This is a genomic window from Streptomyces sp. NPDC037410 (assembly GCF_055602235.1).
Window position 1 is genome coordinate 1 of the sequence record NZ_JBVJWR010000030.1, and the last position, 57,671, is coordinate 57,671.

A 57,671-nucleotide genomic window follows, 5' to 3' on the forward strand; every position below is an offset into this window, starting at 1 on the left:
ATGGTCCCACGCAGCCTGAGGTCACCTCGGCCCGGTTCAGCAGCTGACCAACGGCCCAGATGTTAAAGATCAAGCTAGGGCCTGTCTGACAATTCCCGTCGGGTCCGGGCCGCCCGGCACGCACGCTCGCCGCACGGCCGAAACGCCCAAGTAGCTCCGCTACGAGGGCGTTCCTGCCGCACGCCGATCGCACGCACCGAACGCCCCGGCCTGATCCGACGCGAATTGTCAGACAGGCCCTAGGCCGAGCGCTGGAGGTCCGCGACCTCGACCTCCTCCAGGAACGGCTCCCCGTGCGCGTAGCGGGTGATCTCCTCCAGGGCCTGGTCCGCCATGCGGTGGAGTTCGTTGCCGAGGGAGCCGGCGACGTGGGGGGTGAGGAGGACGTTCGGGAGGGTCCACAGGGGGGATTCGGACGGGGGGAGTTCCGGGTCCGTGACGTCGAGGATCGCGTGGAGGCGGCCCGTGACGAGGTGGGGGAGTAGGGCTTCCTCGTCGACCAGGGAGCCTCGGGCCGTGTTGACGAGGGTGGTGCCGGGCCGCATCGCGGCGAGTTGGGCCGGGCCGATCATGTGGTGCGTGGAGGGGAGTTGCGGCGCGTGGATCGAGACGACCGTGCTGCGGGCGCAGAGGTCGTCGAGGCCGGTCAGTTCCGTTCCGGGCGGCGGGGTCGTCACGTACGGGTCGTACAGCAGGATGTCGACGTCGAAGGGGCGCAGGAGTTCGACGACCCGGCGGCCGATGCGGGAGGCGCCGACGATGCCGATCGTGCGGCGGTAGTTGCCCCAGGTGGCGGACTCCTCCAGCCAGGCGTGGTCGGTGCGGAGTTCCGCGTACCGCTGGGCGGAGCGCAACACGCGTTTGCCGGCGAAGAGGATCGCCGCCAGCGTGTACTCGGCGACCGGCAGCGCGTTGGCCCCGGCGGCCGAGGTGACGCGCAGGCCGCGCTCCCAGCAGGCGTCGGTGATGTGGTGTTTGACGGAGCCGGCGGCGTGGACGACGGCCCGCAGGCGGGGTGCGCGGTCCAGGACCTCCGCGGTGAGCGGGGTCGCTCCCCAGCAGGTCAGGAGGATCTCGGTCTCGGCGAGCGCGGCGGCGACCCGGGGGTCGGGGGCCGTCAGGTCGTGGGCCACCAGGTGCGGGTCGGTGTGGGTGAGCCGGGCGAGGCGGGTGCGGTGGGCGGGGGTGAGGAGGCGGTCGGCCACCCCGGGGCCCATCGCGAGGAGGAGGTTCGGGCGATTGTCAGTGGTCGGGTGCATCGTGGATACCGGCCTTCCTCACTTGACGCTGCCGGCCGTCAGACCGGCCTTCCAGTGGCGCTGGAGGGAGACGAAGGCGATGACGAGGGGGACGACGGCGAGCAGGGATCCGGTGACGACGAGGGGGTAGTAGTCGGGTTCGGCGTGGGCGTTGCTGTTCCATGCGTACAGGCCGAGGCTCAGCGGGTAGAGCTTCTGGTCCGAGAGCATCACCAGGGGGAGGAAGAAGTTGTTCCAGACGGCGGTGAACTGGAAGAGGAAGACGGTCACGAAGCCGGGCATGACCATGCGCAGGCCGATGGACCAGAAGACGCGCATCTCGCCGGCGCCGTCGATACGGGCGGCTTCGAGGGCCTCGTCGGGGATGTAGCCGGCGCAGAAGACGCGGGAGAGGTAGACGCCGAAGGGGTTGACGAGGACGGGGATCAGGACGGCCCAGTAGGTGTTGACGATGCCGACCTCGCTGGCGAGGAGGTACATCGGCAGGGCGAGCGCGGTGGTGGGGACGAGCACGCCCAGGAGGACGAGGCCGAAGAGCTTCTCCTTGCCCCGGAAGTCGTAGACGTGGAAGGCGTATCCGGCGGCGACGCTGATCAGGGAGCAGGCGAGGGCGCCGAGACCCGCGTAGAGGAGGCTGTTGGCGTACCAGTGGAAGTAGATGCCGTCGTTGTACGCGGCGATCCGGGAGAGGTTGCCGCCGAGGTCGAAGCCCTCGAAGGAGAAGGCGTTTCCGGCGAGGAGGCCTCCGGCGTCCTTGGTGGCGGCGGTGAGCAGCCAGACCAGGGGGAAGAGCATGTAGACGACGGCCAGGACGAGGGCGCCGTTGACGGCGGTCTTGGAGAGCCATCGGTTGGGGGTCCGGGTGCTCATGCCGGCTGCTCCTTCCGCGCCCGGCTCACCTTGGGCGCCGCGGCCGTCTCGCGCGCCGTGCCCGCCTTGCGGCGGCCGGTGAGGCGCGTCACCGCGAAGGAGAGCAGCGCCGCCGTCAGGGCGAGGAGTACGGAGGCGGCCGCGGCGAGCCCGTAGTCGTTGCGGTCGAAGGCCGCGGTGTACGCGTACATGTTCGGCGTCCAGGTGGAGGTGACGGCGGAGCCGGTGCCCTTGTTGAGGATGAGCGGCTCGGTGAAGAGCTGGAGGGAGCCGATGACCGTGAAGAGGCCGACCATCGCGAGCGAGGACCTGATGAGCGGGACCTTGATGGCGAAGGCGATGCGCCAGGCGCTCGCGCCGTCGACGGTGGCGGCTTCGAGGACGGAGCGGTCGATGGCCTGGAGGGCGGCGTAGAAGATGACCATGTTGTAGCCGAGCCACTCCCACAGGGCGATGTTCACGACGGAGGGCAGGGTGCCTTCGGGGGAGAAGAAGTCGAGGCCGACGCCTCCGGCGTCCATGGCCTGCACGACCGGGCTGAGCTGGGGCGTGTAGAGGTAGACCCAGATCAGGGCGGCGATGATGCCGGGGACGGCGTGCGGCAGGAACAGCGCGAGCTGGAAGAAGCGGCGGGCGCGGGCGAGCGCCGAGTCGAGCAGGAGGGCGAGGCCGAGGGCCCCGGCGAGCAGCAGCGGGATGTAGAGCAGGCAGTACCCGAGCAGGACGCCGAAGCCCTCGACGAAGGCCCGGTCACCCAGCGCCGCGGTGTAGTTGTCGAGGCCGGTGAAGACGGTCTCGGTGCCGCCGAAGCCCAGTCCGGACTGCTTCTCGGTGAAGAGGCTGAGCCAGACCGCGTATCCGATCGGCACCACCATCACCGCGGTGAACAGGACGAAGAAGGGGGTCAGCAGGATTGCGGCGGCGCGGGTGCGGGCCTTCATCCGGTCAGCCCTCGACCTTCAGGCCGCGCTTGGTGAGCTCGGCGACGGTGGCGTCGTGGCCGGCCTTGACGGCGTCGGCGACGGACGGGCCGCCCTGGGCGATCTTGCCGAAGCGGTCCTTGATCGCAGTGTTGGTGGTGCCGGTGGTCGGGCCCCAGGACCAGTGGGGGTTGATGGAGGCGCCGGCGGCCTCGAAGAGGGCGTAGATGTCCTCGCCGCCGTAGTAGCTCGCGTCGAAGGCCTTCTTGGCGACCGGGCGCAGGGACGCGGCGGCGGGGAAGGCGGAGGAGGTGCCGGAGGCGATCCGGGCCTTCACGCCCTCCTCGGTGGTGGACATCCACTCGGCGAAGGTGACGGCGGCGGCCTTCTGCCTGCTGTCCTTGGTGACGGCGAAGGAGGTGCCGCCGAGCATGCCGCTGGCGGGCTTGCCGTCCCAGGTGGGGACGGGGGCGACGGCCCACTTGCCGCTCAGCTCGGGGACGTTGCCCTTGAGGACGCCCGCGCCCCAGGAGGCGCCGAGGTAGCCGACGGTGGTGCCGTTCTTGAGGGAGCCGACCCACTCGGGGCTGAACGAGGCGTCCTTGTGGACGAGGTCGGCGTCGAGGAGGCCCTGCCAGTAGGCGGTGACCTTGGTGGTGGCCGGGTCGGTGGTGTCGATCTTCCAGGTGTCGTTCTCGGCCTTGAACCACTGGGCGCCGGCCTGCCAGGCCATGGCCTCGAAGGTGGTCGGGTCGTCGGGGAAGAAGGTGGCGATACGGGCCTTGGCGTCGGCCTTCTTGACCTGCTCGGCGGCCTTCTTGAAGGCGTCCCAGGTGGTCGGGACCCGCACCTTGTACCGGGCGAAGAGGTCCTTGCGGTAGAAGAAGGCCTGCGGGGCGGCGTCGAAGGGGACGGCCCAGGACTTCCCGCCGAGGGTGGTGAGTTCGACGGACTGCGGGAGGAGCTTGGCGCGGTCGGCCTCGGTGAACTGGTCGCCGATGTCCTGGAGGGCGCCGGAGCTCACGAACTCGGGGAGCGAGGCGTACTCGATGGAGACCAGGTCGGGGGCGTTGCCCGCCTTCACGGCGTTGGAGATCTTGGCGTAGCCGCCGCCGGTGCCGGAGGGGATCTCCTCGAACTTCACCTGGATGTCTTTGTGCGAGGCGTTGAAGGCGTCGACGACGTCCTTGGAGCCCTTGGCCCAGCCCCAGAAGGTGATGGTCACGGGGCCGTTCGGCTTGCTTGAGGTGTCGTCACCGCCGCCGCCGCAGGCCGTCAGGACGGCCAGGGCGGTGGCGGTGCCGGCTATGACGCGGGACGTTCTGCTCCAAGTACGGGTCACGGCACGGCTCCTGGGGACGGGGCGGCTGGAGGTTGTGGCCGTGATCCTGTGACCGTTCATGACCGAAGTCAAGAGCGAAAGATTGATTGATCGAAAAAAGATCAAACTGTGGGTGTCGTGCCCGCCCCGCAGGACTCCCGCACCCGCAGCCGCGGCAGCAGGCTCAGATGCCGCCGGGCGGCCTCGTCCCCGGACCCCTCCGTGAGCCGCTCCACCAGGAGCTCCGTGGCGTGCCGGCCCACCTGGCGCTTCGGCGGGGCCACCGCCGTCAGCGGGGTGTCGGCCAGCGCGGCGACCTCGTCGTCGTACGCGATCAGGGCCAGGTCCTGCGGCACCCGCACGCCCAGCTCGGCCAGGCGCTGCACGATCTCGATCGCGTCCACGTCGTTGTGGACGAGCGCCGAGCTCGCCAGGCCCGAACCGACGGCCTCGTGCAGCGCCCGCACCGCCCGCTCGAAGCCCTCCGGATCCGCCTCGGCCGGTACGGAGTCGATGACCGGGCGCGGCTCCTTCAGGCCCAGCGTGCCCAGCGCCTCGGCGTAGCCGGCGCGCACCGCGAGCGCGGTCGGGGAGTCCCGGCGGGCCACGAGCAGCGGGGTCGCGTGGCCGAGCGAGAGCAGATGGCGCAGGGCGAGGAGCACGCCGTGGGCGTGGTCGGAGGAGACCCGGTCCAGGCCGTCGAGCGGGCTGCCGGGCTCGGCGCGGCGCTCCAGGAGCACGACCGGCACGGGCAGTTCGGCCAGCCAGTCCCCGTACGCGAGCCGGTCCTCGGGCCCCCGCCACCCCGGCGCGACGAGGACGCCCTCGGCGCCCGCCGCGAGCAGGCCCTCGGTGCGCGCCCGGTCCTCCTCCGGCCGGTAGTCGGAGATCCGCAGCACGAGCCGCGCCCCGGCGCGGGCCGCCGCCTCGTGCGCCCCCCGGATGACCTCGGCGAAGTAGTACGTGGCGGAGGGGGCGAGCAGCCCGAGGACCAGGCCCTCGCCCTGGCGGCCGCCGCCGGGCGCGGCCCCCCGCCGGGGCCAGGAGACCTGGCCGTGCACCCGGTCGAGCAGGCCCCGGCCGGCCAGGACCTCGACGTCCCGGCGGGCGGTGACGGGGGAGACCCCGAGGCGTTCGGCCAGTTCGGAGACGCGGGCGGTGCCGCGCTCGCGCACCAGGGCCAGCAGTCGGTCGTGTCGTTCGGCAGCACTCTCGCGCACGGCGCGGTTCCCCCTCGCGGTGGTGGTGGTCCGTCGAGCCTAGCTCCAGAAATGATCGAATGACAGAAGTTTCGATCATTCGCTCTGATTCCCTTGACGGTCGATCGGAGGATGTCCAGGATTTCCGGCGATGCGGACGGCGATGCGGACGGCGATGCGGACGGCGATGCGGACGGCGATGCGGACGGCGATGCGGACGGCGATGCGGACGGCGATGCGGACGGCGACGCAGGCAGCGACGCAGACGTCATCGCACGGAGCCCCAGGGAGCATCATGCCCACGCCGCCCGAGAACCGTGAGCTCAGCCCGTACACCGGCTGGACCCGTGCCCACTGGGAGGACGCGGCCGACCGGCTCCTCCTGGACGTCCGCCCGTTCGCCTCACCGGGGCTCGGCCTCATCGACCTCCCCGGCCCCCGCCCCAGCTGGTCGGGCCCCCGCTCCGACGGCCTGGAAGGCTGGGCCCGCACCTTCCTCCTCGCCGCCCTCCGCGTCGCGGGCGCCCACGGCGAGGACCCGCACGGCCACCTCGACCGGTACGCCGAGGGGCTCGCCTCCGGCACCGGGAAGCCGGGACGGGAGGGCCCGGAGTCCTGGCCCCTCATGGCCGACACCCGCCAGGCGATCGTCGAATCCGCCTCGATCGCCCTCGGCCTCCGTCTCACCCGCCCCTGGCTCTGGGACCGCCTCGACGACCGCGTCCGGCAGCAGGCCGCCGACTGGCTCCGCCCCGCCCTCGCCCCGTCCCCCGTCGACAACAACTGGTGGCTCTTCGGCCTCACCGTCGCCGGCTTCCTCCAGGACGCCGGCGTCGAGTCCGACCTCGCCGCCGCCACGATCGACCGCTCCCTCGCCCGCGTCGAGGACTGGTACCTCGGCGACGGCTGGTACAGCGACGGCGACAACCGCGCCTTCGACCACTACAACGCCTGGGCCCTGCACTTCTACCCCGTCCTGCACGCCCACCTCGCCGGCGACCGGCAGCTCCTGGACCGCCACGGGCCCCGCCTCCGCGCCCACCTCGACGACTACGTCCACCTCTTCGACACGAACGGCGCCCCCGTCCCGTACGGGCGGTCCCTGATCTACCGCTTCGCCGCGGCCGCCGCCCCCTGGCTCGGGGCCCTCACCGGCCACACCCCGCTCACCCCCGGCGCCACCCGCCGCCTCGCCTCCGGCACCCTGCGCTACTTCCACCAGCGCGGCGCCACCGACGAGCGCGGCCTCCTCACCCTCGGCTGGCACGGCCCGTACCCGCCGCTCGTCCAGGAGTACTCGGGACCCGGCTCCCCCTACTGGGCCTCCAAGGGCTTCCTCGGCCTCCTCCTGCCCGCCGGCCACCCCGCCTGGACCGACCCCGAGGAGCCCCTGCCCGCCGAACGCGCCGACACCGTCCGCGCCTTCGCCCCCGCCGGGCTGCTCGTCCAGACCACCGCAGCCGACGGGCTCGTACGCCTCCACAACCACGGCAGCAACCACGTCCACAGCGCGCCCGGCGAGGAGGACGACCCCGGCTACGCCCGTCAGGCCTACTCCACCCGTACGGGACCCAGTACGGGGACCGCCGCGGCCGACAACCACTTCGCCCTGCTCGTCGACGGCAAGGCCACCACCCGCGGCCCCGCCGTCCCGCTCGGCACCGGCCCCGACCGGGCCGCCTCCCTCCACCACCCGCTGCCCGGCGTCCGGGTCCTCTCCGCGACCCTCGCCCACGGCCGCGCCGAGCTCCGCGCCCACCTGGTCCTCGGCGCCCCGGAGGGGACGCCCGTACGGCAGACCGGCTGGGCGGTCACCCCCGAAGGACCGCACGCCCAGCTCCACCCGGTCCACGGCTACCGGCCGGACGTCAGGGAACTCCCCACCGGGGAGACCCTCCAGGGCCCGGGGACCCGCACCCTCGCCCTGCACGGCACCACGAGCGGCCCCGCGACGCTCTTCGTCGCCCTCGCATCGCTCACCGCCGAACCCGACCCCGCCCCCGCGTCCGACCTCGCGCACGTCCACGTCACCGGCCCCCACACGCTCACCGTGACCTGGCAGAACGGCACCACCGCACAACTGGACCTCGAAGCCCCCGATTCGGAGGGTCCGTGACCCGGCGCCGTACGTACGAAGGAGAGGGCCCGAACCAGGCCTACTGAGGCCCGTACTTGCGGCCCGCCTTGGAGGAGACCCCGCCGAGCAGGCTGCGCGGCGCCAGCTTCACCACCCCCATGAGGGCCTTGTAGCGGGGGTCCGGGATCGACAGCGTCCGCCCCCGCTCCAGGTCGGTGAGCGCCGCCGCCACCAGTTTGTCCGCGTCGAGCCACATCCAGCCCGGGATGTTGTCCGTGCCCATTCCGGCCCGCTCGTGGAACTCGGTCCGTACGAAGCCGGGGCAGAGCGCCATGAGACGCACCCCGCTGCCCGCGAGGTCCCGCGCCGCGCCCTGGGTGAACTGCACGACCCAGGCCTTCGAGGCGCCGTAGGTGCCGCGGGGCAGGAAGGCCGCCACCGAGGCGACGTTCACGACGGCGCCCCGGCGGCGGCCCTTCATCGAGGCGGCGGCCGCCGAGGTCAGCCGCAGCACCGCCTCGCAGTGCACCGTCAGCATCTTCAGCTCGTCGGCCATGGAGACGTCGAGGAAACGGCCCTTGTTGCCGAAGCCCGCGTTGTTCACCAGCATGTCCACCGGCTGCTTCGGGTCCGAGAGCCGGGCCTCGACGGCGGCGATGCCCTTCTCCTCGGAGAGGTCCGCCGCGAGCACCTCGGCCTCGACGCCGTGCCGGTCGTGCAGTTCGGTCGCCTGCTCGCGCAGCCGCTTCACGTCCCTGGCCACGAGCACGACGTCATGGCCGTCGGCCGCAAGTCTCCGTGCGAAGGCGGCCCCGATGCCCGCGGTGGCGCCCGTAATCAGTGCAGTCGTCATACGGGCAACCTAGTGCCCCGCCCGCGGACTACGCCCGGCCGTCCTTCCCGGCGTACTTCTCCTCGTACCGGCGGGCGAGCGCGAGGAGCCCCGACTCCATCCACTCGGCGGCGGCCAACATGGCGGGCAGCTGGTCGCGTTCGGTGGTCGCGGCGCGGTGCAGGCGCGCCACGGTGATGTCGTGGTCTGGCCGGTGCAGCACCGTGATCGGGTCGCCGGCCCGCACCTCGCCCGGCACGATCACCCGCAGCAGCGCGCCGGGACCGGCCTCCGACTGAGTGAACCGCTTCACCCAGCCCTTCTCCTCGACGAAGCCGGCGAAGGTACGGCACGGGATGCGGCCGCCGGTCACCTCCAGGACCACCTCCTCGCCGATCCGCCACCGCTCGCCGATCAGCGCCCCGTTCACGTCGAGGCCCCGCGTGGTGAGGTTCTCGCCGAAGGAGCCGTTGGCCAGAGTGCGGCCGAGCTCCCGCTCCCACAGGTCCATGTCCTCCCGGGCGAAGGCGTACGCGGCCCGGTCGTTCCCGCCGTGGAAGCGCAGGTCGCAGACCGCGTCCCCGGCGACCCCGCTCGCCCCGACGCCGGGCGCTCCGGGCGCCTCGATCCGTACGGGCCCCTCCACCGGGCGCTTGTCGATGCCCGTCATCCCCGAGGCGGCGTCCGTGTACTCCACGGGCTCGGCGCGGCCCACATTCACACTCAGCAAGGTCATGCGGGCACTGTAGGCCGGACGATCTCAAAGGCGCACGTGAGAACGGGCGGCTTCACCCAAGAGTCGCTTATGCTGGACGCATGATCGAGGCCCGCCACCTCCGCGTCCTGCGCGCCGTCGCCGCCACGGGCTCCTTCTCGGCCGCCGCGCGCGAACTGGGCTGCACCCAGCCCGCCGTCAGCCAGCAGATGAAGGCGCTCGAAGCCTCCGCCGGCACGCCGCTGCTGATCCGTACGGGACGCGAGATGCGCCTCACCCAGGCCGGCGAGGCCCTGGTGCGCCACGCCTCCGGCATCCTCGCCGGGCTCACCGCCGCCGAGGAGGAGGTCGCCGCCATCGCCGGGCTCCGCGCGGGCCGCGTACGCCTCGTCTCCTTCCCGAGCGGCAGCTCCACGCTCGTGCCGACCGCGCTCGCGGCGCTGCGGGCCGCGCACCCCGGGACCCGGGTCTCCCTCGTCGAGGCCGAACCGCCGCGCTCGATCGAGATGCTCCGCGAGGGCGACTGCGACATCGCCCTGGCGTTCCGGTACGGGGCCGGGCAGGCCGAGTGGGACGACCTGGTGGTCCGCCCGCTCCTCGCCGACCGGCTCGTCGGCCTGGTGCCCGAGGGGCACCGGCTCGCCGGCGCCGGGGCGGTCGGCATCGCGGAACTCGCGGACGAGTCCTGGATCGCGGGCTGTCCGCGCTGCCGGCGCCAGCTCGTCGACGTCTGCGAGGAGGCCGGCTTCACGCCCCGCATCGACTTCGCCACGGACGACTACCCGGCCGTGGTGGGCCTGGTGGGCGCCGGTCTGGGCGTCGCCGTCCTGCCGGAGCTGGCCATCGAGTCCGTACGCCCCAAGGGCGCGCGGACGGTGGCCGTGGAGCCGGCCGTGGAGCGGGAGATCGTGGCCCTGACGCTGCCGGACCTCGCCCAGGTGCCGGCCGTGGCCGCCACGCTCGACGAGCTCATCCGCGCCGCCACGCGCGCGTAGACACGTCGTCATGACGCGCGCGGGCGCGTGAGTTCAGTTCATGTGCGAGTTGAGGAAACGTTCCTTCACATGCGCTCCACGATGGACGCGGCCGACGCGACCGCCGGTGCCGTGGTGACCAGGCGATTGCGCGCGCGTCCCATGAGTTCTTCGCGTTCGTCCTCGGTGAGGCCGCCCCATACGCCATAGGGCTCCCGCACGGCGAGTGCGTGTGCCGCGCACTCCGCGCGCACCGGGCACCGCATGCAGACCTCTTTCGCCGAGTTCTCACGCGCACTCCGTGCCGCGCCGCGCTCTCCCTCGGGGTGGAAGAACAGGGAGCTGTCGACTCCGCGGCAGGCCGCGAGGAGTTGCCAGTCCCACAGATCGGCGTTGGGTCCGGGAAGGCGGGAGAAATCTGCCATTGCGCTTGTCCCCTTGAAACCGTGTCGAACGGATAGGTGGGCGGGTGGATGGCTGATGGCCGGGGCTCCTCGGTCCCGACGGGTCGGGTGGCGGTCGGGTGGCTACACCTACTGTCGAAGTAGATGTAAATATGACTCATTGCGAATCTAGTCACAGACACCGCGAAAAGGGAAGAAATCCAGCTAAATGGGGCATAGCTTTTGATGTTGGGACGAACGACCTGCGACACTCTCCTCCGCGCACGACTCCTCACGTAGAGTGCCGAAGACGCCGTCCGACCCGTAACTCTTTCGAGTGACCGTCGTTGAGAGTTGCGAGGCGGTTGAAGGAAGAAGCGATCGGGCACATGTCCGAGAGCGTCAACCGCACAGGTGACGATACGTACAGCCCTGGAGGCTCAAGGTGACGCGCAACAGCTGCGAGAGCCGCGGAGGTCAGGCATGACATCCGTCCTCGTCTGCGACGACTCCCCGCTTGCCCGAGAGGCGCTCCGCCGCGCGGTCGCGACCGTGCCCGGCGTCGAGCGCGTGACCACCGCGGCCAACGGCGAGGAAGTCCTCCGCCGCTGGGGCGCGGACCGCTCGGACCTGATTCTGATGGACGTACGCATGCCCGGCCTGGGCGGCGTGGAGACCGTCCGCCGGCTGCTCTCCGCGGACCCCGGCGCCCGCATCATCATGCTCACGGTCGCCGAGGACCTCGACGGCGTCGCGCTCGCGGTCGCCGCGGGTGCCCGTGGCTACCTGCACAAGGACGCCTCGCGCGCCGAGCTGCGGGCCACGGTCACCCAGGCGCTCGCCGACCCGACCTGGCGGCTCGCCCCCCGCCGCCTCCGCTCGGCCGAGATGGGCGCCGCGCCCACCCTCACCGCGCGCGAGATCCAGGTCCTCGAAGGCATGAGCCACGGCCGGTCCAACGCGGAGATCGGGCGCGAGCTCTTCCTCTCCGAGGACACGGTCAAGACCCACGCCCGGCGCCTCTTCAAGAAGCTCGGCGCCTCCGACCGGGCGCACGCCGTCGCGCTCGGATTCCGCTGGGGCCTGGTCCGCTGAATCGCAGGTCACCTGCCGTCTCCCCGTCCTCACCCGCGTCCGACGTGGGGTGGACGGGGTGGGCTTGTGTCACTTCCCCGCGGAATGCCGCATCCTTGAGATGTGGAGTTCCTCGGGGACGAGTCGATCGAGCGGGAGGGGAGGGCGCGGGAGATGAGTGCCGGCGCACCTACTCATAACGCTTCGGTGCACAACTACGGACGCGGTGCCGCGAACCGAGAGGCGTCGGGGCACCATGGAGCGATGCGCGACGACGAGACCGTGGGTTCCCCCATGCCTGCCGGGCAGGGGGAGATCGGCGCGCTCGTGCACCGCGCGGTCGACGGCGACGCGCAGGCCACCCACGACCTGCTCGCGCGCGTCCACCCGCTCGCCCTGCGGTACTGCCGCACCCGCCTCAACCGGCTGCCCGGCGACGCCCGGCACTTCGTCGAGGACCTGGCGCAGGAGGTCTGCGTCGCCGTCCTGATGGCGCTGCCGCGCTACAAGGACACCGGCAGGCCCTTCGAGGCCTTCGTCTTCGCCATCGCCGGACACAAGGTCGCCGACCTCCAGCGGGCCGCCATGCGGCACCCGGGGTCCACGGCCGTCCCCTCCGACGAGATGCCCGAGCGGCCCGACGACTCCCTCGGCCCCGAGGAGCGGGCCCTGCTCAGCGATGACGCCGAGTGGGCCAAGAAGCTGCTCGCCAACCTCCCGGAGAACCAGCGCGAGCTGCTCGTCCTGCGGGTCGCGGTCGGGCTCACCGCCGAGGAGACCGGCCAGATGCTCGGCATGTCCCCGGGCGCCGTCCGGGTCGCGCAGCACCGTGCCCTCAGCCGGCTGCGCGCACTGGCCGAGCAGTAAGCCTTGCCGGGCCCGCTCGTCCCTTTCGTACACGTGTGAACGTCCAAAGCTGCCCGGTGATCTTGCTCGTGGAATGAGACACCGCTCCAGCCCGTTAGCATGGACATCCCGCACCGATCAAGGCCATTTGGGAAGGTGTCATGACTGCCAACGTCGACGGAGTGCCCGAGAAATTCGCGACACTCGGGCTGACCTACGACGACGTGCTGCTGCTGCCCGGCGCGTCCGACATGGCGCCCGACCAGATCGACACCGCCTCGTACATCTCGAAGAACGTGCGGGTGAACATCCCGCTGCTCTCCGCCGCGATGGACAAGGTCACCGAGTCGCGCATGGCGATCGCCATGGCGCGACAGGGTGGTGTCGGCGTGCTGCACCGCAACCTCTCCATCGCCGACCAGGCCAACCAGGTCGACCTGGTGAAGCGCTCCGAGTCCGGCATGGTCACCGACCCGATCACGGTGCACCCGGACGCGACGCTGGCCGAGGCCGACGCGATCTGCGCCAAGTTCCGCATCAGCGGCGTCCCGGTGACCGACCCGGCCGGCAAGCTCCTCGGCATCGTCACCAACCGCGACATGGCCTTCGAGTCGGACCGCGACCGCCGGGTGCGCGAGGTCATGACCCCGATGCCGCTGGTCACCGGCAAGGTCGGCATCTCCGGCGTGGACGCCATGGAGCTGCTGCGCCGCCACAAGATCGAGAAGCTGCCGCTGGTCGACGAGGCCGGCGTCCTCAAGGGCCTCATCACGGTCAAGGACTTCGTCAAGGCCGAGAAGTACCCGAACGCCGCCAAGGACAAGGAAGGCCGGCTGCTCGTCGGCGCCGCCGTCGGTGTCGCCGGTGACGCGTTCGAGCGCGCCCAGGCCCTGATCGAGGCGGGCGTCGACTTCATCGTCGTCGACACCGCGCACGGCCACTCCCGCCTGGTCGGCGACATGGTCGCCAAGATCAAGTCGAACTCCTCGGTCGACGTCATCGGCGGAAACGTCGCCACCCGCGACGGCGCCCAGGCGCTGATCGACGCCGGTGTCGACGGCATCAAGGTCGGTGTCGGCCCCGGCTCCATCTGCACCACCCGCGTGGTCGCCGGCATCGGCGTCCCGCAGGTCACCGCGATCTACGAGGCCTCCCTCGCCGCCAAGGCGGCCGGCGTCCCGGTCATCGGCGACGGCGGTCTGCAGTACTCCGGCGACATCGCGAAGGCCCTCGTCGCCGGCGCCGACACGGTGATGCTCGGCTCGCTGCTCGCGGGCTGCGAGGAGTCCCCGGGCGAGCTGCTCTTCATCAACGGCAAGCAGTTCAAGTCGTACCGCGGCATGGGCTCGCTCGGCGCCATGCAGTCCCGCGGCGAGCAGCGCTCCTTCTCCAAGGACCGCTACTTCCAGGAGGGCGTCGCCTCCGACGAGAAGATCGTCCCCGAGGGCATCGAGGGCCAGGTGCCCTACCGCGGCCCGCTCTCGGCCGTCGTCCACCAGCTGGTGGGCGGTCTGCGCCAGTCGATGTTCTACGTCGGCGGGCGCACGGTGCCGGAGCTCCAGGCGAACGGCCGCTTCGTCCGGATCACCTCGGCGGGCCTCAAGGAGAGCCACCCGCACGACATCCAGATGACGGTCGAGGCGCCGAACTACAGCAGGAAGTAACACAGCGCGAGCATGGGGGCGGTTCCGGCATGTGGCCGGAGCCGCCCCTCATGCTTGCGTCGGGGATACTGGTAGGCGCAGACGTAGAGGGAAAGGCCACACATCGTGACTGAGATCGAGATCGGGCGCGGCAAGCGCGGCCGCAGGGCGTACGCGTTCGACGACATCGCCGTCGTTCCGAGCCGGCGCACCCGGGACCCGAAGGAGGTCTCGATCGCCTGGCAGATCGACGCCTACCGCTTCGAGCTGCCGTTCCTGGCCGCCCCGATGGACTCGGTCGTCTCGCCGCAGACCGCCATCCGCATCGGCGAGCTGGGCGGCCTCGGCGTCCTGAACCTGGAGGGTCTCTGGACCCGGTACGAGGACCCGCAGCCGCTCCTCGACGAGATCGCCGAGCTCGACGAGGCGACCGCGACCCGCCGTCTGCAGGAGATCTACGCCGCCCCGATCAAGGAAGAGCTGATCGGGCAGCGCATCAAGGAGGTGCGCGACTCCGGTGTCGTCACCGCCGCCGCGCTCTCCCCGCAGCGCACCGCCCAGTTCTCGAAGGCCGTCGTCGACGCCGGCGTGGACATCTTCGTCATCCGCGGCACGACGGTCTCCGCCGAGCACGTCTCCGGCGCGGCCGAGCCGCTGAACCTGAAGCAGTTCATCTACGAGCTCGACGTCCCGGTCATCGTCGGCGGCTGCGCCACGTACACCGCGGCCCTGCACCTGATGCGCACCGGCGCGGCCGGCGTCCTGGTCGGCTTCGGCGGCGGCGCCGCGCACACCACCCGTAACGTCCTGGGCATCCAGGTCCCGATGGCGACCGCGGTCGCCGACGTGGCCGCGGCCCGCCGCGACTACATGGACGAGTCCGGCGGCCGGTACGTGCACGTCATCGCCGACGGCGGCGTGGGCTGGTCCGGCGACCTCCCGAAGGCCATCGCCTGCGGCGCCGACGCCGTCATGATGGGCTCCCCGCTGGCCCGCGCCACGGACGCGCCCGGCAAGGGCCACCACTGGGGCATGGAGGCCGTCCACGAGGACGTGCCGCGCGGCAAGCTGGTCGACCTGGGCATCGTCGGCACCACCGAGGAGATCCTCGCGGGCCCGTCGCACATCCCGGACGGCTCGATGAACTTCTTCGGCGCCCTGCGCCGCGCGATGGCCACCACGGGCTACAGCGAGCTCAAGGAGTTCCAGCGCGTCGAGGTCACGGTCGCGGACGCGCAGCACAAGCGCTGACCTTCCGTACGTACGCCGAGGGGCCCCGCACCGGGTGGTGCGGGGCCCCTCGGCGTACGGCTACGCGGCGGCCTTCCTGGCGCCGGAGAACGCGGCGAAGGCGGCGAGGCCGAGGAACAGGAAGGTCAGCGGGTCCTTGCTCTCGTTCCACGCTTCCGTCAGGAGACCGAACTGCTGGAAGAAGAGGTCCGTGGCGGAGACGTTCAGCTGCTTGGAGGCCATGATCGCGATGCCCACGAGCTGGCCGAGGTAGACGGAGCCGAGGGACAGGGCGGCGGCGACGACCGGCAGGGCGGGGTTGCGGCCGCCGACCTTTCCGGCGGCGAGACCGACGAGGAAGCCGACACCGACGGCGGCCCAGCCGATCTCGCGCTCGATGCCGCCGATGACGGCTCCGTACACCCCGGCCGCGACGAGGGCCGCGACCACGGCGGCGACGAGACCGAGCGCCACGTTGCCACCGGCGGACGCCGGCGGGGCCGACGGGTACTGCTGGGGCGCGGCGCCCTCGGCGAACGGGTTGCCGGGCGGCGGAACGGGCTGACTCATGGTGTGGATCCCCCCAGGGAACAGTGAAGAGCGACCGGGCGTGACGTGTGTCAGCCGGTGAAGGCGGCGATCAGCGCCGCGAAGATCAATCCGAACGCGACCAGGGCCAGCAGCCCGCCGGCCACGCGGAAGCCGAAGGCGGTGGCGATCCGGTCGGGCGGGCCCAGGTCCCCCCTGGCGTGTGCGTGCAGCTCGATGTTGCGCAGCTGCCGCTGTTCGAACCGGACGGCGCAGTCCCTGACGTTCAGTGCGGGGCAGAGGCTCGCGACCCCTGCCGCCAGGAAGAACGCGAAGAGCAGCAGGATGAAGACGTCGAACACGCGGGCCCCCGGAACGGTGCGCGCGTGGAACGGTGCGCGCTGAGGTCCCGGAGGCTAGCAGCTGTACATGACAACGGCATAGGAATTTCTGCCGGGCCGTCCTCAGAGGCGGTGGGCCGCCCCCGCGGGCGTCGCGCCCCGGGTGTCCAGGAGGAGCTGGGCCTTCACCGAGAGGCCCTGGAGGTCGTACGTGCGGTGGTGCTGGAGCAGGACCGTGAGGTCGGCGTGGGCGGCCGCCTCGTAGAGCGAGTCCGCGCGGGGGACGGGCAGCTCGCGGACGCGCCAGTCGGGGACGTGCGGGTCGTGGTAGCTGACGGCCGCGCCCAGGTCCATCAGGCGGCGGGCGATCTCGTCGGCGGGGGAGCCCTGCCGGTCGGGGAGATCGGGCTTGTACGTGATGCCGAGCAGCAGGATCCGGGCGCCGCGGGCCGACTTGCCGTGCTCGTTGAGGAGGGTCGCGGCGCGCTGGACGACGTACTGCGGCATGCGCTCGTTGACCTGGCCGGCGAGCTCGACGAGACGGAGCGGGCGGTGGGCGCCGACCGTGTCGACGGGGACGCCGTGGCCGCCGACGCCGGGTCCCGGGCGGAAGGCCTGGAAGCCGAAGGGCTTGGTCTCGGCGCAGCGGATGACGTCCCACAGGTCGACGCCGAGTTCGTGGCAGAGGACCGCCATCTCGTTGACGAGGGCGATGTTGACGTGCCGGAAGTTGGTCTCCAGGAGCTTGACCGTCTCCGCCTCGCGGGGTCCACGCGCGCGTACCACCTTGTCGGTGAGCCGCCCGTAGAAGGCGGCCGCGGACTCGGTGCAGGCCGGGGTGAGGCCGCCGATGACCTTGGGGGTGCCGGCGTAGCCGTGGGTGCGGCTGCCGGGGTCGAGGCGGCCGGGCGAGTACGCCAGGTGGAAGTCGCGTCCGGCGCGCAGGCCGGAGCCCGCCTCCAGGACCTCGCGGAGGAGGCCCTCGGTGGTGCCCGGGGGGACCGGGGACTCCAGGAGGACGGTGGTGTGGGGGCGCAGCCGGGCGGCGAGCGCGCGGGCGGCGTCGGTGACGGCGGTGAGGTCGAGGGTCCGGTCGGGGCCGAGGGGGGTCGGGGCGCAGAGGACGGCGGTGCGGACCCGGCCGAGTTCGGCGGGGTTGGTGGTCGGCCGGAAGCCGCCCGAGAGCATCCGGCGGATCTCGGGGGCGGTGAGGGAGCCGTCCACCGGAGAGCGGCCGGCGGCGAGTTCGGCGACGGGGCGCGGGTCGGTGTCGTAGCCGATGGTGTCGATGCCTGCGGCGGTGGCCGCCTGGGCCAGGGGGAGTCCGTGGTGGCCGAGGCCGATGACGGCGAGATCAGCGGGCATGGGGGGTGGGCCGTCCTTCCCAGTAGCCGGAGGGGACGCGACGCGCAAGCCCGGTGGACAGAACGGGTCGAGCGCAATGTCAGACTAGGCGTAAATATGACCGATCTGCGGCATTGTGGAGCCGAAGGTCGCCGAGTGTTATCCACAGGTCAGCCGCGAGGCGGTGGCTGAAGTCGCGGGGGCGGGCCAGAATCGAGCTGTGAGCCGGACCACACGGGCCCGGTTCGCGGCTCGCGTACGGCAGGACCGGGCGCGTGCGCGAGTGCGTGACCGACGGGGGATGACGGGAGGCAGCAGCGTGAGGACAGCGACACTGGGACCCGCCGAGCGCGCCGAGGCGCTCGCGGCCATGGCCGAGCGAGAGCTGGACGTGCTGGTCGTCGGCGCCGGAGTGGTCGGCGCCGGAACCGCCCTCGACGCCGTCACGAGAGGGCTCTCCACCGGCATCGTCGAGGCCCGCGACTGGGCCTCGGGCACCTCCAGCAGGTCCAGCAAGCTCATCCACGGCGGCCTGCGCTATCTGGAGATGCTGGACTTCGCGCTCGTACGGGAGGCCCTCAAGGAGCGCGGACTGCTCCTGGAGCGGCTCGCACCCCACCTGGTGAAGCCGGTCCCCTTCCTCTACCCGCTCCAGCACAAGGGCTGGGAGCGGTTCTACGCCGGCTCGGGCGTCGCGCTGTACGACGCGATGTCGCTCTCCTCCGGACACGGCCGGGGACTCCCCGTCCACCGCCACCTCTCCCGGCGCAACGCCCTGCGCGTCGCACCCTGCCTGAAGAAGGACGCCCTCGTCGGCGCCCTGCAGTACTACGACGCCCAGATGGACGACGCCCGCTTCGTCACCACCCTCGTGCGCACCGCCGCCTCCTACGGTGCCAGGGCCGCCAGCCGGGCCCGGGTCATCGGCTTCCTCCGCGAGGGCGAGCGGGTCGTCGGCGCCCGCGTCCAGGACGTCGAGGCCGGGCAGGCGTACGAGATCAGGGCCAAGCAGATCGTCAACGCCACCGGCGTGTGGACCGACGACACCCAGGCCCTCATCGGGGAGCGCGGCCAGTTCCACGTCCGCGCCTCCAAGGGCATCCACCTCGTCGTGCCCAAGGACCGCATCCACTCGACCACCGGACTGATCCTGCGCACCGAGAAGTCCGTCCTCTTCGTCATCCCCTGGGGACGGCACTGGATCGTCGGCACCACCGACACCGACTGGGACCTCGACAAGGCGCACCCCGCCGCCTCCAGCGCCGACATCGACTACCTCCTGGAGCACGTGAACACGGTCCTCGCCACCCCGCTCACCCGGGACGACGTCCAGGGCGTCTACGCCGGCCTGCGCCCCCTCCTCGCCGGCGAGTCGGACGCCACCAGCAAGCTCTCCCGCGAGCACACCGTCGCCCACCCGGTCCCCGGCCTCGTGGTCGTCGCCGGCGGCAAGTACACGACGTACCGCGTGATGGCGAAGGACGCCGTCGACGAGGCGGTGCACGGCCTCGGCCTTGGGGTATCCCCTGCACGAAGTGCTTGGGGAGGGGTCGCCCCCTGCGTCACCGAGGACACCCCGCTCCTCGGCGCCGAGGGCTACCGCGCCCTGTGGAACGCGCGGGCGAGAACCGCCGCCAGGACCGGGCTGCACGTCGTCCGGGTCGAGCATCTCCTCAACCGCTACGGCTCCCTGACGGAGGAGATCCTCGACCTCGTCGCGGCCGATCCCGGCCTCGGCGCACCGCTCGCGGCGGCCGAGGACTACCTGCGCGCCGAGATCGTCTACGCCGCCTCGCACGAAGGCGCGCGCCACCTCGACGACGTCCTCACCCGGCGGACCAGGATCTCCATCGAGACCTTCGACCGGGGCACGCTCAGCGCCCGCGAGTGCGCGGAACTGATGGCGCCGGTCCTCGGCTGGGACGAGCGCCAGATCGAGAAGGAGGTCGAGCACTACGAGAAGCGGGTGGAGGCGGAGAGGGAGTCGCAGCGGCAGCCCGACGACCTGACGGCGGACGCCGCCCGGCTCGGCGCGCCGGACATCGTGCCCATCTGACGGGACGTCCGGGGGCCGCCGTGCGGGGGTCCGAAGGGGCCGTGTCCGGCGGGAACCTCCGGGGCACCCGGAGGCGTCGTATCCCGGAGTGCGGACCCGGGGGCGCCACCCGCCCCGAGGTGAGGGACAATGGCCTCTCTTCCAGGGCGGGTTACCGCATCGCGCGGGAAGCGGCAGACGCGGCGAAGATCAGGGATCGCAGAGGGGACGCATGTCGGAGGCGGAGCAGTCGCGGGACAAGGCGAGGGACCCCAGGCGGGACGCCGCCGCGGGGGCCGCGACCGACGGCGACCGAGGAGCGGTTCCGGCCGCGCGTAAGCCGGAGTGGAACACGGAGGACGCGCAGGTCAGCGAGGGTGCACAGGACCCTCGGGACGGGCGTGAGCCGGAGCGGGACACCGAGGGCGCGAAGCCCGCGGAGCCCGTGGAGCCCGTGGACTTCGGAAAGTCCGCGGAGTCCGCGGCGACCTCTCGGGGCGTCGCGGACCCGGCGGGCAGCGAGTCCGCCGGGGAGGTGAAGGACCCTCAGGACGCGCCGTCCGGCCGGGCGACGGGTGCGGGCGACGCCGTCGCCGGCGGACGGCTGCGCGGCACCGAGCCGTCGACCGGACGCGCCGGATTCGGCGCCGGCGACGGCGACGGCGAGAGCGACCGCCGGACCGGCGCCACCCCGCGCGGCGGCGACAGGTTCCGCAAGGACCCGGTCGGCGAGGGCCGGCTGCTCGCCGGCCGCTACCGGCTCGGCGCGGTCCTCGGCCGCGGTGGCATGGGCACCGTCTGGCGCGCCGTCGACGAGACCCTCGGCCGCACCGTCGCCGTCAAGGAGCTCCGCTTCCCGACGAGCATCGACGAGGACGAGAAGCGACGCCTCATCACCCGGACCCTGCGCGAGGCCAAGGCCATCGCCCGGATCCGCAACAACGGCGCCGTCACCGTCTACGACGTCGTCGACGAGGACGACCGCCCGTGGATCGTCATGGAGCTCATCGAGGGCAAGTCCCTCGCGGACGCCGTCCGCGAGGACGGCACGCTCACGTCCCGGCGCGCCGCCGAGGTCGGCCTCGCCATCCTCGACGTGCTGCGCTCGGCGCACCGCGAGGGCATCCTGCACCGCGACGTGAAGCCGTCCAACGTGCTGATCGCCGAGGACGGCCGCGTCGTCCTCACCGACTTCGGCATCGCCCAGGTGGAGGGCGACCCCTCGATCACCTCCACCGGCATGCTCGTCGGCGCCCCCTCGTACATCTCCCCGGAGCGCGCCCGCGGCCACAAGCCCGGACCGGCCGCCGACATGTGGTCGCTCGGCGGCCTCATCTACGCGGCGGTCGAGGGCAGCCCGCCGTACGACAAGGGCTCCGCCATCGCCACCCTCACGGCCGTCATGACCGAGCCGGTCGACCCCCCGAAGAACGCGGGACCCGAGCTCGAGAAGGTCATCTACGGCCTGCTCGCCAAGGACCCGGCGCAGCGGCTCGACGACGCCGGCGCCCGGGTCCTGCTGCGGGCCGTGCTCGACGCTCCCGAGCCGGCGCCCGTGGCCTCGCCCGAGGTCACCACCGTCGTACCGCTGCCGCCGCGCCCCGAGCAGACCGCGGTGGTCCCGGCGACCCCGGCGGCCGACAAGGGGCCCGACGCGGCCGCCGACCGGATGCGCGGCGCGCTGAAGTCCGTACGGAACGCGGCGGCGTCCGTGAAGGCCGAGCCGACGCCGACGCCCGGCCCGAGGCTCGCGACCGAGCCGCTGCGGGGCGGCGGCAAGCCCACCCCGGCCCGCGCGCCGCTGACCGACGTCGTGCCGCGCCGCACCCTGGTGATCATCGCCGCGGTCGCCGTCCTCGCCGTGCTCGGCACGATCCTGGCGGTCTCCCTCGGCGGCGGGGGCGACGAGGGCAACCAGGGCAAGGGCGGCGGCAGCACGGCCTCCGCGGGCGCCTCGACCGGAGGCGCCGACGGCTCCGGCGGTTCCGGCGGTTCCGGTTCCGGTGGCGCCCAGGGCCAGTCCTCGGGCGGCCCCGGCCAGCAGGGCGGTGTCCAGCCCGGCGACAACGGCAGCACGGGGTCGACGGGTGCCGACGGCACGACCGGGTCCACGGACGGGCAGCACGGCACCACGCCCTCCGGAAAGCCCGGCGGCGACGCCGGCACGCAGCTGCCCGCCGGCTACAGCCTCGTCACCAACGGCCCGCTGCACTTCTCGATGGCGATGCCCGCGTCCTTCAAGCAGAGCTCGATCCCGGGCTACTCGCTCGGCGCGATCTTCAGCGAGAGCGGCGGCTTCCCGCGCGTCCAGGTCGACTACAACGGCAGCCCGAAGGACGACGCGGCGAGCGCCTGGGAGCTCGCCCGCTACGGCGTGGCCGCCACCAGCCAGGACTACAAGCACCTCGGCATAAGGACCGTCTCGTACAAGGGCTACCCGACCGTCGCCGACTGGGAGTTCGAGCGCACCCAGAAGGGCGTCCGCGTCCACGTGCTCAACCGCGGCTTCAAGGTGGACGCCACGCACGGCTACTCCATCATGGTCAGCTGCGCGAAGGACGAGTGGAACGGCGCCGCGTGCAAGACGCTGCGGGAGACGGCGTTCGCCACGTTCAGCCCCAAGGACTGACCGGTGGCACGTATCGTGAGGTTCACGGACCGAAAGCAGCCGAACAGAGCCGTCAACTGCGCGGTGCCGGACCGGAACTGACAGCGAACCCGCGTGATCCCGCCCGGTCCCGAGGGATCCGCGGGGTCACGGGGGACAGCGTGCGCGCGGGGGAGGCGTCGTGGACGACTACGCGGGAAGGGTGCTCGCCGACCGCTACCGCCTGCCGCTGCCACCGGCGGACGCCGACGCGTACGAACCGGTGGAGACGCGCGCGTTCGACACGTACAGCGGGCAGGAGGTCCTGGTCCGCCAGGTGCCGCTGCCGGAGTTCGTCGATGCCGAGGTGCTCGACGGGCAGGGCGGTCCCGCCGGCCCCCACGGCGCCGCGGGGCAGGCCACCCGCCGGCCGGCCGAGCCCGTCGTCCGCCGCGCGATAGAGGCGGCCCAGGCCGCCGCGCAGATCCCCGACCATCCCCTCCTCGACCAGGTCTTCGACGTCTTCGCGGAGGCCGGCTCGCTGTGGATAGTGAGCGAGCGCGTGGCGGCCAGACCGCTGTCGGCGCTCCTCGCCGAGCGGCCCCTCAACCCGTACCGCGCCGCCGAGATAGGCGCCGACGTCCTCACCGCGCTGCGCGTCCTCCACGCCCACGGCTGGGTGCACCGGAACATCACCGCCAGGACCGTGCTCGTCTGCGAGGACGGCCGCGTGGTCCTCACCGGCCTCGCGGCCGGCGCGGCCGAGGAGGCCCTCTGCGGCTACGCACCGGTCCCGGAACCGGAGGAGGACGGGTTCGCGGCGCCGCCTCCGGCTGCCGGGCAGGGGGAGCTTGAGCTGGGGGAGCTTGAGCGGGGGGAGGCTGAGCAGGGGGATGACGGGGCCGACCCGTACGGGGAGGAGGGGTACGAGGCCGACGAGTACGGCTCCGGGGGGTTTGGCTCCGAGGGGTACGGCTCCGAGGGGTTTGGGTCCGAGACCTACGAGGACGGCGGGTACGGCTCCGCGGTCCACGAGGTCGAGGAATGCGAGGAGTACGCGCCCGAGGAGGAGGCTTCCGAGGAGTACGGGTCCGAGGCCTACGACGTCGAGGTGTACGAGGAAGTCGGGGAGTCGTACGAGGAAGTCGGGGAGGTGTACGAGGAAGTCGGCGAGGGCGACGAGGACGGCGGCGAGCCCTACCCGGACGGCACCGGGCGCAGCCCCTACGGGCCCTCCGGCCCCGACTCCTACGGTTCCGACCCCTACGGGCGGGCCACGCCCGCACCCGCCGAGACGCAGCCCCTGCCCGTGCCGCCCACCGCCGACGTGCGGGCCGCGCGGGCCGGGGCCATCGCCGCGTACCGCGCCGGAGCCCGAGCCGCCACCGCGCTCGGCGAGACCGGGCCGCTCCCCGTCCAGCGCCCCGCACCGCCGGACACGCCCGCACCACCCCCGCCGCCGACGGCGCAGGCGGCCGGCGCACCCGAGCCGCAGTGGTGGGCGCGGGTGGCCGAGGACGAGGACGACGAGGACGACGGCGACGAGCCGTACGGCTCCGGCCCGCCGCCGCGCGTGATGCTGGCCGGCAGCTGGAGCGACGGCCCGCACGCCGCACGGGACGGCGCAGGGCCGATCCCTGCCGGTGGCGGCAACGTGCTGCCCGGTTCGGGCCGCCCGGCCCTGCCCGCCGGGTACACCGCGGCGACCCCGGACCCCGCGCGCCTCCCGGTCCCCGTCGGCGCCCGCGACGAGGCCCCGGTCGCGATCCCGGCGCAGGCGCACCGCGGCCCGACGACGCGGCTCGCCGCCGAACGGGCCCGCCAGACCCGGATCGCGGTCGTCGGTGCCGTGACCGAGCGCTGGGCGCCCGAGCAGGCCGGCCCCGTGCACGAGAACTGGCGCCTCGCCCCGCCGATCGGCCCCGCGACCGACCTGTGGGCGCTCGGCGCGCTGCTCTACCGGGCCGTCCAGGGCCATGCCCCGTACCCCGAGGACAGCGCGGCCGAGCTGGTGCAGCTGGTCTGCGCGGAGCCGCCGGCCTTCGCCGAGGAGTGCGGGCCCCTGCGCCCGGTCGTGGAGTCCCTGCTGCGTCAGGACCCGACCGAGCGGCCGGACTTCGAGGAGCTGCGCGGCTGGCTGCGCTCCCTGGTCCGCTCGGCGCCGGAGCCGGACGCCGGGCTCGGAGTCGTACCGCTGCCGTCCTTCGACGAGGCCCGGCTGCCGATCGTGCGCCGGCGCGGTGAGCTGGTGCGCCGGTGGCGCGGGGGAGCGGGGGCGGGCCGGCACCGCCACAAGCGCGGCAAGGACCCGCGCCCCGCGACCCGGCAGGGCCCCGGACACGGCGACGAGTACGGCCACGCGCGCGTGGAGCCGGATTACCGCGAGGAGTTCCGCGAAGGGTTCCGCGAGGAGTTCCGCGGGCACGAAGGGTTCCGCGAGGAGTTCGAGGACGGGTTCCGCGAGGAGTACGACGAAGAGATCCCGCAGCGCGCCCCACGTGCCCCGCGCGCCCCACGCGCGCCGCGCACCCCCCGGTCCTCCGCGCGCCCGTCGTCCTCCCGTACCCCCGGCTCCCCGCGCTCCCTGGGCCGTACGCTCCTGCTCCTCGTCCTCCTGCTGCTCGCGGGAGCCGTCGCGTACGCCGTGTTCTTCCTGCCCAAGGAGGGTGAGCAGCCCACCGCGCCGACCACACCCGGGGCCACGCCCGCGACGGCGAAGCCGTCAGGCGAACCGACCACGCGGCCGACGGCCGAGCCGTCCTCGCAGCCGACCAGGGCCGCCACCACCCCGCCCCCGGCCGATCCTTCGGCCCCCGCGCTCGCCGCCGGGTACGAACTGCGCCAGGACCCGGAGGGCTTCCGGATCGGGGTCCCGAAGGGGTGGCGGCGCAGCCCGATCAACGACGCCGGGCAAGTGCGCTTCACCGACGGCGGGTTCACGATGATCGTGGTCCCCGGCCGGGACGGCGTCCGGGACAACGGCTCGGACCCGCTGGAGTACCAGAACGTCAAGGAGCGGGAGCTGGAGCCGTATCGGTCGTCCAGCTGGGCGCAGGTGGAGCGGGCGCGCCGGGTGGACATCGGCCGGACGCCGACGGCCGAGGGCAGTTACACCTGGCCGGACAGCACGGGCCGCCAGGTGTTCGTGCGCAATCTCGTCGTGATCGACGGCGGCCGGTACCACGTCGTCCAGGTCATCGGCCCGGAGAGCGAGCGGGACAAGGTGTCGGAGATATACGAGCAGGCCGCGAAGGCGTTCCGCCCGGGACGCTGACGCGCAGGTTCCACCGGCCCCCGGTCACAGTGCTGTTCCTATGACCGCCCCGAGGTTCCGCCCGCCGTCCCCCCCTCCGTAACCTTGCATCAGAAGGAACGGGCGGGGGCAAGTGGAACATTCGCAGAGCGCTTCTCAGGGCACAGGATCGGGGCTGCTGCTCGCCGGTCGCTACCGGCTGGGCGAGTCCATCGGACGCGGCGGCATGGGCAAGGTCTGGCGTGCGCACGACGAGGTGTTGCACCGCGTGGTGGCGGTCAAGGAGCTGACGGCGGGCCGGTTCGTGGCCGAGGCCGACCGGCTGGTGCTGCACGCCCGTACGCAGAAGGAGGCGCGGGCCGCCGCGCGCATCACGCACCCGGGTGTGGTGACCGTCCACGACGTGCTGGAGCACGACAACCGGCCGTGGATCGTGATGCAGTACGTCGACGGGCCCTCGCTCGCCGACGCCGCCAAGGAGGCCGGCACGATCGAGCCCCGCGAGGCGGCCAGGATCGGGCTGCACGTCGTCGGCGCGCTGCGTGCCGCGCACGCGGCCGGGGTGCTGCACCGGGACGTCAAGCCGGGCAACGTGCTGCTCGCGCGGGACGGGCGCGTCCTCATCACGGACTTCGGGATCGCGGCGATCGAGGGGGACTCCACGATCACCCGGACGGGTGAGATCGTCGGCTCCATCGACTACTTGGCGCCCGAGCGGGTACAGGGTGGCGACCCGGGTCCCGCCTCCGACCTCTGGTCCCTCGGCGCCACGCTGTACACGGCGGTGGAGGGCACCTCGCCGTTCCGCCGTACCTCGCCGATCAGCACCATGCAGGCCGTGGTGACCGAGGAGCCGCCGCACCCGCAGAAGGCGGGGCCGCTGGCCTCCGTCATCGTGGCGCTGCTCCGCAAGGACCCGGCGCAGCGGCCGCGCGCGGACGAGGCCGAGCGGATGCTGCTCGACGCGATGGAGGGGCGCGCGCCGGCGGCGGCGCAGGCGTACGTGCCGACCCAGCGCGTGGCCAGGGAGGACCTGGACTCGGCGGCGGACGGTACGGCCGCCGACGCCGGTGCGGAGGGCACGGCGGACGGGCCGCCGAAGGTCACCGCACGCTGGCCCGAACCGCCGCAGCAGCACCAGCCGGCACACGTACCCCACGGGCCGCAGGGGCCTGCCCGTCTCGCGCCCGCTTCCCCGTCCTCCTCCGGCCGTGGCCGCTGGCGTTCCGCCCTGCTCGCGGCGCTGCTCGCCGGGGTCGTCGCCGGCGGTGCCGTCTTCGCCGCGATGAACTACGCGGGTGGAATCGGCGACCGCGACCCCGGTGGCGACGGACGGACCACGTCGAGTGCCCCCGCGACCGAGAAGGCCTCCGACATCCCGGCCGGCTGGCACCGCGTCGAGGACCGGGAGGGCTTCAGCCTCCTCGTACCGGACGGCTGGAAGCGGCAGACGGAGGGGGATCAGATCGACTACACCCCGGACAACGGCCGCCACCGCATCCGGATCAGCATCGACAAGAGCCCCGACTTCGAGAATCCGTACATGCATGCGATCGACCTGGAGCGCCAGCTCGGGAAGCGCATGGACTACAACCGGGTCAAGCTCAACCAGACGACGTACCGCGACCAGGTCCGCTCCTGCCTGTGGGAGTTCACCTGGACCGAGAAGAAGGACTTCCCCGGGCCGCGGCACGCGATCGACCAGATGTACTACGAGGACGACGGCACCGAGTACGCGATCTACATGTCCTCGCCGGAGTCGAGCTGGGAGACCACCCGGGAGCAGTTCGACATCGTCGTCCAGCACTGGCGCGCGCCGGGGGTGTGACCAGGCGGTCGCGCCGGGGGCGTGACCGGGCGGAGACGACTCCACGCCCGGCGCGGAGAAATCTCCGGGCCGGGCCTCCGGTGGCCGTAAGCCCCTGATCAGGGCTTATGTGCCAGTGATCGCTGGCGTGATGTGTGTGGACGGTGAAAACGCGTTACCGACGGGTACCCAAAGGCCGGAACGCGGCCTACGCTCGGCCTCATGACGGACTCGATGGCCCCCGCCGCCCACCTCGACGCCGACAACGCCGCCGAGGCGGCCCGCCCGGCCGCTCCCGCCGGTGCGACCAACCCGGTCGCGCCCGCGCCCGCCGGTGCGCGGACCGCCGCCGACGTCGTGACGCCCGAGCTGGTCGCCCGGTTCACCCGCGGCGTCGTCGGCTCCGGCCGCACCGCCAACCACACCCCCTTCACCGGGAAGAAGCTGGCGGACCTGCCCGAGTCCACCCCCGAGGACGTCGCCGAGGCCTTCACGCGCGCGCGTGCCGCCCAGGCCGCCTGGGCCGCCACCCCGGTCCGGGCCCGCGCCGCCGTCCTCCTGCGCTTCCACGACCTGATCCTCCAGCGGCAGGCCGAGGTCCTCGACCTCATCCAGCTGGAGACCGGCAAGGCCCGCCTGCACGCCCACGAGGAGGTGCAGGCGGTGGCCGTCGCCGCCCGCCACTACGGCCGCAAGGCCGCCTCGTACCTGCGCGCCAAGCGCCACACCGGCGTCGTGCCGACCCTCACCAAGGTCACCGAGCTGCGCCAGCCGCGCGGGGTCGTCGGCCAGATCGCCCCCTGGAACTACCCGCTCGAACTCTCCGTCGGCGACGCGCTCCCCGCCTTCGTCTCGGGCAACGCCGTCGTCATGAAGCCCGACACGGAGACGGCGCTCACCGCGCTCTGGGCCCGCGACCTGCTCATCGAGGCCGGCCTGCCCGCCGCCGTCTTCCAGGTCGTCCTCGGCGAGGGCCCGGTCGTCGGCCCCGAGGTCGTCGCCCACGCCGACTACGTCTCCTTCACCGGCTCCACCCGCACCGGCCGCGAGGTCGCCAAGGGCGCCGCCGCCCGGCTCGTCGGCGTCTCCCTCGAACTCGGCGGCAAGAACGCGATGCTCGTCCTCCAGGACGCCGACATCGAGAAGGCCGCCGCCGGAGCCGTCCGCGCCTGCTTCTCCTCCGCCGGCCAGCTCTGCATCTCCATCGAGCGGCTGTACGTGCACGAGTCGATCGCCGACGCCTTCCTCGACCGCTTCGCCGCCCGCACCAAGGCCATGCGCCTCGGCAACTCCCTCGCGTACGGGGCGGACATGGGCTCCCTCGTCGGCGAGCGGCAGATGGAGGCCGTCACCACGCACGTGGAGGACGCCGTCGCCAAGGGCGCGAAGCTCATCGCCGGCGGCGTCGCCCGCCCCGACATCGGCCCCCTCTTCTACGAGCCGACCATCCTCGACGGCGTCGAGGCCCCGATGGCCGTCTGCACCGAGGAGACCTTCGGCCCGGTCGTGTCGGTCTACCGCTTCCGCGACGAGGACGAGGTCGTCGAGCTCGCCAACGCCACCCCGTACGGCCTCAACTCCTCCGTCTGGACGAAGGACTCGCGCCGCGGCCACGCCGTCGCGGCCCGGCTGCGCACCGGCACCGTCAACATCAACGAGGGGTACGCGCCCGCGTACGGCAGCGTGCAGTCCCCGATGGGCGGCATGAAGGACTCCGGGCTCGGCCGCCGCCACGGCTCCGAGGGCATCCTCAAGTACACCGAGGCGCAGACCGTCGCCCAGCAGCGGCTGATCCCGCTCGCGCCCTCCTTCGGGATGGACGACGAGAAGTACGCCGCGTTCATGAGCGTGTCCCTGAAGGCGATGAAGGCCCTGCGCCTGCGCTGACGCCCTGTCTTTCCCACACCCCTTCCGTCCTTCCGCACGAGGAGAGCCATGACCGCGGTACCCCCTGCCCAGAATCAGGCCGAGGACGGCCCGGAGGACGGCTACGACTACGACGTCCTGGTCGTCGGCTCCGGCTTCGGCGGTTCGGTCACCGCCCTCCGCCTCACCGAGAAGGGCTACCGGGTCGGCGTCCTGGAGGCCGGGCGCCGCTTCACCCGCGCGACCCTGCCCAAGAACTCCTGGGACCTGAAGAACTTCCTGTGGGCCCCCGCCCTCGGCCTCTACGGCCTCCAGCGCATCCACCTGCTCGGCAACGTCATGGTGCTCGCGGGCGCCGGCGTGGGCGGCGGCTCCCTCAACTACGCCAACACCCTCTACGTACCGCCCAAGCCCTTCTTCGACGACCCGCAGTGGAAGGACATCACGGACTGGCAGGAGGAGCTGCGGCCGTACTACGACCAGGCGAAGCGCATGCTCGGCGTCCGCGTCAACCCGACGATGACCCCCTCCGACGTGCACCTGAAGTCCGCCGCGCAGGCCATGGGCATCGGCGACACCTTCCACATGGCGCCCGTCGGCGTCTTCTTCGGCGACGGCGAGGACGCCGACGGCACGGCGAAGGCCAAGCCCGGCGGCGAAGTCGCCGACCCCTACTTCGGCGGCGCGGGCCCGGCCCGGCGCGCCTGCACCGAATGCGGCGAGTGCATGACCGGCTGCCGCCACGGCGCCAAGAACACCCTCAACGAGAACTACCTGTACCTCGCCGAGAAGGCGGGCGCCACCGTCCACCCCATGACCACCGTCGTCACCGTCACCGAGGACTCGCGCGGCGGCTTCGCGGTGAAGACCCTGCCCACCGACAACCGCAAGAAGGGCAGCGGCCGGACCTTCACCGCCCGCCGGGTGGTCATCGCCGCCGGCACGTACGGCACGCAGACCCTGCTGCACCGGATGAAGGACAGCGGACTGCTGCCCCGGATCTCGAACCGGCTCGGCGAGCTCACCCGCACCAACTCCGAGGGCCTCGTCGGCGCCCAGACCACCGACCGCCGCTACCGCAGGAAGCACGGCAAGGAGAAGGCCGACTTCACCAGGGGCGTCGCCATCACCTCGTCCGTCCACCCCGACGAGAACACCCACATCGAGCCCGTCCGGTACGGCAAGGGCTCCAACTCGATGGGCAGCCTGACCGTCCTCCAGGTGCCCTACAGCGCCCACCGGGTACGCGCCTGGTTCCTCAACCTGCTCAAGCACCCGACGCTCGCCGTCCGCTCGCTCTCCAACTGGCACTGGTCCGAGCGGACCATCATCGGCCTGGTCATGCAGTCCCTCGACAACTCCCTCACCACCTACCGCAAGCCCGGCGGCCTCGGAAAGGGCCTGCTCACGGCCCGCCAGGGGCACGGCGCGCCGAACCCGGTCCAGATCCCTGAGGCCACCCAGGCCGCCACCCTCCTCGCCGAGGAGATCAACGGCTTCGCCGGCTCCAACGTCGGCGAACTGATGGGCACCCCGCTCACCGCGCACTTCCTCGGCGGCTGCCCGATCGGCGCCGACGGTGAGACCGGCGTCATCGACCCGTACCACCGGCTCTTCGGCCACCCGGGGATCTCCGTCGTCGACGGCGCGGCCGTCTCCGCCAACCTCGGCGTCAACCCGTCCCTGACGATCACGGCCCAGGCGGAGCGCGCCATGTCCTTCTGGCCGAACAAGGGCGAGGAGGACCCGCGCCCGCGGCAGGGCGAGGTGTACGCACGGATCGCGGCGGTCGAGCCGAAGTCCCCCGCCGTCCCGTCCGAGGCCTTCGGCGCCCTGCGGCTGCCGTTCCTGGGGATGCCGGCGGTCCCGCCGAAGAAGGACTGACGCCGACACGCGTAGATGGAAAGGGCGCTGCACCCCCCTCCGAGTGCAGCGCCCCTCCGGCTTTGGTGTTGCTGCATAGATGACCTGCGACCGGAGGGATTGGTTGTAGCGGTTGCACAGGTTCTTCGTGTGACGCGCGTCACATCCTGGGGCGGGTCGTGAAAAGGGCCCCGCGCTCGCGATTCCGGTCGCGGCGCGGGGCCCTCGGGGTCGGCACCGGTGTCAGGGCAGCGGCGGTGCCGAGCGGGGCGGCGCCGGGGGGTTGCGCCGCAGGGGGAGGGGATCGGGGGATCTGGGGGACGGGAGGATCGGGAGATCGGCCGGTTGCGGCCGGCCCCGGGCGTCCCCGGGACCGACCGCCCTTTCTGGGTGACCGGGCTGCTGTCCCCTGCTGTCCGGTCACAAGCGCTGGTGCGAGGTCCCACGACGTACCGGAGAGGCACGCCACACGCCCCAGCGAAGCCACGCGTGGTTTCTTTCGGGCCCGCCCCTGGCTGGCACGGACACCCGGACCAACGAAGCCCGGCCGGAGCCGGTCACGCGCCGTACGGGTGAGAGCCGTACCGAACGCGGGTACGGGCACGCACCCGGATGCGTGCCCGGGGTTCTCGGGTTTCCGCGCTTCTCGGGGGGCTCAGATGTGGCTCGCGTTCCCCCCCCGGGCCTCAGATGTGGCTCGCGTTCCCCCGGGCCCTCAGATGCGGCCCCGGCACAGTTCCAGCATCGTCATCGCGAGTGCCGTGCCCGGCTTGCCCAGCGCGTCCCTGTAGTGGGCGAGGACCTCCATCTCGCGGGCCAGGTTCACCCGGCGGCCTCCGGAGGAGATCCGGGCCTCCTGGATGACGGCCGAGACGGCCACCCGTTCCTGGATGAGGCCGATGATCCGGTCGTCGAGCGCGTCGATGCGCTCCCGGGCGTCGCCGATCAGCGCCGCCGCCTCGTCGGTGCGGGCGCCGGTCTTCTCGGTCTGGGTCATGGCGGTCATGTCGGGGCTCCTCGTGGTGTCGGATCGGGAGCCCCGGGGCGACATCGCCCGGAGACAAGCAGAACGCCCCGGGCCTTGTCGGCCCGGGGCGCCTGGGAAGTCGCTTGTCAGTTGCTCAAGCAGCACGACCATGGCAGCCGGTGGGCCGGTTGCCATAGGTAAAGACGAAGGTCGAGTGCTTGCGCATGGCGACAGTATGGACCCCTCCGCGCACCCCGGGACAACCCGGGTTCGGATGGTGAGACGAAAAGCGACACCGCCGCGCCGGTAGAATCGACAAATAGCCCCCCCTTCGAGGGAACCCTCAAGGACCCCCAAGGAACCCCAAGGAACCTCAGGGAACCCGAGAGACCCCGAGAGACCCCCCGGGGAACCGCTCCTACCGCCGGAAGGCCGCCGTAGTGTCATCAGCGACTCCCGCTGCCGCGCCCGACGTCTCCAACCCGGACGTAGTCCTCGTTGTCGACTTCGGCGCCCAGTACGCCCAGCTCATCGCCCGTCGCGTCCGTGAGGCGCGGGTCTACAGCGAGATCGTCCCGTCCACCATGCCGGTGGCCGAGATGCTGGCCAAGAACCCCAGGGCGATCATCCTCTCCGGCGGCCCGTCCTCCGTGTACGCCGAGGGCGCCCCGCGCCTCGACCGCGCGCTGTTCGAGGCGGGCGTCCCCGTCTTCGGCATGTGCTACGGCTTCCAGCTGATGGCGACGACCCTCGGTGGCACCGTCGACAACACCGGCGCCCGCGAGTACGGCCGGACCCCGCTGCACGTCTCCAAGGCCGGCTCCACCCTCTTCGAGGGCACCCCGGTCGAGCAGTCCGTGTGGATGTCGCACGGCGACGCCTGCTCCGCCGCCCCCGAGGGCTTCGCCGTCACCGCCTCCACGGACGTCGTGCCGGTCGCCGCCTTCGAGAACGACGAGAAGAAGCTGTACGGCGTCCAGTACCACCCCGAGGTGCTGCACTCCACGCACGGCCAGCAGATCCTCGAGCACTTCCTCTACCGCGGCGCGGGCATCGAGCCCAGCTGGACCACGGGCAACGTGATCGAGGAGCAGGTCGCGGCCATCCGCGCCCAGGTCGGCTCCAAGCGCGCCATCTGCGGTCTCTCCGGCGGCGTCGACTCCGCCGTGGCCGCCGCGCTCGTGCAGAAGGCCATCGGCTCGCAGCTCACCTGCGTCTACGTCGACCACGGTCTGATGCGCAAGGGCGAGACCGAGCAGGTCGAGAAGGACTTCGTGGCCGCCACCGGCGCCAACCTGGTCGTCGTCGACGCGCAGGAGCGCTTCCTGGACGCGCTCGCCGGCGTCTCCGACCCGGAGACCAAGCGCAAGATCATCGGCCGCGAGTTCATCCGCGTCTTCGAGCAGGCGCAGCTGGAGATCCTCCAGGAGGAGGGCCCCGAGGTCGCGTTCCTCGTGCAGGGCACCCTCTACCCGGACATCGTCGAGTCCGGCGGCGGCACCGGCACCGCCAACATCAAGTCGCACCACAACGTGGGCGGCCTCCCCGACGACATCGAGTTCGAGCTCGTCGAGCCGCTGCGGCAGCTCTTCAAGGACGAGGTCCGCATGGTCGGCCAGGAGCTCGGCCTGCCCGAGGAGATCGTCCAGCGCCAGCCGTTCCCCGGCCCCGGCCTCGGCATCCGCATCGTCGGCGAGGTCACCAAGGAGCGCCTGGACCTGCTGCGCGACGCCGACGCCATCGCCCGCGAGGAGCTCACCGCGGCCGGTCTCGACCGCGAGATCTGGCAGTGCCCGGTCGTCCTCCTCGCCGACGTCCGCTCGGTGGGCGTCCAGGGCGACGGCCGCACCTACGGCCACCCGATCGTGCTGCGTCCCGTCTCCTCCGAGGACGCCATGACGGCCGACTGGTCGCGCCTGCCCTACGAGGTCCTCGCCAAGATCTCGACCCGCATCACCAACGAGGTCGCCGACGTCAACCGTGTCGTCCTCGACGTCACGAGCAAGCCGCCGGGCACCATCGAGTGGGAGTAATCCCTCCCGCACGCGATTAGCGGGTAAGCCCTCCCGCACACCGCCGAAGCCGCCGCCCCGAACCTCCGGGACGGCGGCTTCGACGCGTCCGGACGCCATGGGCGTGGGGGCTTCGACGCGTCCGGACCTCCTGGGGGCGCCGGCTTCGTCGTGTTCACGTCGGGAGTCTGGTGACTTGACCGGCCGGGCGTTACCTTCCCGCGCATGAGCGTGATACCGGACCCCGTCCCCGTCGAACGGCTCCACTTCGCCATGCCACCCGTCCACGCGACGGCCGAGGAGGAACGCACCCACCGCAAGCAGCGGCTCGCGGGCGCACTCCGGCTCTTCGGGCGGCTCGGGTACGAGGAGGGCGTCTCCGGCCACATCACCGCCCGCGACCCGGAGTACCCCGACTGCTTCTGGGTGAACCCCTTCGGCGCCCCCTTCGAGGAGCTCACCGCGAGCGACCTCATCCTCGTCAACGGCGACGGTCAGGTCGTCCGCGGCGGCCACCACGTCAACCAGGCCGCCTTCACCGTCCACGCCCAGGTCCACCGCGCCCGCCCCGACGCCGTCGCCGTCGCCCACACCCACTCCGTCCACGGGCGGGCCCTCGCCGCGCTCGGCGAACTCCTCGACCCCCTTACCCAGGAGGCCTGCGCCTTCTACCAGGACCACGCCCTCTACGACGCCTACACCGGCGTCACCGTGGACGCCGAGGAAGGCCGCCGGATCGCCGTCGCCCTCGGCACCTTCAAGGCGATCGTGCTCCGCAACCACGGGCTGCTCACCGTCGGCACCTCCGTGGACGCGGCCGCCTGGTGGTTCATCGCCCTCGAACGCTGCGCCCGGGTCCAGCTGGCCGCGCGCGCCGCCGGCAAACCGGTGCTCATCGACCACCGTGACGCGGTCGCCACCCGGGAGCAGCTCGGCAGCGACCTCGTCGCCTGGATCAACTACCAGCCCCTGTGGCGCAGGATCAGCCGAACGGACCCCGAACTCCTGTCGTAACACCATCGCTTCACCCTTCTGTACGTCAATGAGATGGCGCGGCAATCACTCTCCGGCGGGGCGCACGCGGCAGGCGCGGGAGCCTCCGGTGCGGCACAATTCCGTGAAATCAAGGGCTGGTTGGCCCTGAGCGGCGCGCCGCGACGCATCAGAGCGGGATCGACGCGGGCCGTGAAGTGAGCTCGGGAGTGAGAGAGCACCGTGGCGGTTCAAGAGGCGAGACAGTACGGCGAGCACGCGACGGCCTGTGCCGGCTGCGCGCACTGCGGGCAGACCGGCCATCGGCGCGCCGTCGCCGCCTTCCTGGCCCGGCGCGACGAGCTCGCCGCCGGTCACGGCGTCCCCGCGGCCGTTGCACACTCACCGGTCGCCGCCCGCCAGTGGGTCTCCGACGAGCTCGCCCAGTCCGCCCGAGCGGTGGCCGTGCGCGGCCGGGAAGCCGGGCTCGCCTGGCTCGACCGCGTCCGGCGCGGGGGTCTCGGCGCCGTCTGGGGTGCCGTCCTGGCCCTCCTCCTCGGCCAGGCCCTCAGCGCCATCGACGGCGGCTGGACCGGGGCCCGCACGGCCGGCCTGTGCACCGCCCTGGCCCTCGCCGTCCTGCTCAGCGCCGCCGCCCACGCCCACCGGGCCCGCGGCGGTCTCCTCGCCCCGCTGATCGGCGAGGACAACCGGCTCTCCACCACCCGTGCCGTCTCCGCCGGCTGGCTGCTGTTCCTCGCCTTCACCCTCCTCTCCCTCGCTTTCCAGTCACCGGGCACGACCGCCTTCGCTCTGGCCCGCGGCGCGGGCCTGCTCACCGTCCTCGCCCTCGTCGCCTCCGTCACCGTCACCGCCCGTCTCGTCGTCGCCCTGGGGATCGCGGCCGGCCGCCTCCAGAAGGTGCGCGCCGACCGGCCCCGCGCCGCCGACCTCGTCTGCGACGACAGCGGCCGGGCCGCCCTCGCCGATGTCCAGTACCTCCTCGTCTCCGGTGCCGTCCTCGCCCTGGCCGCCGTCGGTCTGGCGCGCGATCCCGACCGGCTTCCCGAGGTGCCCTGGTCCCTCGTGCTGCTCGTCGGCGTCTCGGCGGCCTGGCACCTCGCCGCGAAGTACACCGAGGGCGTCCGCCCCACGATCCACTCCGTGGTCCGGTCCCGGGAGGCGGGCGACCTCGACGCCCCGATCCGCACGGGCGACGACATCGAGATCCGCGGCTGCGGCTTCGTCCCGCCGGGCGCCGCTGCCCCCGACCCGCTGACCCGCCTGGTCGTCCGCATCGGCCCGGTCCACGCCCACGTGCCGCTGGTCCCGGTCCCCGGCGGCTTCGCCAACCCCACCGACACGTCCCTGACCGTCCCCCTTCCCGCGGACGTGGAGCCGGGCCGGGTGGAGGTCTCGGTCGTCACGGCCGCGGGCGTGGAGACCAACCGGGTCACGATCGACGTCATGGACTGACCCTCCGGCCCCCTTCCCGCGTCCCCGGCCCCGTGTGCGAGGAGAATCGACCCGCGAACAGCCGTACGGGGCGTGGAGAGGTGACCGACGATGACGGGACAGACGGACCAGCCGCACGACAGGGACGACGCCCCGACGGGCCGGGGCGAGACCGGAGCCACCGACGGCCTCGGCGGGACCGGAGGCACCGACGGCCTCGGCGGGACCGGCAAGACCGGCGGCGGGGACGGCACGAGCGCGTCAGGTGGCTCCGGCGCGGTCGACGGACCTGCCGCCGCCGGCGGTCCGGGTGCGGCTGGCGGTCCTGCCGCCGCCGGCGGTCCGGGTACGGCCGGGGGTCCTGGCGCGGTCGGCGGTCCCGGTGCGTCCGGCGGCGACGGGCGGTTTGCCGAGCGGCGGGCGACGTTCGACGTGTGGAGGGCGACCGCCTCCCGTTATGCCCTCCTTCCGCTGCGGATCTTCCTCGGGGTCACGTTCATCTACGCCGGACTCGACAAGCTCACCGACTCCGCCTTCTTCGCCGACACGGGCAGCGGCTCCATCGGCGAGATGATGCGCGGCGTCCGCGACAGCTCCGCGATCCCCGCCCTCGTCGACGTCGCCCTCAACAACCCGACCGGCTTCGGATACGCCATCGCCTTCGGAGAGCTCGCCGTCGGGCTCGGGACCCTCTTCGGTCTCTTCGCCCGACTGGCCGCGCTCGGCGGCGCGCTGATCTCACTGAGCCTCTGGCTGACCGTGAGCTGGCAGGTCCACCCGTACTACCTCGGCAACGACCTGATCTACCTGATGTCCTGGCTCCCGCTGCTGCTGGCCGGGGCCCCGGTGCTCTCGCTGGACCGGCTCCTCGCCGAACGGCGCCGTATTCGATAGGCGACCCAGGTCACGAGGGCGGCGGTGCCCAGGCCGCCGCAGAGGACGGGAATCATCGCGTACCACGGGGTCGTCCAGGCGCCGGCGGCGTCGCCCGCGTAGGCGGCGGCCAGGACGAGGGCCGTCAGGCCGACGAGCAGCCGGCCGGGGCGGAACTCATGAAGCAGCACGGGTGACCTCCACCTGTCCGAGTCCGACCTCGAGCGAGAGGTCCAGGGTGCCCGCCGGGGCGGTCCCGGCCGGCGGGGTGAGCGTCCGGGTCACGTCACGGCCCGGCGCGATGTCGATGTCGCCGGCGGGCGCACCCGGCAGCCGCAGATCGCCCAGGCCCACCTCGGCGTGCAGCTTCACCACCGCGCTCTTCGGCACGATCACCTCGAGCCGCCCCGCGCCGACCCCGACGTGCGTCGCGACGGTCGTGCCGGCCGGGAGCGGGAGCCGGGTCAGGTCGAGCTTTCCGACCCCGCTGCCCAGCTCGTAGTCCGGCTGCACGGCGGCGACCGAAGCGGGCTGCCATGTCTCGCGGACCCACTCCGTGCTGATCCGGTCGGGCAGCGCCGTGGCCAGTGCCAGGAGGCCGGCCGTGACCACGGTCAGGAAGACCGTGCCGAACCCGGTCCGTCCGAGGAAGCTGCTGACGACGAGCCCCAGGCCGAACACCGCGAGCGCGGCCGCGAGACCGGTCTGCAGGCTGGTGCCCAGCGGGTGGGTGTCCCACGTCAGGCCCGTGCCGAGACCGCCCGCTATGAGAGCGAGCAGGAAGACGAGCCCCCCGATGGAGAGCGGGCTCCGGCGGATGGAGGGGGCCGGACGCCCGGGCGCCGAAGGGCCGGGACCCCACTGACTGCCCGGCTTCGGCACCTCGCCGTTCACCCGGCCGTCCTCGTCCAGGATTCCGTGCGGACCCCACATGTAGCCGACGGCGATCCTGCCCGTCGAACCGTCCTTGACGATCGGGTCCTTCCACCAGGAGGGGGACTCGAAGAGCGGCGGAGCCTTGGTCTCGGGCGGCGCCTCGGCGACCGTGAGGCCGGCCGTGGTGTCCGGCCGGCCCTCGGCCTCGCCGCCGACCCGCCGCCGCTGCGACCAGACCGCCGCCCCGGCCACGGCGAGCGACAGGATGAGCGCGAAGCCCAGGACCGTGCCGCTGTGCAGCGTGGACAGGAGGATCCCGCAGCCGATCAGCGCCATGAGCAGGGCGGCCAGCGAGGCCCCGGACACCCGGCCCATGAGCAGTCTGCGGCCCTCGCTCTCGTCCTCTCCCGCGAGCGGGATCAGCAGCCACGCGAAGCCGTAGAAGACGAGGCCCAGGCCGCCCGCCACCGACAGCACGCCGATCACCACCCGGAATATCACCGGGTCGAGGTCGTAGCGCCGTCCGAGACCTCCGCAGACGCCGCCCACGACGTTGCTGCCGCGCGAGCGCCGGAGCGGCGGGGCGGGGTCGGCCTCCGCCGGCGGCGGGGCCTCGTGCTGCGAAGGCATCGAACTCGTCATGCCTCCATGGTGACGGCCGGTGACGTTCCGCGGCACCGGGGCCGACCCTGGCCCGACCCTGATATTCACGGCCCCCCAGCCCCCGAGTGGTTACCAGGGACGATCTCAGGGCCGACCCTGATGTCCCGCGCGGGCCGGACGTGTGACGATCGGTGCATGTCCGCAACCGCTCGTGTCACCGAGACCGACGAACCACCCGTGCGCAGGCTCTACCGGAGCGCCGACGGGCGGTGGCTCGGCGGTGTCGCGCGGGGCCTCGCGGGCCACCTCGGCCTCCCGGTCGTCTGGGTGCGCGCGCTCTTCGTGGTGCTGTCGTTCTCGAACGGCCTGGGCATCGTGCTCTACGCGGTCTTCTGGATCGTCGTCCCGCTCGGCGTCGGCGGAAGGTCCGCCCCGCGCTCCCTCTTCGAGACCACGTCGGACGGCCGCCGCAGACTCCGCAAGCCCGACCGGGGCCAGGTCGTCGCCCTGATCGCGCTCGGCATCGGCCTCGCGGCCCTCGCCGGGAACATCAGCGTCGACAACGAGACCGGACGCTACATATGGCCGCTGATGCTCATCGCGGTCGGCGTCGTCCTCGTCTGGAGACAGGCGGACAACGCCCGCCGGGCCAGCTGGACCGACCCAGGGCGCCACAAGGGTGCGCTCCAGCTGGTCCGCGGCCTCGTGGGCGTCGGCCTCGTCGGCACCGGCCTCGCCGTCTTCGTCGTGGTCCGCGGCTCCGTCGCCCAGCTGGGCACGGCCGTGACCGCCGCCGTCGCGGTCCTCACCGGCATAGCGCTCCTCGCCGGCCCCTGGCTGGTCCGCATGTCGCAGGACCTCAACGAAGAGCGGACCATGCGCATCCGGGCCCAGGAGCGCGCCGAGGTCGCGGCCCACGTCCATGACTCCGTGCTGCACACCCTGACCCTGATCCAGCGCAACGCCGACGATGCCGGCGAGGTGCGCCGCCTCGCCCGCGCCCAGGAGCGCGAGCTGCGGAACTGGCTCTACAAGCCCGAGGGCACCGGCAGGGACGAGGAGCCCGAGACCCTCGCGGAGGCGGTGAAGAGAGCGGCGGCCGAGGTCGAGGACAAGCACGGGGTCCCGCTGGAGGTGGTCGTCGTCGGCGACTGCCCCCTCGACGAGAAGCTGACGGCGCAGATGCAGGCCGCGCGCGAGGCGATGGTGAACGCGGCCAAGTACGGTGGCGAGGGCGGGGCCGTGCAGGTGTACGCCGAGGTGGAGGGCCGTACGGTCTTCGTCTCGGTGCGGGACCGGGGACCGGGCTTCGACCTGGATTCCGTGCCCGAGGACCGGATGGGCGTACGAGAATCGATCATCGGCCGTATGCAGCGCAACGGCGGTACGGCCCGGCTGCGGTCACCGCAGGGCGGGGGCACCGAAGTGGAGCTCGAGATGGAGAGGGCGGACGGATGAGCGACGAGACCGGAGCGGCGACCGGAACCGATGCGGGGGCGCAGGGCACGGAGCGCCGGGTGCGGGTGGTGCTCATCGACGATCACCGGATGTTCCGCACCGGGGTCCAGGCCGAGATCGGCCGGACCGACGTCACCGGCGTCGAGGTGGTCGGCGAGGCCGCCGACGTCGACCAGGCGGTCACGGTCATCACCGCGACCCGCCCCGAGGTCGTCCTCCTCGACGTCCACCTGCCGGGCGGCGGCGGGGTGGAGGTGCTGCGGCGCTGCGCGAGCCTGATGGGCGCGACCGAGGACCCGGTCCGCTTCCTGGCCCTGTCGGTCTCGGACGCGGCCGAGGACGTCATCGGGGTGATCCGGGGCGGTGCCCGCGGCTATGTCACCAAGACGATCACCGGCACGGACCTGGTCGACTCGATCTTCCGGGTCCAGGAGGGCGACGCGGTCTTCTCGCCGCGCCTCGCCGGCTTCGTCCTGGACGCCTTCGCCTCGACGGACGCGCCCCCGGTGGACGAGGACCTGGACCGGCTCACCCAGCGGGAGCGGGAGGTGCTGCGGCTGATCGCCCGGGGATACGCGTACAAGGAGATCGCCAAGCAGCTCTACATCTCGGTGAAGACGGTCGAGTCGCACGTCTCGGCGGTGCTGCGGAAGCTCCAGCTCTCCAACCGGCACGAGCTGACCCGCTGGGCCGCCGCCCGCCGCCTGGTCTGAGCCGCCCCGGCCTGAGTCGCCTGATACGAGTGATCCGAGTCGCCGAGTCGCCGAGTCCGCGCCGCCTCGGCTGAGGCGCCGGGCCGCGGGGTCCGAGGACCTGGCGAAGTCGCCCGGTCCGGCCGGGTCCGAGTCGCCTGAATCCGAGCGGGGTGTCAGCCGACCCGGGTCGCGCCGGCGAAGGGCATCTCGTCGATGGGGGCGATCCGGACCGGTGCGCCCGGGCGGGGGGCGTGGATCATCTGGCCGCCGCCGATGTAGAGCCCGACGTGGCTGATCCCGGAGTAGAAGAAGACGAGGTCGCCGGGGGCGAGCTGGGAGAGGGAGACGCGTCGGCCGGCGTTGATCTGGGTGTACGTGGTGCGGGGCAGGGAGACGCCGGCCGCGCGCCAGGCCGCCTGGGTGAGTCCGGAGCAGTCGTACGCGGAGGGGCCCGTCGCCCCCCACACGTACGGTTTGCCGAGCTGGGCGCGGGCGAAGGAGATGGCGGCGGCGGCCCGGCCGTCGGGGGCGGTCACCGGTTCGCGCTCGCCGCCCGAGGAGCGGTCGGCCCGCGTGGTCGGGGAGCCGCCGGCCGTGCCCGTGCCGCCCGTGCCGTCGGTCCGCGCCGAGGCGTCGGAGCCGGAGCCGTGGCCGGAGCTGTCCCGGGCCGCGGCCGCCTCGTACCGTGCGCGTTCCTCCTCGGTCAGCCGGGCGAGGAGGTTCCTGGCCTCCGCGAGCTTGCCGGCCACGGTGGCCTTCTGGCGGCGGAGCTCCGCCTCCTGCTCGCGCAGCGTGGTCAGCTTGCCGGCCGACTCCCCGCGCAGCTGCCGGATCGCGGCGAGCTCGCGCCGTACGGCCGTGATGGCGGCCGCCTGCCGGTCCCCGGCCTTCTCGGCGAGCGCGGCCCGCTCCAGGTACTGGTCGGGATCGGAGGTGAGGGCGAGCTGGATGGCGGGGTCGAGCCCGCCGGAGCGGTACTGGGCGGCGGCCATGGCCCCGAGTGCGTCGCGGGCGGTGTTGAGGCGCTCGGTCCTGCGGGCGGCCTCGTCGCGCAGCCGGTCGAAGGCGGTGCGCGCCTCGTCGGCCTTCTCCTTCGCCCCGTTGTACCGCTCCGTCGCGACCTCGGCCTCCTCGTAGAGCCGGTCGACCTTCGCCTTGACCTGGGCGGTGGTGGGCCGGGGGTCCGCGTGTCCGGACCCTTCGAAGAGCGTCGCCGTCGCCGCCGAGGCGAGGGCGAGGGTGGCGGCGGTGCGGACCGCGGAGGCGCCGAGGGGGGACTGTTTGGACTTCCGGTGCGCTGCCACGAGGGCGGGTCACATCCTCTTCCCTGAGGGGGACGGTGCCCGCCGGGCCGACGGCGGACCGCACAGGGGAGACGGGCCGCCGCCGGGTTTTCTCGGCGGGGGTGACCGACGGCCGCCGGATCGCCGGCGGTGGTGGGGAGCCGGTCACCTGGTGGAGGACGCTAAACGCGGGGTCACGGCCGGACGGGGAGTTGACCGCTACTGGCGCCAGTTGACGTGTCGGGGACCGATCTCTTTCGCCTGGAGTCCGCCCGGAGTGAGGGGCCGGGGACATTCCGGCGGTCGTCCGACCGAAGCGGCGTGGGGAGTGGACCCGGCCGCAGAGCGGTGCTAGGGCCCCGGTTAGGCTCCGGCCCATGGACGTACTCATCAATGTCTTCGTCGCCCTGCACATCGTCGGTATCGCCTCCCTCCTCGGCGGCTTCCTCACCCAGATGAAGGCGATGGGCGCCGGTACGGCCCGCTTCGTTCCCGCGATGCTGCACGGCGCGTTGACGATGCTGATCACGGGCATCGCGCTCGTCGGCCTCAACCAGGCCGACGACCACACCCTGAACAACCTCAAGATCGGCATCAAGCTGGCGATCCTCGTCGTGATCCTCGGCCTCGTCTACGTCAAGCGGGACGAGGAGAAGGTCGACAAGGCCCTCTTCGGTGCCGTCGGCGGCCTGACCATGGCGAACATCTTCATCGCGACCCTCTGGGTGTGAGCCTTTCCGCAGCCGGAACGCGGGGGAGGGTTCCGAAGGCGGGCCCGGATGTCGGTGCGGCGTCCTAGACTCGTGAGGCGATGAGCAGCCTCTTTGACGACAGCTTCCTGGCCGGCCTCCAGAACCACTCCTCGGAGGAGCCCCCGCCCCACCCCGAGGACGAGGAGCACGGCTCCCCGGCCATGGAGGAGGTCCCGCACGACCTCTTCGGGGAGCACTTCGACGCGCCCCCGCCCACCCGGGAGACGCACTACCGCGACGGCCATCCCCGGCCCGTCGTGGACGCCGCCGCGCTCCTGGAGGGGCTGAACGAGCAGCAGCGCGCCGCCGTCGTCCACACGGACACCCCGCTGCTCATCGTCGCCGGCGCCGGCTCCGGCAAGACCCGGGTCCTCACCCACCGCATCGCCCACCTCCTGGCCACCCGGCACGTCCACCCCGGCCAGATACTGGCGATCACCTTCACGAACAAGGCCGCCGGCGAGATGAAGGAGCGCGTCGAGCAGCTCGTCGGACCGAGGGCCAACGCGATGTGGGTCATGACCTTCCACAGCGCCTGCGTCCGCATCCTGCGCCGCGAGTCGAAGAGGCTGGGCTTCACCTCCTCCTTCTCGATCTACGACGCCGCCGACTCCAAGCGGCTGATGTCGCTGGTCTGCCGGGACCTGGACCTCGACCCGAAGAAGTTCCCGCCGAAGTCGTTCAGCGCCAAGATCTCGAACCTCAAGAACGAGCTGATCGACGAGGAGACCTTCGCCGACCGGGCCGCCGACGGCTTCGAGAAGACGCTCGCCGAGGCGTACCGGATGTACCAGGCGCGGCTGCGCGAGGCCAACGCCCTGGACTTCGACGACATCATCATGACGACGGTCCACCTGCTCCAGGCGTTCCCCGACGTCGCCGAGCACTACCGCCGCCGCTTCCGCCACGTCCTCGTCGACGAGTACCAGGACACCAACCACGCCCAGTACACCCTCGTGCGCGAGCTCGTCGGCACCGGCTACGAGGACCTCGGCCCGGCCGAGCTGTGCGTCGTCGGCGACGCCGACCAGTCGATCTACGCCTTCCGCGGCGCGACCATCCGCAACATCCTCCAGTTCGAGGAGGACTACCCGGACGCGACGACGATCCTCCTGGAGCAGAACTACCGCTCCACCCAGACGATCCTCTCCGCCGCCAACGCCGTCATCGAGCGCAACGAGTCCCGCCGCCCCAAGAACCTGTGGACGAACGCGGGCGCGGGATCGCAGATCACCGGCTACGTCGCCGACACCGAGCACGACGAGGCCCAGTTCGTCGCCGACGAGATCGACCGGCTCACCGACGCGGGCGAGGCCAAGGCCGGGGACGTCGCCGTCTTCTACCGGACCAACGCCCAGTCCCGTGTCTTCGAAGAGATCTTCATCCGCGTCGGGCTGCCCTACAAGGTCGTCGGCGGCGTGCGCTTCTACGAGCGCAAGGAGGTCCGGGACGTCCTCGCGTACCTCCGCGTCCTCGCCAACCCCGAGGACAACGTCCCGCTGCGCCGCATCCTCAACGTCCCCAAGCGGGGCATCGGCGAGCGTGCCGAGGCGATGATCGACGCCCTGTCCCTGCGCGAGAAGATCACCTTCCCGCAGGCACTCAAGCGGGTCGACGAGGCGTACGGCATGGCAGCGCGCTCGGCGAACGCCGTGAAGCGGTTCAACGCGCTCATGGACGAGCTGCGCACGGTCGTCGAGTCCGGCGCGGGCCCGGCCGTCGTCCTGGAGGCGGTCCTGGAGCGGACGGGCTACCTGGCCGAGCTCCAGGCCTCGACCGACCCGCAGGACGAGACCCGCATCGAGAACCTCCAGGAACTCGCGGCCGTCGCCCTGGAGTTCGAGCAGGAGCGCGGCGAGGAGCCCGCGACCCTCGCCGAGTTCCTGGAGAAGGTCGCCCTCGTCGCCGACTCCGACCAGATCCCCGACGAGGACGAGGAGGGCCGGGGCGTCATCACGCTGATGACGCTGCACACCGCCAAGGGCCTCGAATTCCCGGTGGTGTTCCTGACCGGCATGGAGGACGGCGTCTTCCCGCACATGCGCGCCCTCGGGCAGACGAAGGAGCTGGAGGAGGAGCGGCGCCTCGCGTACGTCGGCATCACGCGCGCGCGTGAGCGGCTCTACCTCACGCGCTCGTCGATGCGCAGCGCCTGGGGCCAGCCCTCGTACAACCCGGCCTCGCGCTTCCTGGAGGAGATCCCGCCCGCGTACCTGGAGTGGAAGCGGACCGGTCCGATCGCCAAGCCCGCCGGGCCGACCTCGGAAATCACCTCCTCGCTGTCCTCCTCCCGCGCGCGCTCCGGCCCCTCGGGCTTCGCCACCCGGCGCGCCGGCGAGAAGCCGGTCATCTCCCTCCAGGTCGGCGACCGTGTCACGCACGACCAGTTCGGCCTCGGCACGGTCATGACGGTGACGGGTTCGGGTTCGGACGCCCAGGCGACGATCGACTTCGGCGACGACAAGCCGAAGCGGCTGCTGCTGCGGTACGCGCCGGTCGAGAAGCTGTAGCGGGGCGGTACGGGAAAGGGCCCCGGCAGCAGATGCCGGGGCCCCTTCTCGTACGTGTACGGGGAAGGCTCAGCTGGTCGGGTCGAGGCCGTGGCTGCGCAGCCACGGCAGCGGGTCGATCGCGGAGCCGCCGCCCGGCCGGACCTCGAAGTGGAGGTGCGGGCCGGTGGAGTTGCCGGAGTTGCCCGAGTAGGCGATGACGTCGCCGGCCTTGACGTAACCCGAGCGGATCTTGGTGCTGCTCAGGTGGCAGTACCAGGTCTCGGTGCCGTCGGGGGCGGTCACGATCGCCATGTTGCCGTAGGCGCTGTTCCACTGCGTGCGGACGGTGCCGTCGGTCGCGGCGCTGACCGGGGTGCCGTACCACACGGGGAAGTCGATGCCCGTGTGCACCGACATCCAGTTGACGCCCGCCTGGCCGAAGCGCGCGCTGAGTTGGTGGAGCGCCACCGGCAGCACGAACTTGGGGCGCAGCGCCTCCTTGCGGGCCGCCTCGTCCTCGCGCTTCTTCTTGTCGGCCGCCTGGCGGGCCCGGAGGTCGATGCGCTCCTGGGTGCGGCTGGCGCGGTCGCCGAAGTCGCGGGCGTCGGCGCTGAGCGCGTCGAGCTGGGTGTCGAGCGCGCTGTTGGCCGCGACCTGCTTCACCGAGGCGGGGTCGGCGGCGGCGAGCGCGGTCGTGTCGTTCTTCTGTCCGCCGCTCGTGGTGGCGCCGGTGAGGCCGCCGACGGAGGCGGCGGCGATGCCGGCGACTCCCATGACGCAGGCGGAGGGGACGGCGACGGTCAGCAGCGCGGAGCGCTTGGCGGGGGTACGGCGGCGGCCGCGGTTGCCGCCGGAGTTGCGGCGCACGGGGCGGCCGGCGACGGGCGCATCCGTACGGATCTCGACGGCGGGTCCGTCGGCCGGCTCGTCGTGGTCGTACGGGTCGTGGTCGTAGCCGTCGTCGTACGCGTCGTGGTCGTAACCGTCGTCGTACGTGCCGTCGTACGTGTCGTCCTCGGCCTCGGCGAGGGCCTCCGGGGCTCCGGCGTCGTCCGGGGCGTAGGTCTCGACGTCCTCGCCGGAGGCGTGGCCCTCGTGTCCCTCGGGGACGTACTCGAAGGCGAACTCGGCGGTGTGCTCCGCGTGCGGGGTGTACTGCTGGGGGACGACCGGCTCGGGCTCCGGGGTCGCGTGGTTCCACGCGGTCGCGTCGAAGGCGCCGGTCTCGGTCGCGAAGGCGGGGGCGGCCCACTGGCCGGTGGTGTCGTAGGCCTCGTAGCCGTACGTGCCCTGGGCGGCGTAGGCGCCGGCGTGGACGTTCTCGTACTGGCCGGTGTGCTGGGCCTCGGTCCAGGCGGTGGCGTCCCACTGCCCGGTGGTGTCGTACTGCGTCGCGGTGGTCGCGTAGGCGCCGGTGGCCTCGTAGGAGGCGGCGGCGTTCCACTGGCCCGTGGTGTCCCACTGGCCGGTCGTGTCGTACTGCCCGGTGGTGTCGTACTGGCCGGTCGTGTCGTACTGCCCGGTGGTGTCGTACTGCCCGGTGGTGTCGTACTGCCCCGTCGTCGCGTACGTGCCGGTGGCGGCGTACTGACCGAGGTCCCACTGGCCGCTGTGGTCGGCCTGACCGCCGGGGTAGGCGCCGAACAGCGGGTCGATGGCGAAGCTGCCGGTGGTGTGGGCGCCGTTTCCGACGTACCCGGCGTGGGGGTGCTGGTCGTTCACCAACGTCTCTCTCGCCTCGGCAGCAGGACCAGTCCGGGGCGGGCCCGTGAGGGGTGTCCCGGGGGTAAGCAGTGGCGCGACTGTACCCGGCGGTACGCGCGGCGGACAATCTTCGGAGGGGTTTGGGCCCACAGGAAACGGGCAATCGGCCGCGTTTTGCCAGGTCGGGTGGAGAGCTTTGGCCTTGTGTTCGATGAACGTTCGAAGAGCGGTGTCGCGCGGTCAGGCGACGGAGGTGGCGCCCGGCCCTTCCTCCCGCGCCCCGGAGACGGCCGGACCGCCCGCGTCGAGGGCCTCACGGACCCCGGCGGCCACCGTCGGATGCACGGGCAGCGCGAGATGGCCGATCCCGCTCACCCGCACGTTGTGCACGAGCAGGTCGGGATGGTCGAGACGGGCGGTCTCCACCGGCACCATCACCTGGTCCAGATCGCTCCAGAAGCTCACGAACCGGGTCCGGCAGCCCGGGGTGGGCCCGGCGAGCTCCCGCAGGACCTCCGAACCGGGCCGCATCTGCCGCACCAGCGGATGCGCGTCGGCGAGCGGGGCCACCCTGGTGCCCGCGTGCGGGGTACCGAGCATGACCAGGGTACGCACCCGGGTGTCGCCGCCCAGTCGCTGCACGTAATAACGGGCGATGAGCCCGCCCAGGCTGTGCCCGACGATGTCGACCTCCTCGTGTCCCGTACGGGTGCGGATCTCGTCCACCCGGCGGCCGAGCAGCTCGGCGGCGGCCCGCAGGTCACAGGTGAGCGGGGAGTAGTTGAGCGACTCGACGCAGTCACGGCCGTTCCGCAGGAGGGAGCGGCGCAGCAGGACGAAGACCGAACGGTTGTCGACGAAGCCGTGCAGGAGGACGACCGGGCGGCTGCCCTGGGCGAGGGGCGTGGGCGGCGCGGTGGCGGTGTTCGCCGCGGTCTCGGCGGGCGTCTTGGCGGGCGCCGTCGTGGGCGCCGTCGTGGGCGCCGTCGTGGGCGTCGTGGTGGGCGCCGTCGTGGGCGTCGTGGTGGGGGAGAGCCGTTCGGCGACGATCCCGGACGGGTAGAGGACGAGATGGCCGGTGAGGATCGCGAGTTCCAGCGCGGTGGCCTTCATCAGGGCGGTGACTCTGCCGAGCTCCATGGCCGGCCTCCCGTACGGCACGCGGGGCCGAGCGGTACGCCGGTCCGCCGCACCCCGCGCCGCACGGACGGCGGCGCGGGGCGCGGCGGACCTCGTCGCGGCTCCCTTCGCGACCGGCCCCGCTTGCGGCTGGTGGGCCCAGGAGGAGGGCCCGAAAGCGGGGACGACGCAGAGCGAACATGTCCCACGTGTGATTTCCCCCTCGGTCGCCACCGCGAAACGGCCCCGTGCGGGATGCTGGGGATAACGTTCGTTCACCTCCCCGGCAAAGAGGCGCGGGGGTCGCATGTGGAGGCAGTGATGGGTGTGAGCGGTCCGATCCGCGTGGTCGTCGCCAAGCCGGGTCTCGACGGCCACGATCGCGGGGCCAAGGTCATCGCGAGGGCGCTCCGCGACGCGGGCATGGAGGTCATCTACACCGGGCTCCACCAGACGCCCGAGCAGATCGTCGACACCGCGATCCAGGAGGACGCCGACGCCATCGGCCTCTCGATCCTCTCCGGGGCGCACAACACGCTCTTCGTGAAGGTCCTGGAGCTCCTCAAGGACCGCGACGCGGAGGACATCAAGGTCTTCGGCGGCGGCATCATCCCCGACGCGGACATCCCGCCGCTGAAGGAGAAGGGCGTGGCGGAGATCTTCACGCCGGGCGCGACGACCACGTCCATCGTCGACTGGGTGAACGCGAACGTCCGCGTCGCCGCGTAACCGCTGCGCGCTGCTTCGCCCACCGACAGGGCCCTTCCGCACGGGAGGGCCCTGTCGCCTTCCCAGGAGCCGCAGGAGCCGCAGGGGCGCCGGGCGGCCCGTACGTCACGGTATGAGTTCCGCGTGCATCGTCGCGCGGAGGCGGAGGGTGGAGACCAGGCGCTGGAAGGCTTCCGCCCAGTAGTCGCCCGCGCCGGGGGAGCCGTCCTCCGCCTCGTCCGGGCGGGCCGTCAGGGAATCCAGCTGCCGCGCCGCCTCCGGGGCGAGGCAGCGCTCCGCCAGGCCCATCACCCCGCTGAAGCTCCACGGATAACTGCCCGCCTCCCGCGCGATGTCGAGGGCGTCGATCACGGCCGCGCCCAGCGGCTCCGCCCACGGCACGGCGCAGACCCCGAGCAGCTGGAACGCCTCCGACAGGCCGTGCGCCGCGACGAACGAGGCGACCCAGCGCGCCCGTTCCTCCACGGGCAGCGTCGACAGGAGCTGGGCGCGCTCCGCCAGGGACGAGGTGCCGGGGCCCGTCGCGGGCGGGACCGCGGGGGAGCCGAGCAGCGCCCGCGACCACGCCGGGTCCCGCTGCCGCACGGCGGCCCGGCACCAGGCCGCGTGCAGCTCGCCCTGCCAGTCGTCGGCGACCGGCAGCGCCACGATCTCCTCCGGGCCGCGCCCCCCGAACCTGGCCGCCCAGGAAGGCAGCGGCGCCGCCTCGACGAGCTGGCCCAGCCACCAGGAACGCTCGCCCCGGCCCGCCGGCGGCGTCGCCACCAGGCCGTCCCGCTGCATCGCCGCGTCGCACTCGTGCGGGGCCTCGACGGCGATGGTCGGTACCGGGGCCGTCCGGTCCAGGCCGACGCAGGTCGCGGCCCGGCCCGCCATCCGGCCCGCGAGGGCGGAGGCCGGAAGGGCGGACAGCAGCTCGGCGGCGGTGGCCCGGACGTTGCGGCTGCGGTCGCCGAGGGCCTCCTCCAGGAACTCCTCGTCGGCGTCGGACAGTCCGGTACGCAGCGAGTCCAGGAACATCAGCCGGTCCTCCGCCCGCTCGGCGGACCAGGTCGACGCAAGCAGCGCGCGCCCCGCGGCCGGATCCTCGGTCCGTACGGCGGTCAGCAGGGCGACCCGCTCCGCGAACAGGCCCTCGTCCCACAGCGCGCGCACCCCCTCCGGGTCCCGCGCGGACGGGAGCCGGCCGCCCGCGCCCGTGCCCCGGAGGGCGAACCGCCACTCGGGGTTGAGCCGGGCCAGCCACAGTCCGCGCGGACCGGCCAGACGCAGCGCCTGGGGCCGCAGATCGGTGCGGGCCCTGGCCGCGTCGAGCAGCGCCGGCAGGGCGGCGGGCGGCGCCTTGTAGCCGTGGCGGTTGGCGAGGGCCAGCCACTGGGGGAGCAGCTCGGCCAGGTCGGGGGCGGCCCCGCGCCGCCCGGCGGGCGAGGGCGCGGCCCGCCCGGCGAGCAGCTGGTCGAGCCGCAGCCGGGCCGCCTCGGGCAGCGGTGCGCGGGGGTCCTCCGGCGCGGGCTCCGGCAGGGGCGCGGCGGGCCCGGGCCGCAGCCCCGCCCTGCGCCGTACGGTGTGCACCGCGGCGGCGTCGAGCAGCGCACCCGGCAGGTCCCTGGGCGTCGTGGTGGCCGCGAGCCCGGCGGGCGGCCGCCGGTCCGTGCCCAGCATCGCCGAGCTGACGAGTTCCTCCCACGACTCCCCGGCGCGGGCGGAGCCGGTGGTCGCGGTGGGCGCGGTGGTCGTGTCCATCGGGCTCCTCCGGTGGGTCGGTGCGCGGTGGCCGGGCGTCATATGAGGGGGACCGTCTCGCCGGGCGTCTCCGGGGACCAGGCGGCGAGCGGGGTGAACCCCCGGTGTCCGACCTCGCCGAAGACGGTCACCGGGGCGCCGCCGGACAGGGCGACCAGGCGCCAGAGACCGGGCCGGGACTGGGCGGCGGGCGTCAGGGGCAGCGCCTCGCGGCCGTCGGCGTCGGCGAGCTGCCAGCCGTACTCCGCGGGCGCCGGCACCACCCCGGTCAGCGTCACGGGCCACGAGTCCAGCCACGGGTCCTCGCCCAGCGCGCGGCCGTACGCGTCGAGCGCCGCGCCGACCGGGCCGCCCGCCGGCGGCGCGACGGGGCCCGCGACCGGGACGAACCGCTCGCCCGGCTCCGCCCGTACCTGCCCCGAGCCGGTGTGCGGGGTCAGCTCGCCGTCGAGCAGCGCGCCGACGGGGAGCGCGAGTTGGGGCGCTCTGCCCGCCGCACCGAAGGAGAGCAGGAGCGCGGTGCGCCCGGTCGTCGTGCCGTGCAGCCAGATCCGGCGGGTCGTCAGCCGGGCGTCGGCCGCGTCGTACTGGGCGAGGACCAGCCAGTGGTCCCGCACCGGGACGCCGTCGGCCGGGGCGGTGAGGCCCACCCGGGTCCGTACCGTCGCCGCGAACGGGGCGGGCAGCCGGTCCGCCGCCAGCCATGCCCGGTCGAGGAGGTGGGCCAGCGCGCACTCCTCCAGGAGCCGCACCGGCCAGCCAGGACCCGAACCCGGTATCGCCCCCAGCTCCCTGACCCGCCCGGCCAGCCCCGGCGCCTGGGCGTCGACCATGCGGGCCGCCGTCTCCTCCCACAGCCCGTACCCCGCCTGCCCGGCCGCCGCCAGGCCACCGCGCAGCAGATCGGCGAGCCGCTCCTCCAACTCCTGGGCGCCCGCGGTGATCCGGGCCGCCCTCCGCTCGGCCCTGCGCCGCGCCGCCTCGGGGTCCGCAGTCGCCCCCGGGGCCGCCTCCCCGGCCCGCCCGCCGGCGCTCCCGGCCCGCCCGCGCCGCGCGGTGAGCCACCGCGCGGCCCAGTCCGGTGCGACGGAGTCCCCGGCGGCGATCCCGTCCGCCGCGCGGAGCAGCAGCAGGCCGAGCGCGTGCTTGCAGGGGGACTTCCGGCTGGGGCAATCGCAGGAGTACGCGGGCCCTCTGGTGTCGACGACCGTCCCGTACGGCACGCTCCCGCTGCCCTTGCGCAGCCCCCAGACGGCGCCGTCGCCGCACCCCGTCTCCGACCAGGGCCCGGCCGCGCCGAGCTCGACCCCCGCTCCGCGCGACGCTTCGTCAGGAGCGAGTACCAGCACCTGTTCCACCGTCCAGTGCTCCCCCATGGCATTCATGTCCTCGACGGTAGAGGGCGCCACTGACAACGCCCCTGACCAGCGGTGACACCCCGTCAGCGGTCGATTGTCAGTGGCATGGTGCACGGTGGATCGCACAGCAGGTCGAACGATCTGGAGGGGGATCCATGCCCGTGCCCGAAACCATCGCCACGCCCGGTTCCGGTGTCGAGACGGACACCGGACCGGGACAACCGCAGGCCGCCGCCGAAGCCCTGCGGCCGCACGCCGAGCACGCCTTCGCCCGCGAACTCGCGGCCCTCGCCGCCGCCGACGACCGCCCCAGGCCCGCCCGCTGGCGCCTCTCGCCCTGGGCCGTCGCCACCTACCTCCTCGGCGGCACGCTCCCCGACGGGACCGTCATCACGCCCAAGTACGTCGGACCGCGCCGCATCGTGGAAGTCGCCGTCACCACGCTCGCCACCGACCGGGCGCTGCTCCTGCTCGGCGTCCCCGGCACCGCCAAGACCTGGGTCTCCGAGCACCTCGCCGCCGCCGTCAGCGGCGACTCCACCCTCCTCGTCCAGGGCACCGCCGGCACACCAGAGGAGGCCATCCGGTACGGCTGGAACTACGCGCGGCTCCTCGCCCACGGGCCCAGCCGGGACGCCCTCGTCCCCAGCCCCGTCATGCGCGCGATGACCCGGGGCATGACCGCCCGCGTCGAGGAACTCACCCGCATCCCCGCCGACGTGCAGGACACGCTCATCACGATCCTGTCCGAGAAGACCCTGCCCGTCCCCGAGCTGGGCCAGGAGGTGCAGGCCGTCCCCGGCTTCAACCTGATCGCCACCGCCAACGACCGGGACCGGGGCGTCAACGAGCTCTCCAGCGCACTGCGCCGCCGCTTCAACACCGTCGTGCTCCCGCTGCCCGCGACCCCCGAGGCCGAGGTCGACATCGTCTCCCGCCGGGTCGAGCAGCTCGGACGCTCCCTCGAACTGGCCTCCCTGCCCGACGGCGTCGACGAGATCCGCCGGGTCGTCACCGTCTTCCGCGAGCTGCGGGACGGGGTCACCACCGACGGCCGGACGAGGGTCAAGTCCCCCTCGGGGACGCTCTCCACGGCCGAGGCGATCTCCGTCGTCACGGGCGGCCTCGCCCTCGCCGCCCACTTCGGCGACGGCGTCCTGCGCCCCGCCGACATCGCCGCCGGCATCCTCGGCGCGGTCGTCCGCGACCCGGCGGCCGACCGGGTCGTCTGGCAGGAGTACCTGGAGACGGTCGTGAGGGAGAGAGACGGCTGGAAGGACTTCTACCGCGCCTGCCGCGAGGTGAGCGCATGACGGCCCCGGCGACGACCCGGAACGTGGACCGGGTGTCCGACGCGGAGCGGGCGCTGGACGCGGACGGGGTGTCGGGCGCGGACCGGGCTGTGCCTGCGGCGCCTGACGTGCCCAGGGCTGTGCCTGTGGCGCCTGACGCGCCCCGGGCCGTGTCTGTTATGCCGGATGCGCCCCCGGCCGCGCCTGTCGTGCCTGACGCGCCCCGGGCCGTGCCTGTCGTGCCGAATGCGCCCCCGGCCGCGCCTGACGCGCCCCGGGCCGTGCCCGCGACTCCGGCCGCGTGGTCCGGTGGGCCGTTGTTGCTCGGGGTACGGCATCACGGGCCCGGGTCCGCGCGGGGGGTGCGGGCCGCGCTCGACGCGGTGCGGCCCGACGCGGTCCTCGTCGAGGGGCCCGCCGAGGCCGACGCCCTCGTCGCGCTCGCCGCCGACCCGGACATGCGGCCGCCCGTCGCCCTGCTCGCCCACGCCGTGGACGACCCCGGGCGGGCCGCGTTCTGGCCGATGGCCGAGTTCTCGCCCGAGTGGGTCGCGATCCGCTGGGCCCTCGACCACGGCGCCGCCGTCCGCTTCGTCGACCTGCCCGCCGTCCACACCCTCGCCGCCGCCGACCCCACCTGGACCGACGAGGAAGACGAAGTCAGCGGCAGCGGACTGCGGATCGACCCCGTCGCCGAACTCGCCCGTGCCGCCGGGTACGAGGACGGCGAGCGGTGGTGGGAGGACGTCGTCGAACTGCGCGCGGACGGCGACCCCACCGCCCCCTTCACCGCCCTCGCCGAGGCCATGGGCGCCCTCCGCGAGACGTACGGCCACGGCGGTCACCCCCGCGACCTCGTCCGCGAGGCGCACATGCGGCTCAAGCTGCGCGCCGCCCGCAAGGAGTTCGGGGACTCCGTCGCCGTCGTCTGCGGCGCCTGGCACGTGCCCGCGCTCACCCGCAGGACCACCGTCGCCGCCGACAAGGCCCTCCTGAAGGGCCTGCCCCGCGCGAAGGCCGAGCTGACCTGGGTCCCCTGGACCCACCGCAGGCTCGCCCGCCGCTCCGGATACGGCGCCGGAATCGACGCGCCCGGCTGGTACGCGCACCTCTTCGCCGCCCCCGACCGGCCCGTCGAACGCTGGATGACCATGGTCGCCGGCCTCCTCAGGGCCGAGGACCACCCCGTCTCCTCCGCCCACGTCATCGAGGCGGTCCGGCTCGCCGAGACCCTCGCCGCCCTGCGCGGGCGCCCCCGCCCCGGCCTCGACGAGACGACCGACGCCGTCCGCGCCGTCCTCTGCGAGGGCTCCGACGTGCCGCTCGACCTCGTCCGCGACCGCCTCGTCGTCGGCGACGTCCTCGGCGAGGTCCCGGCCGCCGCCCCCGCCGTACCCCTCCAGCGCGATCTGGCCCGACGCCAGCGCACCCTGCGCCTCAAGCCCGAGGCCCGGGAGCGCGAGCTCGGACTCGACCTCCGCAAGGACACCGACGGCGAGCGCAGCCGCCTGCTGCACCGGCTGCGCCTCCTCGGCGTCCCCTGGGGCGAGCCGGCCGCCGGACGGTCCGGCACCGGCACCTTCCGGGAGACCTGGCGGCTGCGCTGGGAGCCCGAGCTGCACGTCCGGGTCGCCGAGGCCGGCGTCTGGGGCACCACCGTCGAGGCCGCCGCCACCGCCCGCGCCGAGTCCCGCGCCCTCGCCGCGACCGCCCTCGGCGACCTCACCGCCCTCGCCGAGCAGTGCCTCCTCGCCGGGCTCGCGGACGCGCTGCCCGTCGTCATGCGGGCGCTCGCCGACCGGGCCGCGCTCGACACCGACGTCGCCCACCTCGCCCAGGCCCTCCCGGCGCTGGCCCGCGCCCTGCGCTACGGCGACGTCCGCAGCACCGGCACGGCCGCGCTCGGCGAGGTCGCCGCCGGGCTCGCCGAGCGGATCTGCGTCGGCCTGCCGCCCGCCTGCGCCGCCCTCGACACGGACGCCGCCGCGCAGATGCGGGACCGGCTCGACGCCGTCCACACGTCGATCGGCCTCCTCGCGGACGGCCCCGAGCACGAGGACCGCCCCGGCCTCCGGCAGCGTTGGGGTGGTGTGCTCCGGGTGCTCGCCGGGCGGGAGCGGATACCCGGTGTCCTGCGGGGGCGGGCCGCTCGGCTGCTGCTCGACGAGGGGTGGCTCGGGGACGGTGAGGCCGGGCTGCTCATGAGCCGGGCGCTCTCGCCCGGCGTCCCGCCGGGTGACGCCGCCGGCTGGATCGACGGGTTCGTCGGCGGGGCCTCCGGCGGCGGGCTGCTCCTCGTGCACGACGAGCGGCTCCTCGGTCTGGTCGACGCCTGGCTGACGTCCGTCCCGGCGGGGGCGTTCGCCGATGTCCTGCCGCTGCTGCGGCGCACCTTCTCCGGGTACGAGCAGGGGGTGCGCCGCACCCTCGGGGAGCTGGTCGCGCGCGGCCCGCAGAGCGGTCGCGCCGCCGCGCACGACACCTCCCCACCCGGCTTCGACCCGGCCCCCGACCCCGCGCGGGCCGACGCCGTACTACCGCTGCTCCACCTCATCCTCGGAGCCGCCGGAGCCGCCGGAGCCGCCGGAGCCGCCGGAGCCGCCGGGACCGTCGGGACCTCCGGGACCCCCGGGACCTCCGGGACCTCCGGGACCTCCGGGACCTCCGGGACCTCCGGGACCTCCGGGACCTCCGGGACCTCCGGGACCTCCGGGACCTCCGGGACCCCCGGAACCCCCGGAACCCCCGGAACCCCCGGAACCCCCGGAACCCCCGGAACCCCCGATCCCCCCAGAACGGAGGCCCGCGCGTGACCACGATCCTCGGTGACGACGAGCGGCTGCGGCGCTGGCGCCTCGTCCTCGGCGGCGGCGACGCCGACGGCACCGGTCGGGCGCTCGCCGGCACCGACGCCGCCATGGACCGGGCGCTCACCGCGCTCTACGACCGCACGGCCGACAGCGGTCACCGCTCGGCCGGGCTCGGCGCCTCCGCGCCCTCCGTCGCCCGCTGGCTCGGCGACATCCGCACGTACTTCCCGAGCTCCGTCGTCCAGGTCATGCAGCGCGACGCGATCGACCGCCTCGGGCTCGCCGCCCTCCTCCTGGAGCCGGAGATGCTGGAGGCCGTCGAGGCCGACGTGCACCTCGTCGGCACCCTCCTCTCCCTCGGCAAGGCGATGCCCGAGACGACCCGCGAGACCGCCCGGGCCGTCGTCCGCAAGGTCGTCGACGACCTGGAGCGGCGCCTCGCCACCCGCACCCGCGCCACCGTCGGCGGCGCGCTCGACCGCTCCGCCCGGATCAGCCGCCCCCACCACCGGGACATCGACTGGGACCGCACGATCCGCGCCAACCTCAAGCACTACCTGCCCGAGCACCGCACGGTCGTCCCCGAGCGGCTCGTCGGCCACGGGCGCGCCTCCCGGGCGGTCAGGAAGGAGGTCGTGCTCTGCGTCGACCAGTCGGGCTCCATGGCCGCCTCCGTCGTGCACGCCGCCGTCTTCGGCGCGGTGCTCGCCTCGATGCGGTCGCTCGCCACCCGCCTCGTCGTCTTCGACACCTCCGTCGTCGACCTGACCGAGCAGCTCGACGACCCGGTCGACGTCCTCTTCGGCACCCGGCTCGGCGGCGGCACCGACATCAACCGCGCCCTCGCCTACTGCCAGTCGCGGATCACCCGCCCCGCCGACACCGTCGTCGTCCTCGTCAGCGACCTGTACGAGGGAGGCATCCGCGACGAGATGCTGAAGCGGGTCGCGGCGATGAAGGCCTCGGGGGTGCAGTTCGTGAGCCTGCTCGCGCTCTCCGACGAGGGCGCGCCCGCCTACGACCGGGAGCATGCCGCCGCGCTCGCCGCGCTCGGCGCCCCTGCCTTCGCCTGCACCCCCGACCTGTTCCCGGAGATCATGGCGGCCGCCCTGGAGAAGCGCCCCCTGCCGATACCCGAGCCGTGAGCGGTGCGGAATCCGTCGCCAGGGGACCACCCACTCGGGCGCCCGCACCGGATTGAGGTCCATATCACACGCGCGGCGGAACGGCCCTCACCCCGGCGCCCGGCGCGTCGTGAGGGGCGCGCAGGCCAGTCCCCGCCTGCCACGTGGGGCTTCCGCGCCTGTCCCCTCACCCCTACGGACAGCCCCTTGGTCCGTACGGTCTGTGACCCGTATCACCGCTCTGTTGGGATCTGCGATTTAGGGACCCACGGCCCTCGGGGATAACCTGCGAGACGGACATGCCGCGTCCACGGACTCCGTGCACGCCTCCCTTGTGACAGCGCAGTCACGTTGCCCTTCGCGGCACGCCCACGCAGACAACGAACC

At 73.2% G+C, this 57,671-nt stretch carries 43 protein-coding genes; 25 read left to right on the forward strand and 18 right to left on the reverse strand.

Going from position 1 to position 57,671, the window contains the following annotated elements; genetic code table 11:
• Positions 1-239 precede the first annotated feature (239 nt).
• The 5 genes from ACZ7HT_RS33655 to ACZ7HT_RS33675 all read right to left on the reverse strand — a co-directional run bounded on the left by ACZ7HT_RS33655 (position 240) and on the right by ACZ7HT_RS33675 (position 5,590).
• Positions 240-1,259: a hydroxyacid dehydrogenase gene (locus ACZ7HT_RS33655; protein ID WP_471173031.1), complete on the reverse strand. Its 1,020-nt coding sequence runs from the start codon at positions 1,257-1,259 to the stop codon at positions 240-242.
• Between the two features lie 18 nt (positions 1,260-1,277).
• Complete coding sequence (locus ACZ7HT_RS33660) at positions 1,278-2,129, reverse strand: carbohydrate ABC transporter permease (protein WP_471173034.1); 852 nt, start codon at positions 2,127-2,129, stop codon at positions 1,278-1,280.
• The gene (locus ACZ7HT_RS33665; protein ID WP_471173037.1) at positions 2,126-3,070 is read right to left on the reverse strand and encodes a carbohydrate ABC transporter permease; all 945 of its coding nucleotides are present in this window, start codon (positions 3,068-3,070) and stop codon (positions 2,126-2,128) included. The genes ACZ7HT_RS33660 and ACZ7HT_RS33665 overlap by 4 nt, the downstream gene beginning before the upstream one ends.
• Before the next feature lie 4 nt (positions 3,071-3,074).
• On the reverse strand, positions 3,075-4,391 hold the full coding sequence (locus ACZ7HT_RS33670) for an ABC transporter substrate-binding protein (RefSeq protein ID WP_471173039.1): 1,317 nt from the start codon (positions 4,389-4,391) through the stop codon (positions 3,075-3,077).
• A gap of 101 nt (positions 4,392-4,492) precedes the next feature.
• Positions 4,493-5,590 (reverse strand): substrate-binding domain-containing protein, encoded by a 1,098-nt coding sequence (locus ACZ7HT_RS33675; protein WP_471173042.1) that lies wholly within the window; start codon positions 5,588-5,590, stop codon positions 4,493-4,495.
• Positions 5,591-5,701: 111 nt separating this feature from the next.
• On the opposite strand from ACZ7HT_RS33675, the gene ACZ7HT_RS33680 reads away from it, so the two are divergent.
• Positions 5,702-5,890, forward strand: coding sequence for a hypothetical protein (locus tag ACZ7HT_RS33680; RefSeq protein ID WP_471173044.1), 189 nt, complete (start codon positions 5,702-5,704; stop codon positions 5,888-5,890).
• The gene (locus tag ACZ7HT_RS33685) at positions 5,865-7,685 is read left to right on the forward strand and encodes a DUF2264 domain-containing protein (RefSeq protein ID WP_471173047.1); all 1,821 of its coding nucleotides are present in this window, start codon (positions 5,865-5,867) and stop codon (positions 7,683-7,685) included. Before ACZ7HT_RS33680 ends, ACZ7HT_RS33685 begins: the two co-directional genes overlap by 26 nt.
• Positions 7,686-7,725: 40 nt before the next feature.
• Here ACZ7HT_RS33685 and ACZ7HT_RS33690 read toward each other — a convergent pair whose 3' ends face one another.
• A complete protein-coding gene (locus tag ACZ7HT_RS33690) occupies positions 7,726-8,499 on the reverse strand; it encodes an SDR family NAD(P)-dependent oxidoreductase (protein ID WP_471173050.1) in 774 nt (257 codons plus the stop codon).
• 28 nt (positions 8,500-8,527) lie between these two features.
• Positions 8,528-9,214: an MOSC domain-containing protein gene (locus ACZ7HT_RS33695; protein WP_471173051.1), complete on the reverse strand. Its 687-nt coding sequence runs from the start codon at positions 9,212-9,214 to the stop codon at positions 8,528-8,530.
• Between the two features lie 80 nt (positions 9,215-9,294).
• Between ACZ7HT_RS33695 and ACZ7HT_RS33700 the strand changes: the two genes are divergently transcribed.
• On the forward strand, positions 9,295-10,188 hold the full coding sequence (locus ACZ7HT_RS33700; protein WP_471173054.1) for a LysR family transcriptional regulator: 894 nt from the start codon (positions 9,295-9,297) through the stop codon (positions 10,186-10,188).
• A gap of 65 nt (positions 10,189-10,253) precedes the next feature.
• Here the strand turns inward: ACZ7HT_RS33700 and ACZ7HT_RS33705 are convergent, their stop codons facing one another.
• Entirely contained in the window at positions 10,254-10,592 is a 339-nt protein-coding gene (locus tag ACZ7HT_RS33705; protein WP_471173056.1) for a WhiB family transcriptional regulator, read from the reverse strand.
• Positions 10,593-11,033: 441 nt separating this feature from the next.
• Between ACZ7HT_RS33705 and ACZ7HT_RS33710 the strand changes: the two genes are divergently transcribed.
• The 4 genes from ACZ7HT_RS33710 (at position 11,034) to ACZ7HT_RS33725 (ending at position 15,364) form a co-directional block, all read left to right on the forward strand.
• The gene (locus ACZ7HT_RS33710) at positions 11,034-11,645 is read left to right on the forward strand and encodes a response regulator transcription factor (protein WP_003948568.1); all 612 of its coding nucleotides are present in this window, start codon (positions 11,034-11,036) and stop codon (positions 11,643-11,645) included.
• 243 nt (positions 11,646-11,888) lie between these two features.
• Positions 11,889-12,491, forward strand: a complete 603-nt coding sequence (locus ACZ7HT_RS33715) for a sigma-70 family RNA polymerase sigma factor (protein WP_030211429.1) — start codon at positions 11,889-11,891, stop codon at positions 12,489-12,491.
• 140 nt (positions 12,492-12,631) lie between these two features.
• On the forward strand, positions 12,632-14,134 hold the full coding sequence (gene guaB / locus ACZ7HT_RS33720) for an IMP dehydrogenase (RefSeq protein WP_471173059.1): 1,503 nt from the start codon (positions 12,632-12,634) through the stop codon (positions 14,132-14,134).
• Positions 14,135-14,239: 105 nt separating this feature from the next.
• Positions 14,240-15,364 (forward strand): GuaB3 family IMP dehydrogenase-related protein, encoded by a 1,125-nt coding sequence (locus tag ACZ7HT_RS33725; protein ID WP_086828596.1) that lies wholly within the window; start codon positions 14,240-14,242, stop codon positions 15,362-15,364.
• A 60-nt stretch (positions 15,365-15,424) separates the two neighbouring features.
• Here ACZ7HT_RS33725 and ACZ7HT_RS33730 read toward each other — a convergent pair whose 3' ends face one another.
• From ACZ7HT_RS33730 to ACZ7HT_RS33740, 3 genes are all read right to left on the reverse strand, one after another.
• Positions 15,425-15,913, reverse strand: a complete 489-nt coding sequence (locus ACZ7HT_RS33730) for a hypothetical protein (RefSeq protein ID WP_471173062.1) — start codon at positions 15,911-15,913, stop codon at positions 15,425-15,427.
• Between the two features lie 50 nt (positions 15,914-15,963).
• Entirely contained in the window at positions 15,964-16,233 is a 270-nt protein-coding gene (locus ACZ7HT_RS33735) for a hypothetical protein (protein WP_471173065.1), read from the reverse strand.
• 102 nt (positions 16,234-16,335) lie between these two features.
• Positions 16,336-17,577: a nucleotide sugar dehydrogenase gene (locus ACZ7HT_RS33740; RefSeq protein ID WP_471173066.1), complete on the reverse strand. Its 1,242-nt coding sequence runs from the start codon at positions 17,575-17,577 to the stop codon at positions 16,336-16,338.
• A 298-nt stretch (positions 17,578-17,875) separates the two neighbouring features.
• Here ACZ7HT_RS33740 and ACZ7HT_RS33745 point away from each other — a divergent pair, with 298 nt between their 5' ends.
• From ACZ7HT_RS33745 to ACZ7HT_RS33770, 6 genes are all read left to right on the forward strand, one after another.
• Complete coding sequence (locus tag ACZ7HT_RS33745; protein ID WP_471173069.1) at positions 17,876-19,612, forward strand: glycerol-3-phosphate dehydrogenase/oxidase; 1,737 nt, start codon at positions 17,876-17,878, stop codon at positions 19,610-19,612.
• Between the two features lie 211 nt (positions 19,613-19,823).
• Positions 19,824-22,220 carry a serine/threonine-protein kinase gene (locus ACZ7HT_RS33750; RefSeq protein ID WP_471173071.1) on the forward strand — a complete coding sequence of 799 codons (2,397 nt, stop codon included), beginning with the start codon at positions 19,824-19,826 and terminating at the stop codon, positions 22,218-22,220.
• Between the two features lie 160 nt (positions 22,221-22,380).
• On the forward strand, positions 22,381-25,452 hold the full coding sequence (locus ACZ7HT_RS33755; RefSeq protein ID WP_471173074.1) for a protein kinase: 3,072 nt from the start codon (positions 22,381-22,383) through the stop codon (positions 25,450-25,452).
• A 112-nt stretch (positions 25,453-25,564) separates the two neighbouring features.
• Positions 25,565-27,259, forward strand: coding sequence for a serine/threonine-protein kinase (locus tag ACZ7HT_RS33760; RefSeq protein ID WP_471173077.1), 1,695 nt, complete (start codon positions 25,565-25,567; stop codon positions 27,257-27,259).
• Positions 27,260-27,460: 201 nt separating this feature from the next.
• A complete protein-coding gene (locus tag ACZ7HT_RS33765) occupies positions 27,461-29,125 on the forward strand; it encodes a succinic semialdehyde dehydrogenase (RefSeq protein WP_471173080.1) in 1,665 nt (554 codons plus the stop codon).
• Between the two features lie 48 nt (positions 29,126-29,173).
• On the forward strand, positions 29,174-30,988 hold the full coding sequence (locus ACZ7HT_RS33770) for a GMC oxidoreductase (RefSeq protein ID WP_471173082.1): 1,815 nt from the start codon (positions 29,174-29,176) through the stop codon (positions 30,986-30,988).
• A 694-nt stretch (positions 30,989-31,682) separates the two neighbouring features.
• Here ACZ7HT_RS33770 and ACZ7HT_RS33775 read toward each other — a convergent pair.
• Complete coding sequence (locus tag ACZ7HT_RS33775) at positions 31,683-31,973, reverse strand: chorismate mutase (protein ID WP_471173085.1); 291 nt, start codon at positions 31,971-31,973, stop codon at positions 31,683-31,685.
• A gap of 401 nt (positions 31,974-32,374) precedes the next feature.
• Here ACZ7HT_RS33775 and guaA point away from each other — a divergent pair, with 401 nt between their 5' ends.
• The 4 genes from guaA (at position 32,375) to ACZ7HT_RS33795 (ending at position 37,267) form a co-directional block, all read left to right on the forward strand.
• Positions 32,375-33,967 carry a glutamine-hydrolyzing GMP synthase gene (gene guaA / locus ACZ7HT_RS33780; protein ID WP_471173089.1) on the forward strand — a complete coding sequence of 531 codons (1,593 nt, stop codon included), beginning with the start codon at positions 32,375-32,377 and terminating at the stop codon, positions 33,965-33,967.
• 204 nt (positions 33,968-34,171) lie between these two features.
• On the forward strand, positions 34,172-34,960 hold the full coding sequence (locus tag ACZ7HT_RS33785; RefSeq protein WP_471173091.1) for a class II aldolase/adducin family protein: 789 nt from the start codon (positions 34,172-34,174) through the stop codon (positions 34,958-34,960).
• A gap of 201 nt (positions 34,961-35,161) precedes the next feature.
• Positions 35,162-36,394, forward strand: coding sequence for a hypothetical protein (locus ACZ7HT_RS33790; protein ID WP_471173093.1), 1,233 nt, complete (start codon positions 35,162-35,164; stop codon positions 36,392-36,394).
• 411 nt (positions 36,395-36,805) lie between these two features.
• Positions 36,806-37,267 (forward strand): DoxX family protein, encoded by a 462-nt coding sequence (locus ACZ7HT_RS33795; RefSeq protein WP_471173185.1) that lies wholly within the window; start codon positions 36,806-36,808, stop codon positions 37,265-37,267.
• Between the two features lie 156 nt (positions 37,268-37,423).
• On the opposite strand, the gene ACZ7HT_RS33800 is transcribed toward ACZ7HT_RS33795, so the two are convergent.
• Positions 37,424-38,764, reverse strand: a complete 1,341-nt coding sequence (locus ACZ7HT_RS33800) for a PspC domain-containing protein (protein ID WP_471173095.1) — start codon at positions 38,762-38,764, stop codon at positions 37,424-37,426.
• A 156-nt stretch (positions 38,765-38,920) separates the two neighbouring features.
• On the opposite strand from ACZ7HT_RS33800, the gene ACZ7HT_RS33805 reads away from it, so the two are divergent.
• Complete coding sequence (locus ACZ7HT_RS33805) at positions 38,921-40,183, forward strand: PspC domain-containing protein (protein ID WP_352023902.1); 1,263 nt, start codon at positions 38,921-38,923, stop codon at positions 40,181-40,183.
• Complete coding sequence (locus tag ACZ7HT_RS33810; protein WP_471173098.1) at positions 40,180-40,896, forward strand: LuxR C-terminal-related transcriptional regulator; 717 nt, start codon at positions 40,180-40,182, stop codon at positions 40,894-40,896. The genes ACZ7HT_RS33805 and ACZ7HT_RS33810 overlap by 4 nt, the downstream gene beginning before the upstream one ends.
• 155 nt (positions 40,897-41,051) lie before the next feature.
• Here the strand turns inward: ACZ7HT_RS33810 and ACZ7HT_RS33815 are convergent, their stop codons facing one another.
• Complete coding sequence (locus ACZ7HT_RS33815; protein ID WP_471173101.1) at positions 41,052-42,182, reverse strand: C40 family peptidase; 1,131 nt, start codon at positions 42,180-42,182, stop codon at positions 41,052-41,054.
• A gap of 356 nt (positions 42,183-42,538) precedes the next feature.
• Here ACZ7HT_RS33815 and ACZ7HT_RS33820 point away from each other — a divergent pair, with 356 nt between their 5' ends.
• Both ACZ7HT_RS33820 and pcrA read left to right on the forward strand, forming a co-directional pair.
• A complete protein-coding gene (locus ACZ7HT_RS33820) occupies positions 42,539-42,892 on the forward strand; it encodes a hypothetical protein (RefSeq protein WP_471173103.1) in 354 nt (117 codons plus the stop codon).
• Between the two features lie 80 nt (positions 42,893-42,972).
• Complete coding sequence (pcrA, locus tag ACZ7HT_RS33825; protein WP_471173105.1) at positions 42,973-45,423, forward strand: DNA helicase PcrA; 2,451 nt, start codon at positions 42,973-42,975, stop codon at positions 45,421-45,423.
• A gap of 69 nt (positions 45,424-45,492) precedes the next feature.
• On the opposite strand, the gene ACZ7HT_RS33830 is transcribed toward pcrA, so the two are convergent.
• Together ACZ7HT_RS33830 and ACZ7HT_RS33835 are read right to left on the reverse strand one after the other, a co-directional pair.
• Positions 45,493-47,127, reverse strand: a complete 1,635-nt coding sequence (locus ACZ7HT_RS33830; protein WP_471173107.1) for a M23 family metallopeptidase — start codon at positions 47,125-47,127, stop codon at positions 45,493-45,495.
• 222 nt (positions 47,128-47,349) lie between these two features.
• Positions 47,350-48,249, reverse strand: a complete 900-nt coding sequence (locus ACZ7HT_RS33835; RefSeq protein WP_471173109.1) for a lipase family alpha/beta hydrolase — start codon at positions 48,247-48,249, stop codon at positions 47,350-47,352.
• Between the two features lie 300 nt (positions 48,250-48,549).
• Here ACZ7HT_RS33835 and ACZ7HT_RS33840 point away from each other — a divergent pair, with 300 nt between their 5' ends.
• Positions 48,550-48,957 (forward strand): cobalamin B12-binding domain-containing protein, encoded by a 408-nt coding sequence (locus ACZ7HT_RS33840; RefSeq protein ID WP_369146031.1) that lies wholly within the window; start codon positions 48,550-48,552, stop codon positions 48,955-48,957.
• A 105-nt stretch (positions 48,958-49,062) separates the two neighbouring features.
• On the opposite strand, the gene ACZ7HT_RS33845 is transcribed toward ACZ7HT_RS33840, so the two are convergent.
• Positions 49,063-50,700: a DUF5691 domain-containing protein gene (locus ACZ7HT_RS33845; protein ID WP_471173113.1), complete on the reverse strand. Its 1,638-nt coding sequence runs from the start codon at positions 50,698-50,700 to the stop codon at positions 49,063-49,065.
• A gap of 38 nt (positions 50,701-50,738) precedes the next feature.
• A complete protein-coding gene (locus ACZ7HT_RS33850; RefSeq protein ID WP_471173116.1) occupies positions 50,739-52,085 on the reverse strand; it encodes an SWIM zinc finger family protein in 1,347 nt (448 codons plus the stop codon).
• A gap of 128 nt (positions 52,086-52,213) precedes the next feature.
• On the opposite strand from ACZ7HT_RS33850, the gene ACZ7HT_RS33855 reads away from it, so the two are divergent.
• The 3 genes from ACZ7HT_RS33855 (at position 52,214) to ACZ7HT_RS33865 (ending at position 57,305) form a co-directional block, all read left to right on the forward strand.
• Positions 52,214-53,371 (forward strand): ATP-binding protein, encoded by a 1,158-nt coding sequence (locus tag ACZ7HT_RS33855; RefSeq protein WP_471173119.1) that lies wholly within the window; start codon positions 52,214-52,216, stop codon positions 53,369-53,371.
• A gap of 158 nt (positions 53,372-53,529) precedes the next feature.
• The gene (locus ACZ7HT_RS33860) at positions 53,530-56,163 is read left to right on the forward strand and encodes a DUF5682 family protein (RefSeq protein ID WP_471173122.1); all 2,634 of its coding nucleotides are present in this window, start codon (positions 53,530-53,532) and stop codon (positions 56,161-56,163) included.
• 5 nt (positions 56,164-56,168) lie between these two features.
• On the forward strand, positions 56,169-57,305 hold the full coding sequence (locus ACZ7HT_RS33865) for a VWA domain-containing protein (protein ID WP_471173186.1): 1,137 nt from the start codon (positions 56,169-56,171) through the stop codon (positions 57,303-57,305).
• Positions 57,306-57,671 lie beyond the last annotated feature (366 nt).

What these genes read in the sequence shown, in the direction of transcription:
- ACZ7HT_RS33705 (WP_471173056.1), bottom strand. Translation starts at nt 10,592, where the DNA reads ATGGCAGATTTCTCCCGCCTTCCCGGACCCAACGCCGATCTGTGGGAC.
- ACZ7HT_RS33810 (WP_471173098.1), top strand. Translation starts at nt 40,180, where the DNA reads ATGAGCGACGAGACCGGAGCGGCGACCGGAACCGATGCGGGGGCGCAG.
- ACZ7HT_RS33710 (WP_003948568.1), top strand. Translation starts at nt 11,034, where the DNA reads ATGACATCCGTCCTCGTCTGCGACGACTCCCCGCTTGCCCGAGAGGCG.
- ACZ7HT_RS33820 (WP_471173103.1), top strand. Translation starts at nt 42,539, where the DNA reads ATGGACGTACTCATCAATGTCTTCGTCGCCCTGCACATCGTCGGTATC.
- ACZ7HT_RS33765 (WP_471173080.1), top strand. Translation starts at nt 27,461, where the DNA reads ATGACGGACTCGATGGCCCCCGCCGCCCACCTCGACGCCGACAACGCC.
- ACZ7HT_RS33730 (WP_471173062.1), bottom strand. Translation starts at nt 15,913, where the DNA reads ATGAGTCAGCCCGTTCCGCCGCCCGGCAACCCGTTCGCCGAGGGCGCC.
- ACZ7HT_RS33665 (WP_471173037.1), bottom strand. Translation starts at nt 3,070, where the DNA reads ATGAAGGCCCGCACCCGCGCCGCCGCAATCCTGCTGACCCCCTTCTTC.
- ACZ7HT_RS33695 (WP_471173051.1), bottom strand. Translation starts at nt 9,214, where the DNA reads ATGACCTTGCTGAGTGTGAATGTGGGCCGCGCCGAGCCCGTGGAGTAC.
- ACZ7HT_RS33655 (WP_471173031.1), bottom strand. Translation starts at nt 1,259, where the DNA reads ATGCACCCGACCACTGACAATCGCCCGAACCTCCTCCTCGCGATGGGC.
- ACZ7HT_RS33700 (WP_471173054.1), top strand. Translation starts at nt 9,295, where the DNA reads ATGATCGAGGCCCGCCACCTCCGCGTCCTGCGCGCCGTCGCCGCCACG.
- ACZ7HT_RS33835 (WP_471173109.1), bottom strand. Translation starts at nt 48,249, where the DNA reads ATGGAGCTCGGCAGAGTCACCGCCCTGATGAAGGCCACCGCGCTGGAA.
- ACZ7HT_RS33740 (WP_471173066.1), bottom strand. Translation starts at nt 17,577, where the DNA reads ATGCCCGCTGATCTCGCCGTCATCGGCCTCGGCCACCACGGACTCCCC.
- ACZ7HT_RS33845 (WP_471173113.1), bottom strand. Translation starts at nt 50,700, where the DNA reads ATGGACACGACCACCGCGCCCACCGCGACCACCGGCTCCGCCCGCGCC.
- ACZ7HT_RS33855 (WP_471173119.1), top strand. Translation starts at nt 52,214, where the DNA reads ATGCCCGTGCCCGAAACCATCGCCACGCCCGGTTCCGGTGTCGAGACG.
- ACZ7HT_RS33840 (WP_369146031.1), top strand. Translation starts at nt 48,550, where the DNA reads ATGGGTGTGAGCGGTCCGATCCGCGTGGTCGTCGCCAAGCCGGGTCTC.
- ACZ7HT_RS33850 (WP_471173116.1), bottom strand. Translation starts at nt 52,085, where the DNA reads ATGAATGCCATGGGGGAGCACTGGACGGTGGAACAGGTGCTGGTACTC.
- pcrA (WP_471173105.1), top strand. Translation starts at nt 42,973, where the DNA reads ATGAGCAGCCTCTTTGACGACAGCTTCCTGGCCGGCCTCCAGAACCAC.
- ACZ7HT_RS33660 (WP_471173034.1), bottom strand. Translation starts at nt 2,129, where the DNA reads ATGAGCACCCGGACCCCCAACCGATGGCTCTCCAAGACCGCCGTCAAC.
- ACZ7HT_RS33685 (WP_471173047.1), top strand. Translation starts at nt 5,865, where the DNA reads ATGCCCACGCCGCCCGAGAACCGTGAGCTCAGCCCGTACACCGGCTGG.
- ACZ7HT_RS33775 (WP_471173085.1), bottom strand. Translation starts at nt 31,973, where the DNA reads ATGACCGCCATGACCCAGACCGAGAAGACCGGCGCCCGCACCGACGAG.
- ACZ7HT_RS33750 (WP_471173071.1), top strand. Translation starts at nt 19,824, where the DNA reads ATGTCGGAGGCGGAGCAGTCGCGGGACAAGGCGAGGGACCCCAGGCGG.
- ACZ7HT_RS33690 (WP_471173050.1), bottom strand. Translation starts at nt 8,499, where the DNA reads ATGACGACTGCACTGATTACGGGCGCCACCGCGGGCATCGGGGCCGCC.
- ACZ7HT_RS33805 (WP_352023902.1), top strand. Translation starts at nt 38,921, where the DNA reads ATGTCCGCAACCGCTCGTGTCACCGAGACCGACGAACCACCCGTGCGC.
- ACZ7HT_RS33860 (WP_471173122.1), top strand. Translation starts at nt 53,530, where the DNA reads ATGCCGGATGCGCCCCCGGCCGCGCCTGTCGTGCCTGACGCGCCCCGG.
- ACZ7HT_RS33680 (WP_471173044.1), top strand. Translation starts at nt 5,702, where the DNA reads ATGTCCAGGATTTCCGGCGATGCGGACGGCGATGCGGACGGCGATGCG.
- ACZ7HT_RS33770 (WP_471173082.1), top strand. Translation starts at nt 29,174, where the DNA reads ATGACCGCGGTACCCCCTGCCCAGAATCAGGCCGAGGACGGCCCGGAG.
- guaB (WP_471173059.1), top strand. Translation starts at nt 12,632, where the DNA reads ATGACTGCCAACGTCGACGGAGTGCCCGAGAAATTCGCGACACTCGGG.
- ACZ7HT_RS33715 (WP_030211429.1), top strand. Translation starts at nt 11,889, where the DNA reads ATGCGCGACGACGAGACCGTGGGTTCCCCCATGCCTGCCGGGCAGGGG.
- ACZ7HT_RS33800 (WP_471173095.1), bottom strand. Translation starts at nt 38,764, where the DNA reads ATGACGAGTTCGATGCCTTCGCAGCACGAGGCCCCGCCGCCGGCGGAG.
- ACZ7HT_RS33785 (WP_471173091.1), top strand. Translation starts at nt 34,172, where the DNA reads ATGAGCGTGATACCGGACCCCGTCCCCGTCGAACGGCTCCACTTCGCC.